Origin of the sequence: Natrialba sp. PRR66 (assembly GCF_034808065.1) — an archaeon.
GTDB lineage: Archaea > Halobacteriota > Halobacteria > Halobacteriales > Natrialbaceae > Natrialba > Natrialba aegyptia.
In genome coordinates this window covers 678,494-735,256 of the sequence record NZ_JAXHGN010000003.1, presented here as the reverse complement: position 1 = coordinate 735,256, position 56,763 = coordinate 678,494, and the positions used below count along the sequence as shown (strand labels likewise).

The 56,763-nt window shown below is 57.5% G+C and carries 57 protein-coding genes and 1 pseudogene (1 of these 58 running past the window's edge); 34 read left to right on the top strand and 24 right to left on the bottom strand.

The annotated features are described in order from the left end of the window. On the top strand, positions 1–1,039 hold the 3' portion of the coding sequence (locus tag SM755_RS14115; protein WP_323173214.1) for a DUF1156 domain-containing protein. Its footprint begins 1,628 nt before the window's first position; the window shows 1,039 of its 2,667 coding nt (coding positions 1,629–2,667); the start codon falls outside the window, past its left edge; it ends in the stop codon at positions 1,037–1,039. Here SM755_RS14115 and SM755_RS14110 read toward each other — a convergent pair. The 4 genes from SM755_RS14110 to SM755_RS14095 form a co-directional block, all read right to left on the bottom strand. Beyond that, positions 1,033–1,755: a hypothetical protein gene (locus SM755_RS14110; protein WP_323173213.1), complete on the bottom strand. Its 723-nt coding sequence runs from the start codon at positions 1,753–1,755 to the stop codon at positions 1,033–1,035. The two genes, SM755_RS14115 and SM755_RS14110, sit on opposite strands and share 7 nt — an antisense overlap. 116 nt (positions 1,756–1,871) lie before the next feature. Continuing rightward, the gene (locus tag SM755_RS14105; protein ID WP_323173212.1) at positions 1,872–3,557 is read right to left on the bottom strand and encodes a hypothetical protein; all 1,686 of its coding nucleotides are present in this window, start codon (positions 3,555–3,557) and stop codon (positions 1,872–1,874) included. Between the two features lie 11 nt (positions 3,558–3,568). After that, on the bottom strand, positions 3,569–4,579 hold the full coding sequence (locus SM755_RS14100) for a hypothetical protein (protein ID WP_323173211.1): 1,011 nt from the start codon (positions 4,577–4,579) through the stop codon (positions 3,569–3,571). A gap of 81 nt (positions 4,580–4,660) precedes the next feature. Continuing rightward, positions 4,661–5,320: a hypothetical protein gene (locus tag SM755_RS14095; protein WP_323173210.1), complete on the bottom strand. Its 660-nt coding sequence runs from the start codon at positions 5,318–5,320 to the stop codon at positions 4,661–4,663. A gap of 340 nt (positions 5,321–5,660) precedes the next feature. On the opposite strand from SM755_RS14095, the gene SM755_RS14090 reads away from it, so the two are divergent. Both SM755_RS14090 and SM755_RS14085 read left to right on the top strand, forming a co-directional pair. Next, positions 5,661–7,418: an SNF2-related protein gene (locus SM755_RS14090; RefSeq protein WP_323173209.1), complete on the top strand. Its 1,758-nt coding sequence runs from the start codon at positions 5,661–5,663 to the stop codon at positions 7,416–7,418. Next, on the top strand, positions 7,342–8,571 hold the full coding sequence (locus SM755_RS14085) for a hypothetical protein (protein ID WP_323173208.1): 1,230 nt from the start codon (positions 7,342–7,344) through the stop codon (positions 8,569–8,571). Before SM755_RS14090 ends, SM755_RS14085 begins: the two co-directional genes overlap by 77 nt. Positions 8,572–8,575: 4 nt before the next feature. Here SM755_RS14085 and SM755_RS14080 read toward each other — a convergent pair whose 3' ends face one another. Continuing rightward, positions 8,576–9,280 (bottom strand): hypothetical protein, encoded by a 705-nt coding sequence (locus tag SM755_RS14080; protein ID WP_323173207.1) that lies wholly within the window; start codon positions 9,278–9,280, stop codon positions 8,576–8,578. A gap of 236 nt (positions 9,281–9,516) precedes the next feature. Beyond that, on the bottom strand, positions 9,517–9,777 hold the full coding sequence (locus SM755_RS14075; protein WP_369335248.1) for a MarR family transcriptional regulator: 261 nt from the start codon (positions 9,775–9,777) through the stop codon (positions 9,517–9,519). A gap of 176 nt (positions 9,778–9,953) precedes the next feature. On the opposite strand from SM755_RS14075, the gene SM755_RS14070 reads away from it, so the two are divergent. From SM755_RS14070 to SM755_RS14030, 11 genes are all read left to right on the top strand, one after another. Beyond that, positions 9,954–10,361, top strand: a complete 408-nt coding sequence (locus tag SM755_RS14070; protein WP_323173205.1) for a hypothetical protein — start codon at positions 9,954–9,956, stop codon at positions 10,359–10,361. A gap of 377 nt (positions 10,362–10,738) precedes the next feature. Beyond that, on the top strand, positions 10,739–11,257 hold the full coding sequence (locus tag SM755_RS14065; protein WP_323173204.1) for a transcriptional regulator: 519 nt from the start codon (positions 10,739–10,741) through the stop codon (positions 11,255–11,257). Positions 11,258–11,345: 88 nt separating this feature from the next. Beyond that, on the top strand, positions 11,346–11,690 hold the full coding sequence (locus tag SM755_RS24420) for a hypothetical protein (RefSeq protein WP_369335247.1): 345 nt from the start codon (positions 11,346–11,348) through the stop codon (positions 11,688–11,690). 379 nt (positions 11,691–12,069) lie between these two features. Further along, positions 12,070–13,185 carry a PD-(D/E)XK nuclease family protein gene (locus SM755_RS14055; RefSeq protein WP_323173202.1) on the top strand — a complete coding sequence of 372 codons (1,116 nt, stop codon included), beginning with the start codon at positions 12,070–12,072 and terminating at the stop codon, positions 13,183–13,185. Between the two features lie 611 nt (positions 13,186–13,796). Next, a complete protein-coding gene (locus SM755_RS14050; protein ID WP_323173201.1) occupies positions 13,797–14,330 on the top strand; it encodes a helix-turn-helix domain-containing protein in 534 nt (177 codons plus the stop codon). Next, positions 14,327–15,325, top strand: a complete 999-nt coding sequence (locus tag SM755_RS24410; protein WP_369335246.1) for a tyrosine-type recombinase/integrase — start codon at positions 14,327–14,329, stop codon at positions 15,323–15,325. The genes SM755_RS14050 and SM755_RS24410 overlap by 4 nt, the downstream gene beginning before the upstream one ends. A 544-nt stretch (positions 15,326–15,869) precedes the next feature. Beyond that, positions 15,870–16,430, top strand: coding sequence for a hypothetical protein (locus SM755_RS14045; RefSeq protein ID WP_323173200.1), 561 nt, complete (start codon positions 15,870–15,872; stop codon positions 16,428–16,430). Continuing rightward, positions 16,423–17,454: a tyrosine-type recombinase/integrase gene (locus SM755_RS14040; RefSeq protein WP_323173199.1), complete on the top strand. Its 1,032-nt coding sequence runs from the start codon at positions 16,423–16,425 to the stop codon at positions 17,452–17,454. Before SM755_RS14045 ends, SM755_RS14040 begins: the two co-directional genes overlap by 8 nt. Positions 17,455–17,698: 244 nt before the next feature. Continuing rightward, positions 17,699–18,607, top strand: a complete 909-nt coding sequence (locus tag SM755_RS14035; RefSeq protein ID WP_323173198.1) for a hypothetical protein — start codon at positions 17,699–17,701, stop codon at positions 18,605–18,607. Beyond that, positions 18,604–19,734 (top strand): tyrosine-type recombinase/integrase, encoded by a 1,131-nt coding sequence (locus tag SM755_RS24400; RefSeq protein WP_369335245.1) that lies wholly within the window; start codon positions 18,604–18,606, stop codon positions 19,732–19,734. Before SM755_RS14035 ends, SM755_RS24400 begins: the two co-directional genes overlap by 4 nt. 95 nt (positions 19,735–19,829) lie before the next feature. Continuing rightward, positions 19,830–20,189: a hypothetical protein gene (locus tag SM755_RS14030; RefSeq protein WP_323173197.1), complete on the top strand. Its 360-nt coding sequence runs from the start codon at positions 19,830–19,832 to the stop codon at positions 20,187–20,189. A 160-nt stretch (positions 20,190–20,349) separates the two neighbouring features. On the opposite strand, the pseudogene SM755_RS24395 reads toward SM755_RS14030, so the two are convergent. Continuing rightward, positions 20,350–20,473: pseudogene (locus SM755_RS24395) on the bottom strand (site-specific integrase); the annotation flags it as partial. Between the two features lie 312 nt (positions 20,474–20,785). On the opposite strand from SM755_RS24395, the gene SM755_RS14020 reads away from it, so the two are divergent. Together SM755_RS14020 and SM755_RS14015 are read left to right on the top strand one after the other, a co-directional pair. Beyond that, positions 20,786–21,619: a type IV toxin-antitoxin system AbiEi family antitoxin domain-containing protein gene (locus SM755_RS14020; RefSeq protein ID WP_323173196.1), complete on the top strand. Its 834-nt coding sequence runs from the start codon at positions 20,786–20,788 to the stop codon at positions 21,617–21,619. Beyond that, positions 21,616–22,407, top strand: coding sequence for a nucleotidyl transferase AbiEii/AbiGii toxin family protein (locus tag SM755_RS14015; protein WP_323173195.1), 792 nt, complete (start codon positions 21,616–21,618; stop codon positions 22,405–22,407). The genes SM755_RS14020 and SM755_RS14015 overlap by 4 nt, the downstream gene beginning before the upstream one ends. A gap of 142 nt (positions 22,408–22,549) precedes the next feature. On the opposite strand, the gene SM755_RS14010 is transcribed toward SM755_RS14015, so the two are convergent. After that, a complete protein-coding gene (locus SM755_RS14010) occupies positions 22,550–22,999 on the bottom strand; it encodes a helix-turn-helix domain-containing protein (RefSeq protein WP_323173194.1) in 450 nt (149 codons plus the stop codon). A gap of 372 nt (positions 23,000–23,371) precedes the next feature. Beyond that, positions 23,372–23,932, bottom strand: a complete 561-nt coding sequence (locus tag SM755_RS14005) for a hypothetical protein (RefSeq protein ID WP_323173193.1) — start codon at positions 23,930–23,932, stop codon at positions 23,372–23,374. Between the two features lie 183 nt (positions 23,933–24,115). Here SM755_RS14005 and SM755_RS14000 point away from each other — a divergent pair, with 183 nt between their 5' ends. Next, the gene (locus SM755_RS14000) at positions 24,116–24,421 is read left to right on the top strand and encodes a hypothetical protein (RefSeq protein ID WP_323173192.1); all 306 of its coding nucleotides are present in this window, start codon (positions 24,116–24,118) and stop codon (positions 24,419–24,421) included. 254 nt (positions 24,422–24,675) lie between these two features. Continuing rightward, a complete protein-coding gene (locus SM755_RS13995; RefSeq protein ID WP_323173191.1) occupies positions 24,676–26,091 on the top strand; it encodes a hypothetical protein in 1,416 nt (471 codons plus the stop codon). A gap of 630 nt (positions 26,092–26,721) precedes the next feature. Here SM755_RS13995 and SM755_RS13990 read toward each other — a convergent pair. The 3 genes from SM755_RS13990 to SM755_RS13980 all read right to left on the bottom strand — a co-directional run bounded on the left by SM755_RS13990 (position 26,722) and on the right by SM755_RS13980 (position 29,279). After that, positions 26,722–27,735 (bottom strand): tyrosine-type recombinase/integrase, encoded by a 1,014-nt coding sequence (locus SM755_RS13990; protein WP_323173190.1) that lies wholly within the window; start codon positions 27,733–27,735, stop codon positions 26,722–26,724. 513 nt (positions 27,736–28,248) lie between these two features. After that, positions 28,249–28,908 carry an Hsp20/alpha crystallin family protein gene (locus SM755_RS13985; RefSeq protein ID WP_323173189.1) on the bottom strand — a complete coding sequence of 220 codons (660 nt, stop codon included), beginning with the start codon at positions 28,906–28,908 and terminating at the stop codon, positions 28,249–28,251. A 212-nt stretch (positions 28,909–29,120) separates the two neighbouring features. Further along, the gene (locus SM755_RS13980) at positions 29,121–29,279 is read right to left on the bottom strand and encodes a hypothetical protein (RefSeq protein ID WP_323173188.1); all 159 of its coding nucleotides are present in this window, start codon (positions 29,277–29,279) and stop codon (positions 29,121–29,123) included. Positions 29,280–29,393: 114 nt separating this feature from the next. Between SM755_RS13980 and SM755_RS13975 the strand changes: the two genes are divergently transcribed. Both SM755_RS13975 and SM755_RS13970 read left to right on the top strand, forming a co-directional pair. Beyond that, positions 29,394–31,163: a radical SAM protein gene (locus SM755_RS13975; RefSeq protein WP_323173187.1), complete on the top strand. Its 1,770-nt coding sequence runs from the start codon at positions 29,394–29,396 to the stop codon at positions 31,161–31,163. A gap of 141 nt (positions 31,164–31,304) precedes the next feature. Further along, the gene (locus SM755_RS13970) at positions 31,305–31,727 is read left to right on the top strand and encodes a TRAM domain-containing protein (protein WP_006110373.1); all 423 of its coding nucleotides are present in this window, start codon (positions 31,305–31,307) and stop codon (positions 31,725–31,727) included. Between the two features lie 92 nt (positions 31,728–31,819). On the opposite strand, the gene SM755_RS13965 is transcribed toward SM755_RS13970, so the two are convergent. The 4 genes from SM755_RS13965 to SM755_RS13950 form a co-directional block, all read right to left on the bottom strand. Beyond that, positions 31,820–32,590 carry a heptaprenylglyceryl phosphate synthase gene (locus SM755_RS13965; protein WP_323173186.1) on the bottom strand — a complete coding sequence of 257 codons (771 nt, stop codon included), beginning with the start codon at positions 32,588–32,590 and terminating at the stop codon, positions 31,820–31,822. Positions 32,591–32,678: 88 nt separating this feature from the next. After that, the gene (locus SM755_RS13960; RefSeq protein WP_323173185.1) at positions 32,679–33,401 is read right to left on the bottom strand and encodes a YkgJ family cysteine cluster protein; all 723 of its coding nucleotides are present in this window, start codon (positions 33,399–33,401) and stop codon (positions 32,679–32,681) included. A gap of 29 nt (positions 33,402–33,430) precedes the next feature. Beyond that, entirely contained in the window at positions 33,431–34,231 is an 801-nt protein-coding gene (locus tag SM755_RS13955) for an MBL fold metallo-hydrolase (protein ID WP_323173184.1), read from the bottom strand. A 69-nt stretch (positions 34,232–34,300) separates the two neighbouring features. Further along, complete coding sequence (locus SM755_RS13950) at positions 34,301–34,582, bottom strand: helix-turn-helix domain-containing protein (RefSeq protein WP_323173183.1); 282 nt, start codon at positions 34,580–34,582, stop codon at positions 34,301–34,303. A gap of 265 nt (positions 34,583–34,847) precedes the next feature. Between SM755_RS13950 and SM755_RS13945 the strand changes: the two genes are divergently transcribed. Beyond that, on the top strand, positions 34,848–35,555 hold the full coding sequence (locus tag SM755_RS13945; RefSeq protein WP_323173182.1) for a methyltransferase domain-containing protein: 708 nt from the start codon (positions 34,848–34,850) through the stop codon (positions 35,553–35,555). 64 nt (positions 35,556–35,619) lie between these two features. Then, positions 35,620–36,654, top strand: coding sequence for a glycosyltransferase family 2 protein (locus SM755_RS13940; protein ID WP_323173181.1), 1,035 nt, complete (start codon positions 35,620–35,622; stop codon positions 36,652–36,654). Between the two features lie 72 nt (positions 36,655–36,726). Here SM755_RS13940 and SM755_RS13935 read toward each other — a convergent pair whose 3' ends face one another. Together SM755_RS13935 and SM755_RS13930 are read right to left on the bottom strand one after the other, a co-directional pair. Further along, positions 36,727–37,689, bottom strand: a complete 963-nt coding sequence (locus SM755_RS13935) for a DUF368 domain-containing protein (protein WP_323173180.1) — start codon at positions 37,687–37,689, stop codon at positions 36,727–36,729. Between the two features lie 348 nt (positions 37,690–38,037). Next, on the bottom strand, positions 38,038–38,862 hold the full coding sequence (locus SM755_RS13930) for an amidohydrolase family protein (protein WP_323173179.1): 825 nt from the start codon (positions 38,860–38,862) through the stop codon (positions 38,038–38,040). A 191-nt stretch (positions 38,863–39,053) separates the two neighbouring features. On the opposite strand from SM755_RS13930, the gene thsA reads away from it, so the two are divergent. Together thsA and SM755_RS13920 are read left to right on the top strand one after the other, a co-directional pair. After that, positions 39,054–40,598, top strand: coding sequence for a thermosome subunit alpha (gene thsA, locus SM755_RS13925; protein ID WP_323173239.1), 1,545 nt, complete (start codon positions 39,054–39,056; stop codon positions 40,596–40,598). A gap of 93 nt (positions 40,599–40,691) precedes the next feature. Continuing rightward, complete coding sequence (locus SM755_RS13920) at positions 40,692–41,066, top strand: HalOD1 output domain-containing protein (protein ID WP_323173178.1); 375 nt, start codon at positions 40,692–40,694, stop codon at positions 41,064–41,066. A 20-nt stretch (positions 41,067–41,086) separates the two neighbouring features. Here SM755_RS13920 and SM755_RS13915 read toward each other — a convergent pair whose 3' ends face one another. Together SM755_RS13915 and SM755_RS13910 are read right to left on the bottom strand one after the other, a co-directional pair. Next, entirely contained in the window at positions 41,087–41,938 is an 852-nt protein-coding gene (locus tag SM755_RS13915) for an SAM-dependent chlorinase/fluorinase (protein WP_323173177.1), read from the bottom strand. After that, positions 41,935–42,453, bottom strand: coding sequence for a nicotinamide-nucleotide adenylyltransferase (locus tag SM755_RS13910; RefSeq protein WP_006664811.1), 519 nt, complete (start codon positions 42,451–42,453; stop codon positions 41,935–41,937). Before SM755_RS13910 ends, SM755_RS13915 begins: the two co-directional genes overlap by 4 nt. Before the next feature lie 288 nt (positions 42,454–42,741). On the opposite strand from SM755_RS13910, the gene lonB reads away from it, so the two are divergent. Both lonB and SM755_RS13900 read left to right on the top strand, forming a co-directional pair. Then, complete coding sequence (gene lonB / locus SM755_RS13905) at positions 42,742–44,985, top strand: ATP-dependent protease LonB (protein WP_323173176.1); 2,244 nt, start codon at positions 42,742–42,744, stop codon at positions 44,983–44,985. Between the two features lie 15 nt (positions 44,986–45,000). Then, the gene (locus SM755_RS13900; RefSeq protein WP_323173175.1) at positions 45,001–46,047 is read left to right on the top strand and encodes a CPBP family glutamic-type intramembrane protease; all 1,047 of its coding nucleotides are present in this window, start codon (positions 45,001–45,003) and stop codon (positions 46,045–46,047) included. A gap of 5 nt (positions 46,048–46,052) precedes the next feature. Here SM755_RS13900 and SM755_RS13895 read toward each other — a convergent pair whose 3' ends face one another. Next, positions 46,053–46,523 (bottom strand): MGMT family protein, encoded by a 471-nt coding sequence (locus SM755_RS13895; RefSeq protein ID WP_323173174.1) that lies wholly within the window; start codon positions 46,521–46,523, stop codon positions 46,053–46,055. 107 nt (positions 46,524–46,630) lie between these two features. On the opposite strand from SM755_RS13895, the gene trpC reads away from it, so the two are divergent. From trpC to SM755_RS13875, 4 genes are read left to right on the top strand one after another with little or no spacing between them, the layout of a single operon-like run. Next, positions 46,631–47,503 carry an indole-3-glycerol phosphate synthase gene (trpC, locus tag SM755_RS13890; protein ID WP_323173173.1) on the top strand — a complete coding sequence of 291 codons (873 nt, stop codon included), beginning with the start codon at positions 46,631–46,633 and terminating at the stop codon, positions 47,501–47,503. Beyond that, entirely contained in the window at positions 47,500–48,777 is a 1,278-nt protein-coding gene (gene trpB, locus SM755_RS13885; protein WP_323173172.1) for a tryptophan synthase subunit beta, read from the top strand. Before trpC ends, trpB begins: the two co-directional genes overlap by 4 nt. After that, on the top strand, positions 48,774–49,745 hold the full coding sequence (trpA, locus tag SM755_RS13880) for a tryptophan synthase subunit alpha (RefSeq protein WP_323173171.1): 972 nt from the start codon (positions 48,774–48,776) through the stop codon (positions 49,743–49,745). Before trpB ends, trpA begins: the two co-directional genes overlap by 4 nt. 24 nt (positions 49,746–49,769) lie before the next feature. Continuing rightward, complete coding sequence (locus tag SM755_RS13875) at positions 49,770–50,567, top strand: 2-amino-3,7-dideoxy-D-threo-hept-6-ulosonate synthase (protein WP_323173170.1); 798 nt, start codon at positions 49,770–49,772, stop codon at positions 50,565–50,567. Between the two features lie 4 nt (positions 50,568–50,571). Here the strand turns inward: SM755_RS13875 and SM755_RS13870 are convergent, their stop codons facing one another. Beyond that, positions 50,572–51,633, bottom strand: coding sequence for a phosphorylase (locus SM755_RS13870; protein WP_323173169.1), 1,062 nt, complete (start codon positions 51,631–51,633; stop codon positions 50,572–50,574). A gap of 105 nt (positions 51,634–51,738) precedes the next feature. On the opposite strand from SM755_RS13870, the gene SM755_RS13865 reads away from it, so the two are divergent. Both SM755_RS13865 and SM755_RS13860 read left to right on the top strand, forming a co-directional pair. After that, the gene (locus tag SM755_RS13865; protein ID WP_323173168.1) at positions 51,739–52,317 is read left to right on the top strand and encodes a SprT-like domain-containing protein; all 579 of its coding nucleotides are present in this window, start codon (positions 51,739–51,741) and stop codon (positions 52,315–52,317) included. A 75-nt stretch (positions 52,318–52,392) separates the two neighbouring features. Continuing rightward, positions 52,393–52,932: a hypothetical protein gene (locus tag SM755_RS13860; RefSeq protein WP_323173167.1), complete on the top strand. Its 540-nt coding sequence runs from the start codon at positions 52,393–52,395 to the stop codon at positions 52,930–52,932. A 23-nt stretch (positions 52,933–52,955) separates the two neighbouring features. Here SM755_RS13860 and SM755_RS13855 read toward each other — a convergent pair whose 3' ends face one another. Beyond that, positions 52,956–53,699: an HAD family hydrolase gene (locus SM755_RS13855; RefSeq protein WP_323173166.1), complete on the bottom strand. Its 744-nt coding sequence runs from the start codon at positions 53,697–53,699 to the stop codon at positions 52,956–52,958. 125 nt (positions 53,700–53,824) lie between these two features. Here SM755_RS13855 and SM755_RS13850 point away from each other — a divergent pair, with 125 nt between their 5' ends. Then, positions 53,825–54,712, top strand: a complete 888-nt coding sequence (locus tag SM755_RS13850; RefSeq protein WP_323173165.1) for a DUF6293 family protein — start codon at positions 53,825–53,827, stop codon at positions 54,710–54,712. Positions 54,713–54,742: 30 nt separating this feature from the next. On the opposite strand, the gene SM755_RS13845 is transcribed toward SM755_RS13850, so the two are convergent. Then, positions 54,743–55,330, bottom strand: coding sequence for a hypothetical protein (locus SM755_RS13845; protein ID WP_323173164.1), 588 nt, complete (start codon positions 55,328–55,330; stop codon positions 54,743–54,745). 197 nt (positions 55,331–55,527) lie between these two features. Here SM755_RS13845 and SM755_RS13840 point away from each other — a divergent pair, with 197 nt between their 5' ends. After that, complete coding sequence (locus SM755_RS13840) at positions 55,528–56,742, top strand: 3-dehydroquinate synthase II (RefSeq protein WP_323173163.1); 1,215 nt, start codon at positions 55,528–55,530, stop codon at positions 56,740–56,742. Positions 56,743–56,763 lie beyond the last annotated feature (21 nt).

Here is a 56,763-nt window from a genome sequence, read left to right as displayed (position 1 = left end):
ATATTACAATAATGTAATCTACTCAGAGTTGTCTAACTTCTTTTATGTTTGGCAGCGTCAGATACTAAAAGAAAAGTATGATGGTTTTGAGCAAGAAACAACGCCAAGAGCAGAGAGTATTGTAACTAACCCAGCAGAAGGAAAAACTGAAGAAGACTTTGAAGAAGAATTGCGCGAATCCTTCTCGGTAGTTCACGATGCTCTCAAACAGGACGGTGTTCTTGCGTTCACATACCATCACAGTAACGTAGAGTCATGGGGGGAATTACTCGAGGCGCTGTGTGACGTAGGGTTTGAGGTCACTGCTACGTATCCAGTGACGGCAGACACAAATCGGGCTACATATAAACTCACGGAAGGAGACGCAGTATCGTTCGACATTATTATTGTGGCTCGCCCAGCGAAGACCCGTGAACCGATCTCATGGAATAGACTTCGCCGCAACATCTACCGAACAGCCCAGAAAACACGACAGCGGCTCGAAGAGAACCGTGATCTCTCGCGCGGTGACATCGGCGTTGTCGAGATGGGCCGATGTTTCCACGAATACTCGAAGCATCACGGTGAAGTTGAACGCGCCGGTGAGGAGATGTCTGCCAAGGAGGTCGTCGACGAAATCTACGGTGTCATCCAGCACGGAAGCGACATCGGTGAGATCGATGTCTTCCTTGACCTACTGGAGACTCCAAATGCATCTTACGACGACCTCAACAAGCTTTGTCGCGGGACAAACGCGACGCCTGAGCGCATGGAGGACATGCATCTTTACTGGGTGAACGACGGCTTCAAACTCGGCACATGGGACGACGAGAAGCGTATCGCCTACATCCAGTCACGCGTTGACGGCGACGAGGAACTTACCAACCTTGACAAGGCGCAGTTCCTCCGTTACCGCTGGGAACATGGCAAGTCTGTCTCTGAGTACCTTAGCAAGTGGGAGATCACCGACGATCTGCGCGAGCTTTGTGAGGGGCTGGCCGACGCGACCGGCGACGACACCTATCGGAATATCCTGGAATCGCGACTAAGTGACTACTGACGAATGCTCACCTCTGGGATGACGTCATCCCAGACGAGGTCCAACTCCCCTTCTAGTTTCTTCGTATCTGCTGAAGTGATGTTAACACTCTGTTCAGTCCACTCGACTTCCTCGAAAACCTCTTTTGTTAGTTCCGGATTCGTTTCTACGACGGGGCGAGAGAAGTCTCCCTGGCGAGAAGTTTCGACCCGAATTGGCTCCGTCTCCCAGATTTCTCCTGTCTCTTCAATCTCCTCGAATGGCTTCTGATCCCCGAACCGAATATCAGTATCACTCCCGTTTGGTGGGGACGCCTCGGAGTGGACGGAGAACAGATCAAACTGGGCAGATTCGCCACGGTTCAAATTAATCCTTGTTGGTGACTCCGACTCATTCCAAGTCGGAACCAAATCGATGACGTATCTCTCTTGAACGGGTACATCGTGAAAATCGTCCCCATCTGGGCCAAATTCAGGCACTTTCTCGGACGTCTCACGAAGCCCACCGAGTCGAATCCGCGGTTTACAATTAGAGGCAACTGACCGGCCGGCATTCGAAATCTCTACTCGATATTGACCCCAGGCCATTAACTCCTCTGGATGCGACTCTCCCTCCTTGAGAACCCCTGATTTGAATTCCAGTTCGGGACGAGAGTAGAATCGCCAGAGCCACTTAGCACCGAGAGTTGCGACGAGACCACCGACAGCACCTGAGAGTAACGTTGTTACGATGCTCATCTTCAACAGTACACAATATCCTCTCCGGTGACAGATATAGTAGGAGGATTTTGAGTATGGTATTAGGGGATGTGTTCTATGGGAGAGGCTCGAATGAATAGGTCAGCCGGCGATTCTCAATTCACGATTGATTCAATTACTCCACTCAGAGGCCCGTCGAGCCATGTCAGGTCTACGATCGCGTACACGCACAGGCCGAGCATGAGCGTGAACAGTACGTAGTAAATCCACAAGTCGATCTTGAACTGCCGCTTCATGTTGTCGCTGCCGTCGCCCTGTTTGATGCCGTTGAATGTGTTCTCGTCAATTCGATTCTCGTACATTGAATAATATTGTTCCCGACCGTCCTCCGTGGCCTGGAACTGTTGACTTAGGCTGTAGGCCGTTCGAAGTCCTAGAGAAATATATACGAATACAGGTATCAGGGAAGCTGTCAGCGCAGTTTGAATCGCTGTGATGCCCGACAATTGCGATATTATTCCAGCCCAGGTAATTGCCACGTATGCGACCATTCGAAACAGGTCTCGATTCAGATTGTTGGCCAGACCCCTTCGAATGTCGGAAAGTTCTCGATGCGTGTTGAATACGTACTCCGTGACATCCTGCTGAACTTCGACAAATTCCTCGATGCTGTCTCGGATGTAGAACTCGAAGTTCGACCTGACACTCTCTTCGATGTCACCGATCTCCGTGATCATCCCAGAGACAGTCGTCGAGTAGAGAGTGGCGATGTTCCTGAACACGGAGATTCGATCGGTCGTCCGCGAGCTGTATATCCAGTTGAAGAGTTCAATGAAGCTCTCGACAGTCTCTTGGTCGGCATCTGCTAATCCATCATCTACGGCACTTTCCTCGAGTGTCAGTCCCTCCTTCTTATTGTTCAGAAGGAGATCCGATTCGATGACTCGGCGACCGTTGATTCGAACTTGCCATCCGTCATCCGTTACTCGACTAACGTTCGAGACACCCAAAATCCCAGAAGCTAGTCGATAAGGTCGTAATAGGGAGCGGACTTGGTCTATGAATCCAGACTGGGAAGAAGAGTCGAGTTTCATGTAATCTGGTGGGAGGTACTGGTCATCAAATCGGTCAATAGCACATTCCCGCCGAATCCGCTCGTGTTGGTCGTCGATGTATGAGTCCCTCTGAAAGAAAGAGTTCAAGTCCGTTTCACCAAGACGCTCTGGTGGAAAGTATCCGACTTCAGGGCCCGAAACCGCCTGATCCAAATTCCGGATGACGAACAACCGCTTGCCCTGGTCACAATAGAAGAGTTCCTTTAGTTCCTCGAACGAGGAACCCTGAATGTCACTGATTACGTCGGACTTCTCAAAATAGTAGCTCGCACAGCAACTCTGGTCAAGTTGGCTCTGAACGTATTCGTCGACGTGGGAGCCGTCAACCATGTATTGAAATTGGCAGTCGACCGAGCCCGTCTCCACTAGTGAACGGATATCTTCCTCGAGGCGGTCTCTGGAGGACACCGAGTCACTGCGAAGCGATCGGATAGCAGTCTGAGCCTCATCTTGACCAAACAACCGATCAGCGTCCGCGCCATTGTCGGAACTGTCGTTAATCGTTACGTCGCCCGAGGTTTCCCAGAGAACTTGGTACTCGAACGAACCGGCCTGATGGTCAAGTTCAAATACCAGGTTACGTCCATCTATAAACTCGCGGATATTCTCTACAGTATCGAAGACTGAGTCGACTTTTTCGGCGGAGAGGTCGTCTTCAATCTTTAGACGACGACCGACGATCTCAGTCGCCCAATCATCCTGAAGTCGGTCGATAGACGATTCCAAGCCAGACAACATTAGTTGTCGAGTACTTCCGTGTCGAGTTCAGTTCCGCGTATTGTCACGGTTACCCCATCGCCGCTCTCTTCCTTTTCAACCATGTCTTCCGCAGTCGACGGGAAGCGGACGCGTATCTGTTTGTCGACCTCGTACTTCACTGTACTTGGCAGATTCTCCGTATCAATGGCAAGAGAATCTGGATTATCCACCCCGAGGCGATCAGCCAACTCATCCCGTGAAACTTCTCGCCCGACGATGTCGCTCGCCACGTCGGTCACTTCATCAATCCCGACGATACCCGAGTCTGTGCGGTCTTTCAGGTCTCTAAAGCGCGAAGTATCAGCCCCGTCAGCACTCTGGCCGGTATGCTCTTTCTTTAATTCGCTCACAACCTCGAATACGTTCTTCGCCTGCTCCAGAGACCCTTCCTCTATATCGCATTGGAGGAACTCGTGGAAGTAGTCAGAAACAGAGCCGGATTGATAGAATTTGACGTCTCCGGGAAGTCGGTAGCCTTCCGACTGTACAATCGGATATACGAGGCCCTTTTGCAACTCTTTCGGCTCAGGGAAAATATCCTCCAAGTCCAATTCCTCGATACCTCGATCGTCCGCCAGTTTCAGTCGTTGTTCCTCAACTAGATCCAACTTGAGAATCGAAACAATCTGATGTTCGTCATCGTCGAGAAGAATCTCTCCAGAGATCGTGGCTTGGATGATAAACAAAACGCCATCGTTTGCCCGAGGGTGTATCTGTGAGTTTAATTCTTCGGCCAGTGACTTCGATGCATCTTCAAAGTCATCGGGAGAATATTCAAAATCCGTCGTTCTCGTCGTTTCTAGCCATTCTTCAGAATCTGTGTCTGAAGTGATAAAGTCGCCACGCGTGACGTCAGCTATGTCAGTTTTCACCACGACCTGTTGGATGTATCGTTCGAAGAGTTCCAAATCCTCGTCGATGTCCCCACCAACCGATTCCTTCCATTGATTTGCATTGTCAAGATCAGGAGAAACAGGTGAATAGGTCATCGAATGTATCTCCGAATTCATGTTGAAAAGGGAAACTAACGTGATTGGTAATAGGTTTTCCCTTAGTGTCTTGTTGGGCACCTAAGGGCCCAAATACAAAAGTGCCTTAGAGACGTCCGTCTCAACTGTTTCCCGTTTGAGTGACTCGACCATCTCCATCTCTTGTCGAGTACGGTGACTCGGGTATGACTCTCGTTCCTCGTGTCGGCTGGGAAGTTTCCGGACAACATCGTGGAAGTCCACCTCGACGACTTCCAGAATTTCAGAAGACTTCTTAGGCCTCACTTCAATCTTCCACCGCACTCCGTCGGTAGTGATCCCGACCGTAGCTTCTCCTAAGTCGCTCTTGAGGTAGTCTTCCATCTGCTCCTTGCCGTACTCGAATTTGTTCGGCGTTTTCACCTCGCCGATGACGGTACACTCCACGCCGCAATTGAAATTCTTGATCGCGAAATCCGGCCGCGTCTTGTCCCACTTTGGGAATCCATATGGCTGTGCCCAGAACTTGTAGTCGAGGAGTTCCAGCGTCGGCCAGATGAGATACTGCTCGATGAATCGCTCTGGATGCTGTCCGAGCTTCTTTCCCTTCAGGTACTTCCCTTCTCTAGTGACGTTAGAGAGATGCACCGGAACGTCACGACGAGAGAACTCGTCTGCGAAGTTCTCGTAGACGCGAAGGAGTTGCTCCGCAAGCCCAGAGTGATCGGTGATGCTGGTCGGTGTCGTCTTTTCAGAAGTCATCCCTGTGGAACTCTTCGATCGAACTGCAGTTGTGGTCGTCGCGACGCGTAATCCATCCGCCGAATCGGTGTCGTCGCCAGCACTTCTAGCTATCGATGAAGACGGGATTGTCGCCCACATTTGGGTCAAATTGTATCGCCCTCATCCTGTCCTCCTTCTCGACGATAGATTCCTGGTCAAGATTCAGGGGTTCTGTTCCCCGCCATGAAGTCAAATAATTAATTAAATAATAATATAATTTGCCAGTAACGGAGACAACTCCAGTCGTTCAATCTACCGCAATGGAGGGGCTACGGATAGGGGAAACACAAAAACCCCTCCGATGAAATGGTGGAAGTAGATGTCGAGAAAGAATCTCGTGGAGGCCGAGTTCCGCCACGAGGACGAGGATACGTTACTGACGGATGTTGGAAAGTCCTCTTCCCTTGTTGAACATCTCCTTTCGGTTCAGGCAAATCGACTCCAAGCTGGCCAGCCGGACTCTGAACTCCGTTCGCTCTCACACCTCGACGAGGAGAACGTCAAACTCCTCGAGCATCAGGTCGACGCCGCCCATCGTGCACTCTTCGAGATGGACGGGAAGGCGCTCCTCGCCGACGAGGTCGGTCTCGGGAAGACCATCGAGGTTGGAATGATCCTCAAGGAGATGCACCACCGTGGCACTGACGACGCGGTGCTGATCCTCACGCCGGCGCAGCTCGCCCAACAGTGGCAGGCCGAGATGCTCGAAAAGTTCGGTCTCAACTTCACTTGCAATTACGACGACGACTTCGAGGGCTTCAACGCCCACGACCATCTCATCGCAAGTATTGACACCGCAAAGAGTGACCGCCACCGCTCAACTGTTCTCGCCCGCGATTGGGACGTCCTTGTGCTGGACGAGGCCCACTACGTGAAGAACGAGGAAACGGATCGCTATGTACTCCTTGATAAGCTCTCTTACGACTATGCGTTCTTCCTCACGGCGACGCCGATTCAGAACGACGTCACCGACCTTTACAATATCATCTCTCTGCTCCGTCCGGGCCTGTTCGGTACGCGCGAGGCATTCCACCATTACTTTGTCAACTCTTCACAGGAGAAACTGGTCAACCGCAACGAACTCAAGAACCGACTGCGCGAGGTGATGATCCGAAACCGTCGCGAGGAAACGGACATCGACTTCACACCGCGTAACGTCACCACGCGTACCTTCTCTCCGTCGCCGGCTGAACGAAACCTCTACGAGGCGGTCACGGAGTACGTTCGCGGAGCGTACCGCGAGAGTCAGGGACAGAAGCTCGTCCTGATGACCCTCCAGAAGGAGGTCGTCAGCAGTCCCGCGGCGCTCGGGCAGACGATCGAACGCCAGCTCGACGGCGAGGGCAGCCAACCCGCTCATGCCGACAAACTCGAAGAGATTCTCGAGCGGATCGATGCAGTCGAGACACCTACGAAGCTCGATCGCGTCCAGCGGATCACTGACGAGGCCCGAGAGCGCGTTGACAAGGGACGCGTGATCGTCTTTACGCAGTTCCGTGCCACCCAGAGGGAGTTACTGGAGACGCTCGATAACGAGGGCTACACAACCCATACATTCCACGGCGGCCACTCCAGCGACGAGAAGGAGGAAATCGTCGAGCGGTTCGAGGAGGAGGGTGGCGTTCTCGTATCGACAGATGCGATGAACGAGGGGCGAAACCTTCAGTTCTGTAATGTGATGGTCAATTACGACCTCCCGTGGAATCCGATGAAGGTCGAACAGCGTATCGGCCGCATCCACCGAATCGGACAGGATCGTGAAGTTTACGTATTTAATATCGCGCTGGAAGATACCATTGAGGAGTACGTGCTGGAAAAACTCTACCACAAAATCGACCTCTTCCAGCAATCCGTCGGCGAACTAAGTGAGATTCTGACTCGACTGGAGGAGACCGGTCGTAACTTTGAGGACGACGTGTTTGAGCGGCTGGTTGAAGCGGGTTCTGAAGTTGAATTGGAGAACGACTTCGACGCGATGGCTGTTGACCTGCAGGAACAGCGTGACCTCGCTGACAAGGTCGAGGATTTCAACAGCGGCGTCTTCGAGGGCTTCGATCTGGGTGCCAGCGATGACTGATGCGACTCTGCTGGTCACGCAACGCGCGGTCGAACAATTCACTGAGAGCTATCTAGCCTCACTCGGCGCTGAAATCGAAAAAAACGGTCGACGATGGTCGGTCAAACTCCCTGATGGTGCTGATACCAACCTTGAACTAGACGGGTCCGTACTGGAGATCGTCGACGAGCCGAGCGATGTTGACGAGGGTACCCTCGCTATCGCTCCGGAGAGCCCGTTCGTAGAGCGGATGCTCAAGGAGGCAGCTGACCGAACTCCCGTCGGCTCGCTGTCTCTCACTGACGACGACGTGAAGACCCGACTTCCGCCATGGCTGACTGACGGCTCAGTCGATGTCGTGGACCGGGCGTTCACGCCGTACTACGACCGACGGGCAGTCTGTACACTCTTTCACGCTGGGATTGAGACCGTCAGCGAGTATCAACGGGAGAAGCTACACGCAATTGCGATTGATCTCAATGACCATGAGGTGCGCCCACGTCTCGCGGAAACCTATCTAGAGCTGGCGAATGACGAGCAACGAGAACTCAACGACGGAAGAGGGATTGGCGAACAGGCGTTAGCCGATGCGCTTGATGCTGCACAGACCGCCCTTGAAAACGAGCTAGCGACGACGGTACAAGAAACGCGTGAGCGAGCAACGCGTGCAGTGGAAGTCGAACTCGACGAGTATCGTCAGTACGCACGCCAACGGCGTGACGAGTTGGCTGACGATATTGATAACCTGACGACTCGGATAGAGGAAGTGTCCGAAACTATTGACACCGCCACTGAACAGGAGGAGCGTGTCGAGGCGCTCCGAAAGCGAAAAGACCTCCAAATAGAGTTGGATGATCTCCGTGCCAAGTTAGACGATCTGATAACTCAGATCGAGTCCGAGTTCCCCGAGAAACGCCGAGAGATACGAGAACGGCATGCGCTCACCGTTCGATTGCAACCGGTGGCCGCGACCGCAGTATCGTACGAGCGCGGCGATCTCGAGCTCACGCTTCGAGTTGGTGAGACCACGCTCTCGAGATCCTATGGATACGCCGTTGGAACAGGAGTGATGGAAGAGGCTACCTGCGAGCAGTGCGGGGAGCAACTGACGGCGGAAAATCCCCTCACCATAGATGCACATCGCGCAGTCGGAGAGGACTGCTGCAAGGACTAATTGGTTAGTCACCCAGCTGATAGAGGAGGAAGTCTGTAGGATCGGAGAGGACATCCATTGTTAGCGCATTGGCGGTCGACTCGGCGGTCGAAACGCCAAACGCACAGACGCTAGCCGGACTTCGATAACCGATGTCGATCAAGGTCTCTCGCAACTCGAGTTCCAACTCTGCCTTTCCGATGTCTATTGTTGGCACCCCTGCATCGCGGAAGGCCTCAAAGGCCGCTGGCGTCCTTGACAACACGATTCCGCCGGACTGTAGAAAGGAAAACTCCTCGCCGAGAATTGCCAGCAACCGCTCTTGACGATCAGGATCATCAGCCACATCCATTTGACGGGCAAGAGCCGATGTCGTTTCACCTGAGTACACATCTACGCCGTTCTCGTCGAGAAGTTCGACGACATCATCCGGGAAGGCTGCCTCAGCTTGCCCCCGGTAGAAGTCCCACACGTCGGTCTTCTGTACAGTCGATTGATTCTGGCCGGTTATTAGCTTGTGAAATGTTACAGGTACGTACAAGTCTCCGAGACGCGGTTCAGTTGGCATGCGACCGAGCGTGGCCTGCGTCTGCGATGCAAAGACGGGCGAGTCAGCAAGTCGCCTCAGAGCGCGGTCGGCGACAAGCAGAGACGGATCGAGTAATACGTCGATCGGCGGTTGAAATTTCCGGTCGAGTTCCGTTCGAAGTTGGTCATTGCTAGCGTTCATTGCTACCCGGTTCAATCTGGTTCCTGATAAACCACATCGGTAGCCTTTTTCTCACCGGATTCTGGTTTGCGTACTTTCCTGTCTCTCAGTTGGGTTTTGATATCGGTCGGGTGTGAGCCCAATCAACACAGATGAGTTGGAGTATTCACGAGATCAGTCAATCAGTAATCTAGCAACAGCCCCTCGTGATCCTTGTTAGGCCATCGCTGTTGAATGCGCTGTCTAGTTGTCAACGTTCACCGCATCATTTCTATTTCATCTGCTTCGACATCACCGCCGAGAAACCGTTCACCGAGTTCAGTTAGCCGATAGTTCGTTGGATCAACTCGTTGGAGCAGTCCAGCATCAGCGAGTTTTCGACATCGTCGAGAGATATACTCTCCTGTATAATCGATATTGGCTGCAATAACTGATGGAGAAGCAACGATATCTTTCTCTTGTAGAAACTCCATGATTCGTTCGTCTGCCTGAGTCATCCACTCTATACGAGGCCGCATTTCCAATACTATACAGGAAATTCGAACCTAAGGACAGGTGAGAACCTGTCTGTGGGCATATTATATTGAATCTCTAGACACAGATTTTTGTGGTTGATGGTGGAGAGGTAGACTAAGATTCCGAATATGGAGTATACAGAAACGATCACCACCGAAAAGAGAAGGGCAACTTCGGAATGACAGGGTGGGATGACTTTGCTGCAACGGATATAGATCGAATTGTTTCTAAACTCTATCATGCCCTTCGTGCCACGCGCCGTCGTCATGTGATCCGACTTTTGCGAAATACCGATGAAACGACTCTCACAACGAAAGAGACCGCCCGAAAAATAGCGAGCCTGGAGCAAGGGGTTGTTATCGAACAAGCAACCGGTGAACCATATCGGAACGTGTACAATGCACTTTCGCAGACTCATTTGCCTACGCTTTCTAGTGCCGACATAATCATCTACGAACCCAAGCGCCAGCGCATATCTCGTGGTCCGTATTTCCAAATGGCTGCACTGCTAATTGAGACTAATACACCGACAGTAAACGTGTTCATCTCGCTCACTGAAGCAACTGAAGATGAAGAATGTCGTTGATCACTATCTCCAATAGAGCATAACCGTATTGGAACGTGTATAACTCGTTCACCTATACGCATTTGTCGACTATTCGGACGCTGATGTTATCATCTATGACCCCGAGCGCAGACCGTTGCCGCAGGCCCATATCTCACGATAACTCCCTTCTAAGAAATCTCAATCCCGTGCTCGAACTTGAGCCGGTCGAAATTGCGTTTTAGCCACTTCGGAACCTCGAGGGGGGGAGTGATAAATCTAAAGTGTCTTCGTAAAACCCTCTCTTGGCCTATGAGTTCCTTGGAACGGCAGACGTAGATTTGCGTGATAAGCAGGGAATTAAACAACATATTTTGAGTGAAGAAAGGAATATATGGTCTTCTCCCGTTGGTGGAAGTATGACAGACAACACACGCCGCGAAGGGCCACCTCCATTCGACAGACCGTTCGGGGATGAGGACACGAAGCAGCGCGTATACGGAACGATATTGCACGCTCGAGAGCCGATGACGGCCGCTGAGATCGCCGAGCAAGCAGACTGTTCGGCGGAGTCAGCACGGACCCACTTATCCTTCTACGCTGACCTGGGCATCGTTATTCGGCATGAAGGGCGACCAGTCAGGTACGAGCGCAACGACGACTACTTCGAGTGGCGGCGAGTGAACGAGTTAGCGCGGAAGAATACCGTCGACGAGTTGCAGGCCCGCGTCTCGGAGTTGACCGATCGAATTGAAGAGTATCGCGACGAATACGGCGTCGATTCACCGGCAGAGGTCAATGTCCTTGAGTTCGACGCAGAGCGGATTGACGATGTGTACGTGGAACTCAGTGATTGGGCCACTGCTATTGAGGAGCGTCGTCATCACGAACGTGCCCGGAGAAAGGCCGCCAGTTCAACGGCCCCGTCCCACAGCTGACATGGTACCGGTGAATGACGGTCGGAGCCTTGCGCCGATCGACTGATCGGTGTTAGAGCGACTTCGATCCCAATTTCTCGGCAGCCGTATGTTTCAATCGGCAAAAATCATTACGACTTGGAAGATACACCTCCATGTCGACCTGTCCGACGAGTACTACCCGAATGAGGTATCCGCTCGTCTCGAGATCCGCTGGTACCGTAACGACGATTTCAATGTCCACTATCAAGAGGAACGGCAAGATAGTGCGTGGAAGTGTCGATGGGATCGGCATCCGAACGCGCACAACTCGAGAGATCACTTCCATCCGCCGCCGGTCGCGAGTCGCAGTGACGCGAAAAACGAGCAGTGGCCAGATGACCATCGTGACGTGAGCCGCCTCGTCCTCGATCGCATTGAGGAGCGAATCGTAGCACTGTGGGAGCAAAAATAGGTAGAGCGCTCTTCCGTAGGAGATTGTTGATCCAGTTGCGTTGCTCGTCTGCTTGATTGAGATCCACGTGTAGAGAGGTTCCTGATCGATGACTCAGTTCATCGCAATCAGCGCACAATCGCAAGAGGGCGCTCCATCAACAATGTGCTACACAAGAGCGTAGGTAGAGAGTATCGGTAACACCGCTCTAGTATGTTTTCTATCGATTGACTCGACAGAATTGATTGAAGACCTTCCGTAAGTGATGTCTCCTCGGATCTATTCAAAATATCCGAACTACTGGCGTTCTATAACCACAACTGGCGGTTGATCAAGTGGCTTCTCGTTGTCCAACTCACTTGTATGATTCGCAACCAAATCAGCAGTCGAGAGGGGCAATATGGGAGAAGTAGATAGTGATACGAATAGGGCAGGGACGTCCGAGATCCATCTGGTCAACGAAATCTCTGGAAAGCAGTTTCAAGACTGGTATCGGGAGCGAAAGTTCCGGAAGAATATCGAAAACGGAAAGCCGTATTTCAATGGACCACCGTCGGTTCCGTCACCCCAAAGACATAGTCCGAGTCAGTTGTTGCAGTGTCACCGGAAAATCGCATATCGTCAACACAACGCGCCAGCAGAAAAACCGAATCCAACAGGGATCTTTTGGTTCGGGTCACGATTTGAGGAAGATCTAGTGGTGGACTTTCTCAAGAAGGCTGTTGTCAACGACCAAGAGTACGTCGCGAACTCGTTATGGGTGGACTTTACTGTTCAGGCCGATACCGGTGAGATTCAGATCAAGGGAGAAACGGACCCAGTAATCGTAGATGCAGATGGCGAACCGTTGCTTCTCACGGAAATCAAGACTAAGCAATCGGTAGCAAACGTCCAGTCACCTAACAAGCACCATCGGGCTCAAGCGCATGCGTACATGAAAGGATTGTCCGAGAAATACGATCGGACAGTGTCGGAGGCCGTTATCCTGTACGGAAGCCGAAAAACGCTCAACGCTAAAACGTTCCACATTGAATTCGATCCCTGGTTCTGGCGCAACACGGTTCTAAATTGGGCGGAGACACACGCGACGTACCGTCTCAACGAAGACCTACCACCAGCAGCCCCGGAGTACAGTTGGGAATGTAGCTCTTGCTCTTATAGTGAGCGATGCGGACGAGGTAGTGCAAGTTACGAGGACGTAGATGCTACTGGATTGCTCCCTCTCCATGAGTACCCGGAGAGGGTGGTTAGAAGGTATTTAGAGGGTAATAAGGATACAAAACTCACACCAACCCTTTCAGAACGGTATCCAGAATTAGCGGACAAATTTGGGGTACACGATTGGCGATGTGAGCGTTGCGATGGAACCTATCCACACGATTCACCTGACTGGACTGGGAACGTCTCGGAACCGCCTCTCTGCCCGTCTTGCTGCGACGATGGTGTACCAGCTACGTTAAGAGGAGACTCCATCGACACTCAGAAAATAGGAGAAGGTCACCATGTCGCGGAATAGTTGGCTACATCTCGATGATCTTCGGGAGAGTTGGCTGTTCCTCATCGCTGGCGGGACTGAACAATCAGGCCAGCCAGAAGGTTCGCAGAGTTCTACTGGAGAGATTGAGTACTGGGAGATTGGCGTCGGGAATCCAGAGAAGTTAGTCGAAACAGCGGCATTGAGTTTGGCTGGAGGACATGTCCACTCCCAAGATGATCTTCTCACCGAACTCCATAACGAACTGAGAGCATATCGCTATCAAGACACGCTGCTTGTCACACTGGACCAAGAGGTAATGCAGCGTCTTCGAGCGGAATTTGTAACATCGGAGATCAAGATGCCGTCTTTTCGTGGATTCACACACGTTAATATCGAGTCACAACTACAGACACAGTTTGGGCAGTCACTCGCTGACTATGGACTTGCTGAAGAGGAGCGACGTCGACCGCGTGTAACGGACGACACGAAACAACAGGTCGTGAGCAGCGGAACAGCAGAACGTGTCTGGGAGGTCTGGACACGAATATATCGGTTAGTTCCAAGCACTGTAATCGAAGGAACAGCGCTATGATCGCAGTTAACAGCCTCTCAACTACAGACTTCCTGAGTACTGTACTCGGTGAGTGGGTATGAACGAAGCAGATCCGACGTTTGTCCGTCGGAAGTTCACAATCACGGAGAGACTTGACCAAACATTACAAGAAATGGCTGCACGTCACTATCAGGGGAATGTGAGCCTGTGTCTGCGCGCAGCGATCGAAAGTCATCGGGAAACTCTCGAGGGAGATGGCCAGTTTGCTGCGCGCCAGGTTGCACGACAGTTGGATCTACTCCAACAAGGGATGCGGGATCTCCAAGCAGACCTTGATGATGTCGTCGTGGAAATGGCTGATGAAGAGACGGAACCAGAGCCACGCTCTGCTATGTGGGGCGTCGGGTTGGCAGACGAGATGCAGGTCATACTTGACGCTCTGGACAGTTCTGGGTCACCATTACGATTAGAGGATCTCCTCGAGCAGAGCGAACTGAATCCACCGCAGCTTCAGAAAAACCTAGCGCGGCTGGTTGACCTGGGATTCGTGGTTGAGACAACTGATGGAAAACGACGATACGGACATGCTGGCCAGATCAATTCCTCGAAGAATCAGGGAGGATTACAATGACGCAAGATATCGATATTAGCTGCCTTCGAGTACCGGACAAATACGCGAAAGAGTATCTGCAGCACGCAGCGGGTCTAAAGCTGGCATCCAGTTCCACGAAGACGTACGAATCCCATCTCAGAGGATACGTTACATTTCTTCACGACGGTAATACCTCTGTCCTCGAGGCGACGTTCACAGACGTGCTAGAGTTCGTCGAGGAGTGCGTCCGACTCGGAAATCGTCGATCGACGATTGAGGGGAAAGTAACGACGATTAGTGAACTGTACAAGTACATTCGACTCCGAACGGAATACGATCTACAATTAGAACCATTACGGGTAGAAAATATAGATGTAAGCGGTTACCAGACTCCAGAGCCAATCAAGCGAGAAGCGCTCTCTCGGGAAGAGTTACGCCGGTTGTTCGATGCTTTCGATTCCTATCGAAATCGGCTCATGGCAGTGGTTGCAGTTGAGACTGGGCTTCGGAACTCAGATTTACGGGAACTCAAAATCACGGATCTAGATTTCGACTGTTTACAAATCCATGTATCTGATCCCAAAGGATCGAAACCCTACGATGTCCCAATAAGCGACGAATTAGCGTATGAATTGGAGTTCTGGCTCCAACATCACCGAACCGGCTATGCAAGGTCAGATGAGAGTCCATATGTGTTTCCGAGTCTGTCTGGTCTGAAATTAGAAACAAACAGTAGTTTTAATCAGATAGTTCGTGACGCAGCTGAGCAGGCTGGATTGCAAGAGATAGTCGGTGAATCACAGATTCAGCGGAATAACGGATTAATGCTAGAAAGTGATATCCGACAATGGCATCGAGTGACGCCCCACACGCTCCGCCATTCATTTGTCACTCTTCTCGCGGATTCAGGCGTAGATCTATCATATAGACAACTAGTGGCTAATCATGCGAGCGCAGAAACGACGCGCAAGTATACCCATCTGACTGAAGATCGTTTTTCGACGATTCGGGATAGATTCGTGCCACCGAGGTAGGACTAGGCACCTAATACAGAATATTCTGAACACCCAAATTCTTTGATGCAAGTTTAGAATTTGATGTGCCGTGAAACATTGTAAGGGTGTCCCAATCCCCAATTTGCCATCTCCTAATGACTGATATTTAGGTGAGATATTTTGAATATTACTTTTTAGCTGTTTTTGGACAATTCTTGTTGAAAACATCCTCCAGTAACAAGAACATAGGATTTGAAACTCCACAAATTGACAGGTTATTAGTTCATGGGCGAGCAATAGTAGGATGTAGCGCAGAGGAAACTCTGTGCGACCATGCTCCGACCGCCCAACTCCCTTACCAATAGCCACAGGTGTGGTCCACTTGCTGGGAGAGGCCGGGGCGCCATAACGCCCCGAAGGCGGAGTCTACGACCATGAAAATCGTAAACCCCGATAAGCATTTTCAGTTGTACAGAGATAAGCCCTATGGGCTAGGTAGAAGTAACCGTTCAGAACGCCAGACCCCTGCACAAAGAGTCACCGAATATCCCTGCAAAACACCGCTAAAAGTGGGTGGTCTGTGTTGACCCGGGATTTTTCACCAACGGTTGGTGTTTCTTCCGGGGACCAGACAGAGAATTCCTCCTCCGATGTTGTCCGGCCAAGTGTGACGATTCTAGAACGACATATTCAACTGCTTGATCAAATGGCAACCGAGAGATACGCCGGGAATCGAAGTGCGTGTCTACGAGCGGCCATAGAGGATCATGCAAGATCACTTGAAGGAGAGAATGAATTTGAGGTCGAACAGTTAGTAGTGGCAGTACAAGATTTGGAGGAAAAAATAGGTGATCTCCAGAGATCACTGAAAGAGAATTTAGAAGAAAAACCAACTGGTGAGGATCTCAGGCAAAATCACCAGCACCAGAGCAAGGATTCAGGGAGACAGCACCAGATATATGAACTCATTCCCAGCCAAGGATCGATCTCACTCAATCAGATCATATCGCAGGTTGATGGACCACTGGTAGAACTTGAGAGTACACTCCAAACCTTGTGTGATCGAGGTTTAGTCAATAAAACTGGGTCTCCGAGGCACATTGAATACGAAATTAATACGTCTGGGGTGTCAAACAATGAGTGAGAGAAACAGTGAAATCGAAGATGAGTTAGAGCTAAAGACAGGATCAAAACTAGCAACTGAATATCTATATTCTGAGTGTGGGGCAACAATCTCTGAAAACACTGCAAAAAACTATCAGTCGTATTTGAGAGGGTATATCGAGCATTTGGATGAGGGTTCGGTAGAAGTTCTCACAGCGAAATCTCAGAATGTACGGTCTTACTTAAAAAAGAGAGCTCGACATGGTAAGAGAGAGAGTACACTTAGACTAGATCTAACGGTAATTAAAGGGCTGTACAAATGGATTCGGTTGGAAACAGAAAAAGAGGCTCAAATTGATTATCTTCACCTTGAGAATATTAATATCGGACGATTTCGCACGACTCCGGCGATCAAGCGAGAGCCCCTAAACAAAGACGAGTTAGAAGATCTGTATGACGAACTTGATACTTTTCGAGATCGATTGATGGTCACAGTTGGAGCAGAACTGGGTCCACGTAATATCGACCTCCGAAAAATTAGAGTTGGAGACATTGATTTTGAAAACAGGACAATTGACCTGTCAGATACAAAGGGGAGTGATAGGTATTCTCTCCCAATTAGTGATGAGTTGTCAGTAGAGTTCAAACATTGGTTGACTGTATATCGGCCAACGTATCTGTATTCAGAGGATCACGATTACGTATTCCCCTCCGAACAGGGCGGACATCTCTCCGATAGTCGTCTATTGGCAATTGTGAAAGAAGCAGCTCGGAACGCAGGAATTCAGGAGACTCTTGGAGAGTCGTCGATGTCTAAGCGGCAAAAAGATGCACTCGGTACTGATGCAGATGTACGAGAATGGAAAAAAGTAACAGTTCATGCACTTCGTCACACTTTCAGTCATCTAATGGAGGAAGCAGGACTCTCGCCTGAAGTCCGACGTGACGCTCTAAACCATAAATCTACAGAAACTACTGAGAAGTATTATTCTAGTGACGAAACAGAGTACAAAGAATTAATAAGAGAGTTACTGCACGGGGAGCGAAACAACGAAGACAACTAACTCTCTCCCAGTTATTTATAGACCTTTCTCAATTTCCTATCAGATAGCAAGTCTATACACTGTTGTACATCTGACTTTCAAGATATACTTTGGCAGTACCCACTGAGTGACCACTACACTTCTATAAAACTGCGTTCTTGGAACTGAGGTGGTCACTGAGTGACCACTCATTAGAGAACTCTCTGAAATGGCATAATTTCAGCAAGGGATTCTCTCTCAGTGGAATAATTTCGGGGGTGGTACTATGACCTGCTTTGAGCAGGTTGAGGGAACGAGTGACTCTTTTGAGTCTCTCGACAGTGCAGCTGAATCATATCTGAGTGAATTGTCAAGCAGTGTTCCTGACTCTACTTTTTGGTCTCATCAAACTGCAGTTATTAAACTCGGAGAATGGGTTCCAGAATCCAGTTTCTCTGAAGTTTGGTTGGAAGGCCATCAGCTATGCCGATTTATTGAAGACTTGACAAAGAACACTACTCAGGATATTACTACGATCTGTGGATACATAAACTCCTTAATAAATCTCCAGTCATTCATTCACCAAGAAGATCCCACCATTCTCAAAGCAAGATTGCTCTCGAGGATGAGATCATCAGATGTAATAGGGGACAGTGAGATCGATAAACGCATTCACGGCATCTCTACAGGTGCTGACATCCAGAATATATCCGATCGGATTTCATCGTTGGTAACCTACCTCCGTGAGCGTCAGTTTGGTACTCGAGTTCACGTATATGTAGAACTCATACTTGACACATGTAGCCAACCAGGGTGTGTACGAGATCTCGAGCTTGAGGACATCAACTCGGATAACAATACAGTCGTAATCTCGATTCCAGAAACGCACCTTGTAAGCAAGGCTGGTCTCGTAACACAGAGAGTTACAAATATTTCTCCAGAAACTTCTGAAGCTCTTGAAGAGTTCATAGCCTATGAACGGAAAGAGCCTACAGAAATCTCTGATAGCCCACTATTGACGACTTCCCATGGGAGGGCGAGTGAATCGACGCTTCGACGGGAAGTGAAACAAGCCACTGAGAGCGCAGAAGAATATCCTGGTGTAGCATCACCTCTCACACGACACCAAACTAGTTGCGTCGTGCCCAGTGAAATCTGGCAGTATTCAATTTTGCAGCTCCTGGAGGGACAATGAACGAGAATATTGTCCGTCTGCTGTCGGAGATCGATGATCCTGAGACCATCGAAAAAGTGCTGAAGCAAATGGATGTGAACGATACGTCCCAAGAGAATGCCACTCGAAATAGATTTGCTCGAGCCACTCTCTTCGATCTCTACAAGCGATTTCTCTTGCGCAGGCAAAATCGAAGCCCGTCAACGCGGGCTCAGTACAAGCGAACGATTCCTCGATTCGTTGAATTCGCAGAAGATAACGACATTACGAGCCCAGTGGAAATCTCTTCACCGTTGGTTGATGCGTACGTCGACTACTTACAGTCGGAATATGACTCCGACGCAACGATTCTTACGTATACGAAGAACACACGCACATGGCTTCGGTGGCTCAGCCAACGAAAACTATGCGACGAATCAATTTTCAGGATCCTAGATAAGGAGGAACTCGGTCTGACTCCAAGAGCTCGTGATGAGGCAATTCCGAAATCTGAAGCAACAGGCCTCCTTAATCGACTCCGGCGACATCGACGAGGTTCTGGTATGCATGCTCTCACAGAGCTTCTCTGGAATGGTGGACCACGTATTGGTGGCGTACATTCTCTTGATGTACCTGATTTTGATCCCGAGAAAAAAGAACTCCGCTTCCGTCACAGACCGGAAACAGGAACGAGGCTAAAGAATGGAAACAAAAACTCGAACACAGCTGGTGATGGTGAGCGAAACATCGTGATAAAAGACGAGGTCATAAGCGCAATTCAATTGTATATCGAGACAGAACGGCCTGACGTTACTGACGAGTACGGCCGAGAGCCGCTATTTGCGACAGAATACGGACGGGCATCTCGGTCGACACTTCGCCGATGGGTGTACGAAGCTACGAGCTGCCGCTGGAGTCCAAAAGATGCGGATGATTGCTCGTGCGATGGTAGCTGTAATCCTGATTCGAACGTATGCCCGGAGTCATATTACCCACACGCGATCCGTCGAGGGTCGATCGTCAGCCATCTCAGCGGCGGTCTCCGGCGAGAACGAGCAAGCGAGCGATTTGACGTCTCTGTGAAGGTAATCAAGAAGCACTACGACCCTCGTACAGAACAAGATCGTCTCAATGATCGACGGGACGCAGTCAAGCAATCTTGGAGTTAAACACTAACTGAAAATGTTCCACTCGCTCTCATCAATGGGCCAATATCTATTGTTTAGCTCAGTGAGATAAGAACCGTGAGTAGATAATCACAGATATGACCGACGAATGTGACAAGGATACCCTTCAAGAAGCTTTAGACCGCGCGAAAGAAGCAATGCTTCCCTCCGATGATCCTGATAAACTTGATCCAAATTATCCAACTGACTATACACCTGAAGAACGCATTGACCACGTTCTTCGAGGAGAATTTCCTCGATGGAGGAGCATTAAATGGATTGCCGCTGCTGCTGACACAGATCCAGAAATGAGTTGGTCAGTCATCCGAGAACGGCTGGGTGAAGGAGAAGTTGAAATTTCATCAGAAGGAATCCGACGAAACCGATATCATGTCTACTTTGAAAAAGTAGAGAAAGTTACTGAGCGTGTTCGAGAACATCCACGTCGGTTATTATAATAATATTGTCTTAGAAGTTGGTTATGAAACCTTCTATTCGGACTAGGATATTGATTAAAACTATTAAGATAATTCTATTGATTTAGAAATAGGGTCGATTGTTTGCTCATCACATTCGCAGGGTTGGCAGTTGACCCTTCCTGCTGACAGTTGCGAGTCAGTCTTCGTTTCTGTGTTTGACGCTGAATCGGTATATCCCGACCGCTGAACTCGTTGAGGTTGTCGATGCCGTCCTGCTCACACCACTGAACGAACTACTTGAGCCGATACCGGTGAGACTGGATCGTTGCGTCCGCAAGTTCATCTTTGCTGGCGAACTCGTCACTCTCGACGAGATCGACTTTGAGTCGATCTCTCACGAAGCCGTCCAACAGCGTCTAAAGAAACCCACTGAAACCTTCGTCTTAAAAGAGGCACAGTGTATGAGGCGGATTCTACGGCATAGTCCTCCAGTTGGCTACATCAAATAGAATCATTCTTATAATTTTTAGAGTTTATGTTCTTGTAGCGACTTTGGAGCCGATTTTAACGACAAGGACACACAACAAATACCTTTATCTCTGAGTAGATTTAGACTCTATGTGTACTGAGCGGCTATGGGCCCAACAAACGAATCAGAGACTCAAAGAAAGAGTCTGTCGACGCGTGAATCCCGAGCTCTCTCGCGACTTGCAAGCGAGGGACGACAGATCATCACTATCGATGATATCGAGGATACACTGGACATTCCTCGAAAATCAGCGAAGGACATGGCGTACTCTCTCAAAGAGAAAGGCTGGTTGGAGCGTCTCGCCCACGGGAAGTACATGATCCTGCCGCTCTCTGCTGGAGAGAATGCAGTATATACAGAACATGAGTTCGTCATTGCCTCAGCACTCGTGGACCCGATGTACATCGGCTACTGGAGTGCAATGAATCATCACGGTCTGACGGAGCAACTATCGCGGACAGTGTACCTTGTGACGACAGAACGAGTGCAACCACGCGAGATCCATGGTGTTGAGTATCGGCCGGTGTCGGTTACTGAGCAGAAATTCTTTGGCTATCAACCGTCAGCGGTCGGATCGACGGAGGTAGACATCGCTAGCATCGAAAAGACGCTCGTCGACTGCGCCGACCATCCCGAGTTCTGCGGTGGAATCGGCGAACTCGCCAAAGCGATGCAAAGCGCGACGGAGAAGCGCTGTTCGTGGGAAACCGTCGTCGAATACCTCCAGCGAGTAGGGAATGGTGCTGCAACGAAACGCATCGTCTACCTCGCTGACAAACTCGACATCGATCTCCCGGAGTACCGGGATCTCGTCGAGAATTTCACGACCGGATATCCACTTCTCGACCCGACTCGAGAAGCGACGGGCACCCGAGACAGCAAGTACCAACTGCGGCTGAACGTGGAGTCTGAAGCGTTCCTTCCAGACGACTTTACATGATTACCGATACACGACTAAGACAGTTAGCCAGAGAACTAGACGTTCGCCTAGGTTACGCGGAGAAGAATTACGTCAACTCGTGGATCCTGTGGGCGATCTATACCAGTTCGTATGGCGATAATTTGCTGTTCAAGGGCGGCACCGCTCTCAGCAAGCTCTACTTCCCAGAGACGTGGCGATATTCAGAAGACCTCGATCTCGGTGTCGAAGGTGACTATCGGGGTAGCGAGGAGGAGCTGGAAATTGCGTTAGACGACGCAGCAAGGCGATCCGGGATCGACTTCGAGGTCACCCAACATCGCGAGTTGCGGAATGAGGGCTATCCGACCCATTACGTCGACATTGACATCCAGTATAATGCCGTTCTTGGTCACAGGAATACGACGAGTCTGGATGTCATGATTGACGAGTACGTAGCGTTCGATTCCGTGGAGCACACGCACCAATATGAGGATACGCCAGAGTTCATGTTGACTGCGTACAGCCTCGAGGAGATCTTTGCAGAGAAACTGCGAGCGCTCTACCAGCGGTCACAAGCGCGTGACTATTACGACCTCTATCGGATGATTACAGAAGCCGACGTTGATGACTCTGTTATCGTGCCAGCCTTCACGAAGAAGTGTGAACACGACGGCTTGGAAATCAACCTCGAGGAAGGACTTCCGAGCGAGAAGCGTGCTGAGATTCGTGATGGCTGGCAGAATACGCTCCCTGATCTCGTTGCCGATCTCCCCGAGTTCGATTCTGTCTACGAAATACTCGAGGACTATATTGAATCACTGACGTAACTCCGCTAGATTGAATCCGTCTGCTCGAGTGCTTTGATTGGCTCGCCAGTGAGATCAATTCGAACAGGGTAAAAGCCGCGTTTCGTGTAGGTCTGGGACTGAAACAACACGCTCGTGCTTATAGATCGTCACTCACTGTTCCCTAGTTGTCCTCGAGGTCCGTGATTAGGTGCTCGGCTTCTGCTTCGACGGTTGTCGAGTCTCGGGTTTCAACAGTAGTCGGTTCGTCGTCTGGATTGATGCTCGGTAGGTCCTCTTCCCATCCTTCTTCGGCGTAGGCGTCGTCGTCTGGCGTAGACTCGAAGAGTTGGACAGCTGCGTCGAGGGATTCCAGTCGCTGCTGCAACTTGTTTACGTGCTCGGGTTCGACGTAGTACGCCCCGTTCGATCGCTTGGCAAGATCCTTTTTGAAGAGACGTGCCATCGTTTTCGATGCGCTTGACTTGCTGATGTTGGTTTGGTCTGAAACCTCGAGAGGAGTGAATCCGTACTCCTGGTTGGCGACGAGGAAGCGAAGCGCTTCGTATTCGTTCGTATCAGGTTTGACTGGGAAGGGTTCGTCGTTCGTGAGTTTGTCAACGGGGACAGGCATTCTTGTCACTGCTTGTCACCAGCTGCCATTGAGATTTTCGCCCGTGGTCTTGACTGGAGATTAGGGGGGTTCACTGGCGTGTTCACCGGAAAAGTGACTTTCCTCCGTCCGACCAGTGGACTCAGAGGTCGTGTGAATCACCATACGGCGTTAGATTTGCCTAACTCACAGCACGCTTAATGTTGTAGACGACACACATCAGGAGATTTCACGGAACTCACGATATTTTCATCTAACCTGAGCTGAACTACCCGTTCACTACACGTACGTATTGACCGATGGGGAATATAACAATAATAATATATTCAAGAGACGTGATGAATAGAGAGCGCATATTCAACACTGGCGAAACTCTATCGGGGGCTCTTATTTTCACTTGAAGGTTGGCTTGCGAGCAAACCACCAGACTACTGCACCTCCAATAATGGCCCAACCTGCAAAAATCAAAAGGAACCCAGCTGTCAGAACATCCGTCGCCTGTAGTCCAAGAACACCGCCATTGTTCGAAGAAATCATACCTCCAACCCACATAAACAGACTCGATACGAGAACAGCACCGACACCTAGAAATGCGAAAATCACTGGTTGAGTGTTGAAAAACTCCTGCACTGTCATCTCGTCCGAAACAGGTTCCGGATCTACATCTGGCGGAATCGGCCAGTCAGATGTATCGTCGTATATCCAGTAAATCTGTCCTCCACAGACTTCATCAGACATTAGGACTCCCTGTTCAACGAGTTCAGTTAGACGGTCAATGACGGTAGATTTATCGAAAGTTTCCCCAATTTCTTCCTCTACTCGCTGTTGAATTACCGTGCGAGAAAGGTACGGTTCGTCACTCTCCGATACTACCTCAGCAACGTCTCGCTGACGTAGATCGCGCTGGAGATTTTCCTCCAGTCGCTGTTCTATCCATTTGGGCGATTCACTCATTAATATTCCAACGACCGTTGCGACCTGCAAAGATGTTTCGAAATTGGGCATTCCACGGTCGTTGATCGTTGCGATCAGTCAACTAATTAACTCTACTACTCACCTAAGATATCCTGATGACTCGGAGCAAGCAAATTCGAATTAGAAGCATTGGCTCAGTAATTCAATGGAGATTGAGTAACAATGCATAAAGGATCAACCAACTATCTGATTGGGACACTGATAGCCAAGCCGGCTATCCTGTACTCATTGGGAGCAACCATAAACACAAGTATTCAACTGTTTCTCGTGTACATCGGTGTCGTTGCTGTAGCTCCGATGTCTCCTGAAACGCTGCCTACCTTCATTGAGAGGGTTGTAATGATTTATATTCCTATCCTTCCGCCGCTCGAACCCGGAGACATCCTGAACTTTCTTCTTAACGTGACTCTCGGGGGGTTGTTGGCTATGTGGTGGACAATCAAGTGGAGTGAGGGAATGTCGCGGTAGAGCTCTTTCCGAAGATAGTGAAACAGCTCTCTGGGTTCTGTTAGGACGTGCCGTGCAAGATGGAGGGCGCATATCTTGCATGGCCAACAATACCGTATTGACCGTTACTTAAACCCGCATAGTTTTCACTCTGGGTCATCCTTGTCCTTTTCATAGTCTCCGCATCCATCGGAGTCTACTTTCTGCGGTGTATCGCTCTCCATTGCTGGCCGTCCCACCACAAAGCGTTAGACACCATAGGAAGATGGGTTCATATGACCATTATCTACCGATTTCGCTCCATGGACAATTTGATCCACGAATACAGCGAGCTTGAGAAGCAGGAGCTGGTTCTTGCTTCACCGCGATACTTTAACGACCCGCTTGAGGGATATCAAGACGTATTTTGGGAAGGGGATGAAGTCCTGTGGGAGAATCTGCTCCGGCATTATCTGTTAAATCTACATCAGGTAGCCATAATCTGCGCGTTATCTGACGACGACGAAACTCTTAATGAATATGCCATCGACCCCAAGCTCACCCGTGGTGACCTCCCTACCGATCATTATCGCCACCACTTCGATTCTGTCTGTCAGTCCTTTTTCGATAAGAGAGGATTTGGAAGAATTCCTTCGAGTCTATCTTCCCTGCCAAAGCCGCTAAAGAGGAAAAGTCTGCAACTGGTCTTGTCGGTTATCCACCGTTCGGCACTCGGGTCTGTATTGGAGACATTGCGGACGTCAGGGATGATCCCGGAAAGTTGGCCCCAGGTCACGAATTCAACAGACTCTGAAACCGTTATGGAGATTTTGGATGATCTTTCTGTCGCTATGGCTGATGAGGTTGAGGAACAATGGTTAGAGTCAGTAGCATCCCAAGCTGCCCCCCTCAATTCGCACGCGTTCCTACAGCAAGCGTTGCAGACGGGGGTGGAGCAGCTTGAACTGCACAAAAAGAAAGAACATCTCTTGTTTGAGTCATTTCCCGACCGGTATATTAGAGAAATATGCAACTCACTAATTCACACAAATTGGCACACACTGTGTTTCGCAAAGGAATGTACAAGTCCTCCGATGTGGGCTACGTATGCAGACGAACATAGAGGAGTTGCTTTGATGTTCCGCGCGGACCGCCAAACTGATGAGCCGTGGGGCGAGCTAAATGTTACAGGAAGGACCGGATGGCAAGGTTCGGAACCTATATATGGGGAGATTACAGCATCATTGTACGCCGTTGACTATGAATCTCCACCGCCCGAAGTGGACTTTTTTCGGTTTTTAGGGACGCTCCCGCTCCCGAAGCTCACGTCAGCATGGCATTCTACGCCGGATGGAGAGACCAGTGAAATTGTGGACGAAATCTTGGAGGACCAGGATACCTGGCGAGAAGATCTTTGGAACCATTTCCACAGTATGTCAACGAGGAAACTGGGCCAGTGGGAACATGAACAAGAGGTTCGCATGGTGCTACCCGATCTATTAGGTTCAGAAGATTCCCATCGGAAGGTCACATATGATATATCTCAACTTGAAGGGGTTGTATTTGGCATACGTACCAAGCCGGAGGACCGTTTTGAAGTAATGAAAACCCTTTCGGAAAACAACAGAGATGGCGACTCCTCGCCTATTGAGTTTTACGAGATGGTTTTCGACGGCACTAACTTCAGGAAAGTGAAACTAGACGTATATTAGTGTTTATCATGTATCTCGGAAATGTTGGAGAATTTAAAAATATTATCTTATGGTCTTACTCATTTGATGACTAATTCAGAAATAATCGGGTCGGATTTAACAGAGCATTCGTGCTGAACCCATCCTCTATATCTCGCACGGGTCGCTTACCAGCTGGTGGATAGATCACGAGCACCAGTGGTGCGTCGCTGACCTGTACTCACCGCTCGTCGGGTATTCGTGGAGAGGGCGTGCGACCTGTTCGATGACACCCTCTTCCCCATATAGTGGTAAGTAAGAGTTCCCATGGATGGTCTCACTTGCCACCTTGAGACGGTAATACGATTGCGTCCCTATCTGAGAAAGCCATAGAATGTCCACATGGCTACTGTATAGCGGTCTCTGGTAAGAGTAACTACTCGGCTGAGGCATTATTTCCATACTCAACTAACCAACCACTCATCTCAAACCAACCACGACTATCGTTCTGTGACTTCCTCCACTAATAGCAAAATCCGCTACCGGTGACCGTCTGCATCTTCAGCTCCATGTCTGGAGGGCTATGGCAGCGAGGTATTCAGGTCGTTCTGTACAATCTCGATCAACCGGTTACTGTTTCGATCTGGGATACTCTACGTCATCTTGCAAGTACTATCCGTCTGGAAGGTACTGTCGACGTTGTTCGAGTTTTTCTCGAGCGGACCGTTGATCGTAATGTCGCTCCAGTACATCCATCCCAACGTCCATCCGATCACTCACTATGCGCTCGGGGGTATCTGACTGGAGATGATGCGTGATGGATCCCCGACGAACGGGATGCGGGCTCAGTGCTGACGGGCACTTGTGAGCATATTCTGTCGGACGTGCTTCGCACTCGCCGAGATCGCGGTCGTGCGGACACTTGTTCTCGTATACACATGGGCGTGTATACTGGTAAGTGATCGTTCGTCCGCGATTACGACTGAGGCGACTGCGCTTCGTCGCAAATAGCGGGGTTCGACCGTGGTCATCAACTACCCCTGGATGATTGACCTCGAGCCAGTCGTCCAGAACCAGACTGACCCGATCGTTCAACGCAACCAGTCGCTCGCTTTTCGAGCCGTTCTTGAGAGAGGTACCCTCGTCTGGTCTGTGGACTAACGCTAGGTATTGATCGTCGGGTCTGTAGTCCTCGACATCGATTCCGGTCGCAGCACCGATGCGAAGCCCAGTGTGCCAAAGTACTTCGAGCAGCGCGTGCTCGAGTCTTGCATATCGATATCGCTCGAGATGGTCCAGAATCTTCTGCGCGCGATCCTTGCTGAGTAACTTGTCGCGTGCGTCGTCAGCTGTGGTCGTCGGCAGGATAATTTTCTCATCGAGTCCCGCTTGCACTGCATCGATACTCACACAGAACCGAAGGAAGACACGCAAGGTCGCCAGCTGTCCCTTCATCGATGCAGTGGCGAGTTCGTCTTCGTTCCGTCGTTTGACTCGGAACCGGTGGATATCGCGTGCGGAGAACTCGTTTAGGTTGTCAATCTCCTCGTTTTCACACCACTGTACGAACTGCTTGAGCCGATAATCGTGCGATTGCAGGGTTGCATCCGCGAGTTCCTGTTGCCGTTCGTCGAGGTACATCTGCTTGGCCGTCTCCGGGCCAAGCGGTTCGAGTTCGGTTGTCATGTCGTCTCACTCACGAAGGCAGAAGACAGCAATCTCTGAACAAGCGTGTTAGCGCTTGTCTGCTCGCCTAACAGCTAGCTGAAGGCCCCGAAGATTCTGGACAATCCCCGTCAGGGCCCATCCGCAAAAAGCCGAAGTGTGGAGAAACTGATTTGGCTGTTCTTCAGCCACTCACCTCACCAGAAAGGTCGTTTTCCGTTTTAGCTACGGTGGATTCAGAATCGGACCGAACCAGCGACTGCTTCCGGGTCTTCGGACCGAACCGCTGCCCTGCGAAATCAGTGGCCGGGAACGGAGTGAGCGGCGTGACGCTCGCGCCGTGGCCGGCCGCCAATCACTACTGTAAGTCCAGCTTGGCTCTTCAGCGATTCCGGAAGTGAACAGGGGGGGCCGTCGTATCAGAGTTCAGATTGTGACGGCTGGAACGGGGCTACACCTCCAACCGGGGACTGCATGTGAGTGGCGACTGTGGACGCCGCTGAGTGATCCCAATCGACTCGGAATTGAGCCCGTTCATTCGAGCGCGAGTTCACTGGAGGGAGTGGAGTCGATGTCGGTGGATTGTGAGTCGGTTGCGGTGGTGGTCGTGTTGGGGTTGGGATCGCGATCGGGATCGGCGTTTGTAGTTGTGGTTGTGCTGCTACTGGCGTCTGCCGACGGAGGTGTGGCGTCAGTTGTGTTTGTCGCTGTCGTTTCAGTGGTGGTGTCGTGCGCGTCGTCGAGTTCGTCGGGTGGCGTGCCGTCGGACGGACGAGTATCGGCGAGTTCGATATCGTCTGCAGCCGGTTCCTGAAGCGTACTCGCTTTGGGAATCTCGATCCGAAGCGAGCCGGTGTCCGAGAGGGTTGCGGTTCCGGCGTTGGGGTCGACGACGGCATCGGCCGGGAGGTCGGCCGTGCCGCTGAGGTTGGTTCCACGGCCGGGAAATCGCATCTCGTAGCTGTCACGGAACGGGCGGAAACGGTCGACGCTGATCTTGACGGTTCCGTCCATGTACCGGACCTGAACGTCGTCTGTTTCGGCACCGGGAGCGTCGAAGACGACGAGATAGGAGTCGTCGTTTTCGAGGAGGTCGACGGGCAGTGAGCGCTGGTTCTGAATACGACTGCTGGCCCGGCCGAGTTGACGGTAGAGCACGTGTGTGATCGACGAGCCAAAGGACGGTTTGTTCACTCCGCATCACCTCTTGTGAAACCGACACGGCGGGCGGTAGCCGATGCGCTGTGCTGGGCGGAGACCTGGGTGAGAGCGCGTAACATAGCCGATGGGGCAACTACGATAGCCACGTTCTTATTAATTTTGGTACTGGGTAAAATAACGTCTGACGCGATGGTCGATCGAGTTCACTGGCGCAGGTACGGGTGGGCTGTACGGAGACTGGTGGCTCAGAGTTCGACCGGTTCGAGACAGTCGGTCCCGCCGCAGACGGGACACGAGAGTTCGGAGATATCGAACTCGTCGGGAACGTCGTAGGTGTAGTGATTCTCGAACAGGTCGAGGAAGCAGTCGTCGTCAGTGCAGACGATTTCTTCGGTCGGTGGCATGATCGACAGTACCGGGACCAGGACCATCAACGCGGCGGTTGCGGTGGTTGGCGTCGATCACCGTCTTGTCTCGTGTTAGTCACCGTTTTGTCGGTCGAGACGCTATCGGTCGATATGACTGGCTCCGGCTCCGGCTCCGGTCCCGACTCCGGGACGGAGACGGACGCGCTCTCGGTGACGATCGTCGACGGGTACGTCGACGAACCCGCACATTTCGGAGTGCCGCCGTACATCTCGACGTATCCCCGGTATACGGCGGGCGCGCTCGTTGATGCGGGCGTCCCGCGCGAGAAAATTACGTATCACACGATCGACGGTCTGCGAGACGACCCCGATCGATGGCGCGCTGTCGACGACGCCGATCTCATGATCTACCTGGGCGGGATGACCGTCCCCGGCAAGTACGTCGGCGGCACGCCCGCCGAACCCGACGAGGTACGCAAACTCGCGTGGACGGCGAGCGGCACGAGCCTGATGGGCGGCCCGGTCAAGTTCGGCGTCGGCGACGAGAACGCCGGCGCGACCGAAACCGAACGACAGGACTTAGACTTCGATTTCGTCGCCAAGGGCGACGTCGAGGCCGCCGTCTACGACCTCGTCGAAAGCGGCCTCGAGGGCTTCAACAATCGAATGCGGGACATCGACGAGGTCTCGCGATGGGCACAGGAGGGGGCCTTCATCGTCGAGCAACACCCAAACCACCCCGAGTACCTCATCGCCGAACTCGAGACCTCGCGCGGCTGTGCCTATCGGTGCTCGTTCTGTACCGAACCGCTGTACGGAAATCCCTCGTTCCGCCCGCCGCCGACGGTCGTCGGCGAGGTCGACGCGCTCGCGGACTACGGCGTGAAACACTTCCGGATCGGCCGGCAGGCGGATATCCTCGCCTACGGTGGCGACGGCGAGGCACCAAACCCAGATGCGCTCCGCCAACTCTACAGCGGCATCCGGGAGGTCGCACCGGGTCTCGAGACGCTCCATCTGGACAACATGAATCCCATCACGATCGTCAACTGGCCGGAGAAGAGCCGCGAGGGGATTCGGATTATCGCAGAGCACAACACGCCCGGTGATACGGCTGCGTTCGGGCTAGAATCCGCCGACCCCGTCGTCCAGGAGGAGAATAACCTGAACGTCACCGCCGAGGAGTGCTTCGAAGCCGTTCGCATCGTCAACGAAGAAGCGGGCTGGCGGCCGAACGGACCGAACGATCCGACCGCCGATGCAACGACCGGCGACGCTCGCCCGCGACGACTACCCAAACTCCTCCCCGGAATCAACCTCCTCCACGGACTCAAGGGCGAACGCGAGGAAACCTACCGGCACAACCGCGAGTTCCTCCAGCGCGTCTACGACGAGGGCTACATGCTTCGGCGCGTGAACATCCGACAGGTCATGTCCTTCGACGGCACCGACATGTCCGAGACGGGTGCCGAAATCGCGAACGAGCACAAGAAGCTCTTCAAGCGCTACAAACAGCAGGTTCGCGAGGAAATCGACAACCCGATGCTCGAACGGGTCGTCCCACCGGGAACCGTCCTCTCGGACGTCCACCTCGAGTATCACCAAGACGGGAAGACCTTCGGCCGCCAGCTCGGCACCTATCCGCTGCTCGTCGGTATCCCCGGCGAACGCGAACTCGGACGGACGATCGATATCGCCGTCGTCGACCACGGCTATCGCTCCGTGACCGGTGTTCCGTACCCGCTCGATCTCAACGGCGCTTCGATGGACGAACTCACCGCGATTCCCGGCGTCGGCGATCGGACTGCAGGCGACATCGTCGTCAACCGCCCCTACGAGTCCGTCACGGACGCCGGCCTCGAGACGACGATCGAACTCGACGAGTTCGTGACGACGCGCCCGTTCGAGCACGCGGATTGAGGAGAGTGTGCGGATTGAGGAGAGTGCGCGAGTGGAAAGCGAGATGGGGCGACAGAAACCGGGCGTGTGGAGAAAAATTCTCGGTCGTGGTCGGTAGTTCTAATACGGATGAGCGTCAGAGGTGGAATTGAGGGTCTACCTGTGGAAATATCTGAAAAACTCCTGTGTCTGTTCAGTACGGAGGTTTCGGCAGAGGAGGACCGATACGTCATCGAGGTACCACGTCAGGAAGTCGAGACCGGCGACATCGATCCGGAGGAGGTCTACCGTGTGGCGCTCATCTCTCGCGAGGGCGAGGAGGGTGAGGTCGAGGCATCGGCGGCGGCACAACCGCAGCCACAGCCACAAACCGCCACGTCGGAACCACAGCCACCGGTCGATGTCGGTGAAACGCGCTACGTCGAAATCGAAGATATCGGCAAGCAGGGTGACGGGATTGCCCGCGTCGAACGCGGCTACGTTATCATCGTTCCCGGCGCGGATGTCGGTGAACGCGTCAAGATCGAGGTCACCGAGGTCAAGTCGAACTTCGCAGTCGGCGAGATTATCGAAGACACGTTCTAACGTCACCGTTACCGGAGAGTGACGCGCTGTCCGGTCCGAAACCGACGACCGAGGAGCCACTGGCGAGTTCGGCAATTCTCTTCACGTAACGCTCACGATTGGGGCGGGATCGTCTCGCGGTAAGTACCCGGATCGTCGTGAAAACAGTCGCCAACGACGATCGCATCCGCGCCGGCTTCAAGAATCGTGGTGGCTTTCTCGCGCGTGTCGATGCCGCCGCCGTAGAGCAGGACCGTTTCGTCGAGGTATCGCGCGGCTGCTGCAACGTCTTCCGGCCCGCCGTAGGTACCCGAGTACTCGACGTAGAAGATCGGAAAGTCGTAGAACGTCTCCGTCGCGAGCGCCGCACCCGCGACTTGGGCGGGCGTGTACGCGGTTTCGACGCCCGAGACGGTTGCTGCCGCCGAATCGAGATGCTGGATGACGTATCCTTCGGCGATCAGGTTCGTCGCGAGTTCGGCGACGGCGTCGACGCCTTTGGACGTGACCAGATCGCCGACGAGGGGGACGGTACTGCCGGTGAGTTCGTCGGGTTTGCGCGCGACCTCGGTGAAGAGGTCGAGGTGTTTGCCGACGAAGTTGGTCCGGTCGCCGTTGTAGACGGCGGGGACGGCAATGGCTGTGGCGGCGTCTATGGTGTCGGTCGAGACCTGCGTGGCGCTGTAGGGTTCCTGAAGGACGGGGAGGTCGGGGGCGATGTCGTCGATCGCTCGAATCGTCTCGAGGGTGTTGGCCTCGGTCACGTCGTCGGACCCGCCGACGATCACGAGATCGGTGTCCGCGATGACGCCGGGATTGTCCGGTAACGGTTTGGCTGGATCGACTTTCGTGACGTGTCGAATGTCATGCCACTCGATGTCCATAGCAAAACCGTCACAGACGTATATGAATTTTCTGTCGATTTTGCGGCCCTGAGACTGACTGGCCGCCTGTCTGGACTCACACGGTCACTTAGTCGGAGAGTTGCGTTCCATCCGGCCGTTTCGCCCCTTCAGAATCGTGAACGACAACCTCGCCCGACTCGGTATCGACGGGCGCGTACGCGTCGCGAACGTCGATCGCTTCCTCGAGTTCGCGAACGGCGCGTTCTTTGAGGGCGGCGGCGAGTGCTTCGGCGTCCGCGCGGGAGATGTCGCGACCGAGGCCCTCGCACTCGTGGGCGCGGACGACGCCGGCTTCGTCGACGGCCTCGCCCATTGGCTGGCTGGTGCCGTCGAGGGCGACGCTGAAGGGGTAGGTCTGACAGATCAGCGGACGGTCGTCGTGGGCGGTGCAGGCTCCGACGCCGTCGTCGTCTTCCGCGTAAAAGACGCAGTCGCCGCAGCCGCCGGTCTGGAGCGCCCATTCGAAGGTTTCGCCCTCCGGTCCGTCCTCGCCCTCGGTGAGGCCGTAGGGCATCGGCCGGGCGATGTCGCGCCAGTCGCGCGCTTCGGCAGTTGTGTCCGGTTCGGCGGTGTCGGAACCGGTGGCATCAGCGCCATCGCCCGCCGCGGCGGCGGCCTGTAATTCGCGAACTTCGTCGGGAAAGACCGTCGCCGTGTGCTCGTCCTCGCCGTGGCTCGTACAGCAGGCCCCACAGCGGGTGCACTCGAAGCCGATCGACTCGATGGCGTCGGCCAAGTCGTCGACGGAGAGTTCGCGGGCGCGGTCGAGTTCAGTTTCGAGCGAGGGCACACCTACAGCTACGCGGCGAGGCGGAAAAGTCAGTCGCTCCGGCGGGCGCGAGCGACCGCGCCGTTCCACGAGAGTCGGCCCTCCACGGCGAGTTTTTCGAGGTGTGCGCGGACCGTCGCCCGCGCGAGATCGCGAACCCCGGTCAGGTCCTTCTCGTAGGCCGCCGCGAGGATCGCATCGAGCGTCTCGGCACCGTCCTCGACGGCGGTCAGGACCCGCTGTTCGCGCCGGGCGCGGTGGGCGAGGAGACGCTCGAGGGTCTCCCGCGGCGCGTCGATAACCGGGCCGTGACCGGGATACAGTACCGGCGGATCCATCGCCCAGAGTCGACGCAACGTAGTTACGTACGCGCGCATGTCACCCTCCGGTGCCCCGACCACGACGCTGCCTTCGCGGACGGCGCAGTCACCGCAGACGACCGGGCCACCGTCTCCGACCTCGAATGCGACGTGATCCGGTGCGTGTCCCGGTGCGTCAAGAATACGGACGAACGCCTCGTCACCGTCGCCGAGCGAGAGGTCGGTTCCGGGAGTGAACTCGCGGTCGGGCGTGCAACCCGTCGCCTCCCGAAATCGGGTGGTGCGGCCGCGTCTGGCCCAGACCGTCGCACCGGTCGCGTCGGCGTAGGTTTCGACAGCACCGACGTGGTCCGGGTGGGTGTGAGTGACCAGGATGTGCTCGACGGAGCGATCGGCAACGAGTTCGTCCAATGGGGACGTTTGTGCAGCCGGATCGACGAGGACCGCGGCGTCGTCGCCGATGAGATAGGCGGTGGTTTCGCCGGTCGGAGCCCGCGTCTGGACGGGAACGGAACAGGGAGTCACGTCCATAGGAACGTCTCACGGTCGAGTCGCATGTGCGTATCGAAGCGGGTTCAAAACGGAGCCGACTTCAGTTCCTCAGTTCTTGAGGTAGTAAACCTGCTTGCGGGCGTCGCGGAAGCTGTAGCGCGACCCCACGAGGCCGACGTCCTCAAGACGATTGAGGGCGTACCGAACGGTACGGTCTGGAAGTAGCGATTCGTCGGCGAGTTGTCCCTGCGAGAGCGGCGAATCGGTTTCGAGGACTTTTGCAACCAATTTCGCGCTCGGAGGGAGGTCGCGGAGACGGTCCCGGTATTCGTCCTCCGATAGGACCTCCTCGGCTGCGGCAGTGCCATCCTCTGCGGTACTCGTGCTCATACAATTCTGAGCGGAATCAGTGCTGGTAAAGCTTCCCTATATGTAGATAGGAACAATGAAGTTTGTATAAGGGGTTCAAATGTGGTATTAATACATGGAAGTGGTACGCACGTTGAACAGTGGCAGTGACAGATCCGTCCGGAGACAACGGCTCGGCAAGACGGACAGTGAGTACGCTTTTACTCGCTCGACTAGCTAGACCCGTCGGATTTTCCGAACGAGTCCAGTATCGTTTTATCCCACGACTACAGTAGTTTCGCCCAGTGTGAAAGGACAGGAGTGGTACCAGGCTGACGACGTCGCCGAGGAGTACGACGACAAGCGCTTTTCCAAGGGAGGACAGTTGATCGACCGACGGGAAAAGCAAGCAGTCCTCGAGGCGATCATGCCCGTCGAGGACCGTACAATCCTCGAAATCGCCTGTGGTACCGGGCGATTTACGGTTATGCTGGCCGAGCAGGGCGCGGACGTCGTCGGACTCGACATCTCGGCAGCGATGTTGCACCAAGGGCGAGCGAAAGCACAGCGCACTGAACTCGCAGGGACACTCGAGTTCCTCCGCGGCGATGCGGGGCGGCTACCGTTTCCGGACGACCACTTCGATACCGTCATCGCGATGCGCTTTTTCCATCTGGCGGACGATCCGGAGGCGTTCTTGCGGGAGATGCGGCGGGTGGCGAGCGAACAGGTCGTCTTCGATACGTTCAACCGCTTTAGCTCGCGGAGTATCTACAACTGGGCGCTGCCGATGGGCTCGCGACTGTATTCGAAGGGCGAGGTAAGTACGCTACTCGCAAAGACGAATCTAACACTGGTCGATGTCGAAGACGATTTCCTCCTTCCGTACGGTCTCTACCGGGCAATTCCGAACGGCCTCGCCTCACCGATCCGGTCAATCGACGAGGCCCTTGGCGGACATCCGATCACGGATCACGCAGCGTCGGTATCGTACTGGAATACGCGGCTTCGGTAGTGGACGACGATAGCTGGCAGTAATCCCATCGTCTTTTTACTCCCCGGGTGTTCTACCACATAGTATGGAGCTCTCGGTAGTCGTCTCGACGCTCAACGACCGAGAGCAGTTGCTCTCCTGTCTCGATGCACTCGCCGAGCACACGCCAGCGACGACCGAAGTGATCGTCGTCAACGGCCCCTCTTCCGACGGCACGACTGGCGTCGTCCGCGACCGGCCCGATGTCGATGTTCTCGTCGAAATCTCCGAGCGGAACGCAAACGTCTCCCGAAACGTCGGCTTCAGCGTTGCAACCGGCGACGTAATCGCCTTCCTCGACGGCAGCTACGCCGTCGAACCGACCTGGTTCCAGGCCATCGAGCAGGCACGCGCGGATGGAACGGATGTGATAACCGGCCCCGCGGTTACAGCAGGGGACCCGATACAGCCACCCGACGAGACGGACGCGGACACAACCACCGCAGCCGGCGCGGCCAGCACAGCTACTCCATCGAGTTCCCCTAGCACGCCCAGCACACCCAGCGAACCCAGCCACCCCGCCGCAATCGACGGCCCCGCACAACCCCACACCAAAACCATCGCCGGCCGCTCGATTACGCTCATCAACGGGGACAACGTCGCCTTCGATCGAACCGTTCTCGACGCACTCGACGGCTTCGACGAATACCTCGAAACCGGCGGCGATCGAGACTGCGCCCACCGGGTCGCCGGACTCGGATTCGATACGAACTGGCGACACCAGATGGCCGTCCGTACCGAACTCGGAGCCGACGGTGGGACGATGACCGAACTCGATTGGGGGACGACCTACCGGGCACTCTCCTATCGGCTTGCGAAGAACTACGGCCCGCGACCGACGGTCGTCGTTCGGACGGTCGGCAGTGCACTCCGTGACGGGTTCAGCGGGGCTCGACGAATCGTCTCCGGTGAGGTGACACCAACGGGGTGGCTATCCGACGGAACGGACGTGGTTCAAAACGCGGCTCGCGGATTTGTAGACGGAACTCGTGCCCGCTACGGCGATCGGACATCCCAGCGGAACCCGAACGGAATCTCGGTCAGACACGACCGCGCTGTTCGCGTGTACGACCGGCGGTAGCGATCGGGCGCAATCGGGATCCCGTCGGCACGAGACTCCGATCGGCGATCGATAACCGATACTGCTCGCTCCTTACTCGGGATCGAACCCGCCAGCGAGTTCATCGAGGACGAACAGTGCGAGTGCACCGAGGGCCGCCCACACGACGGTCAGGAAGATGACGGAGGGGGACCAGGCGTGCGTATCGCCGATTTCGTGAAGCGGCGCGGGAACGGAGCCGGCGATCAGGCCGACGAGGAACAACATCGTGAGCGTCCAGTGCCGGTCGAGCGACGCGCGGACGACGCGGGCGATCGTGACGAGGCCGACGACGCCGCCGATGACGAAGAGGATCACGGTCGTGCCCGGGGCGACGAGCGTCTGGAGCGTTCCCGTCGTCGAGACGAGTTCGTGAAGCGCGTTGAGGAACGCGTGTAGTTCGGACATCAGGTAGACGTACTGGCCGAGGAGGATCAGGATGAGCGAGCCGGAGACGCCGGGTAGAATCATGGCGCTGACGGCGAAAGCGCCGGCAAGGAGGGTGCGGACGGGGCCCTGTCCGGGGAGTTGGAGGACGTTGCTGGCGACGAGTAAGGCCAGGCCGGTACCAGCACCCGCGGCGAGGACGTGTTCGGTGGTCGAGAACGGGAGGCTTCGAAAGAGGACGACGGCGGAGGCGGCAATCAGGCCGATAAAGAACCCGAAGAGTGCGAGGGGGTGTGAGGTTGCGAGCGAAGTGACGACGCTGCCGATGATTGCAATGGCAGTGAACACGCCGACGCCGAGCGGAAGCAAGAACGGGAGATCGAGTTCGAGGAGGGCTTCGCGTGCCCGGACGCGGCGGTCGGGATCGTAGCCGCGAAGGATGTCGAGGAGGCGGCCGGGCGTGAAGGCGGTGACGGCGGTTATCAGACGGCTGTAGAACCCGAGTAGGAGGGCAATCGTGCCGCCGGAGACGCCGGGGAGGGCGTCGGCGGTGCCCATGCAGAGGCCGTAACAGTAGATTCGGAAGATCGCGAGGCGGTCGCCGACGCGCTGGGTGAGGTTATATCCCATCGATTGCGTGGAGGTGTGACCGCATCGTGTGCAGGGCTGGCGATCGGGACGGTCGTCCGTGGTCCATACGTAGTGGGTATCGAGGCACGACCATAAATGGCGTCACTCCTCGCAGCAGTCGAGTTAGTGCGGCTACAGGTACGAATCGAGGATCACCGAAACGGCGACCGGAACCGGACGCAGGGCGTCGGGAGCAGTTCCGGAACGGCGGTGAAAGGCGGTCAGAAGTGGGCAGAAGATGGGCAGAGAGCGGAGAGCGGAGAGCAGAAGACGAGGACAACCGACGGACACCAATACCGTCGAACTGCCTACACGTAGAACCGACGGACACCAATACCGTCGAACCGGCTACACGTAGGCATCCGGTGCGAGCGCGTCGATCACGCGGCAGGCGTTCTTCGAAAAGGCACGCCAGAGTTTGTCCTCCGAGACATCGAGCGTGAGGATTTCCATGACGGCGACGTTCGGATGACAGGCGGGCGCGCCGCTTCCGAAAAGAACTCGATCCGGGTGTTCGAGCAGGGCGCGCTCGAGGAGGTCACGGTACTTGACGAAACTCGTCTCGACGTAGCAGTCGTCGAACTCAGCGAGCAGATCGATCGTCTCGTGCATTTTCGAGCGATCCAGGGGATGCCCGCCGAAGTGAGCGATAATAACGGGAAACGAGCGGCCGAGGATCGTCTCCGCGAGTTCAGCTGGCGTCGCGTCGGCGCTTCCACGGACGAGCAGGGGAAGGCCGGTTTCTTCGAGCGTGTCGAGGACGTCCTCGTCGGGGAGGTCGTCGGTGAGGGGGTCGAGGACGAAGCCGTGAAACCGGTCGTCGTAGGCGTATTTTTCGACGTCTTCGGGGGTCGTATGGAACTCTTTGCGGCGAGCGACGGCGTTGTGGAGGCAATTCGTTGCGGTGCTACCGGGGCGGCGGGTGCCGTTGATGCGAGCGAACGCGACGAACGGACGGTCGACGCTTCGTCTGGCGACGCCGTTGTTCGGGGCGACGTAGCTCGTTTCCGGCGTCGCCGGCGGGAAGACGATCGACCTGGTGATTCCCGCCTGATGCATCTCCCGTTCGAGTCGGTCGGGGGTGATCGACCGACCGCGGGGCTGCTCGCGTCGATCGGGCGTGAGCCGTGCGTAGCTATCGACGACGCGAAACCCGTGTTCCAGCTCCAGCATCCCACCCCATCGTTTCGAGTCGAACCATATTTTGCTACCGACTTCGTCGTTGCGCGGGCCACGCGGGCACGCGATACAGGGAATCGCAAGACGGAGTGGGTGCGAGAGGGAAACGCTTATATAGAAGTGCTGACGACATAGTTAGTGAGGATTCAGCTATGGCACAACAGCGACGCATGGGCGGACAGCCTATGTTCATTATGAGCGAGGATAGTCAGCGAACACAGGGCCGGGACGCCCAATCGTCCAACATCATGGCCGGCAAGGCGGTCGCCGAGTCGGTACGGACGACCCTCGGCCCCCGCGGCATGGACAAGATGCTCGTCGACTCGGGCGGCGAGGTCGTCATCACCAACGACGGGGCGACCATCCTGAACGAGATGGACATCGAACACCCCGCGGCCCAGATGATCGTCGAAGTCGCCGAGACCCAGGAAGAGGAAGTCGGCGACGGGACGACGACCGCGGGCGTAATCGCTGGCAACCTGCTCGGGGAGGCCGAAGACCTCATCGAACAGGACGTCCATGCGACGACCATCGTCGAGGGCTACCACGAAGCCGCCGAGATCGCCCTCGACGCCATCGACGAACAGATCAGCGAAGCCGCCGTCGACGACGAGGTCCTGAAACAGGTCGCCGAATCCAGCATGACCGGCAAGGGCACCGGCGGTCTCACCGCCGAATCGCTCGCAGAAACCGTCGTCGAGGCCGTCCGCCACGTCGAGTCCGACGAGGGCGTCGCCCGCGAGAACGTCACCGTCCACACCCAGATCGGTGCCTCCTCGAACGCGACCGAACTCGTCCCCGGCATCGTCATCGACGAAGAGCCCGCCCACGACGGCATGCCGACCGAGATCGAGGACGCCTCGATCGCCGTCCTCGACGTCGAACTCGGCGTCCGCACCGGCGACGTCGACGCCGAGTACGCCATCGACTCCATCGACCAGCTCAACGCCGCCATCGACGCCGAGGAAAGCGAAGTCCAGGGCTACGCCGAAACCGTCGCCGAAAGCGGCGCTGACGTCGTCGTCACTACCGAAGACGTCGACGACCGCGTCAGCACGTTCCTCGCCAACGAGGGCATCCTCGTCTTCGAGAACGTCGGCAGCAGCGACACCGCGGACATTCTCTCCGCCACCGGCGCAACCCGCGTCGGCGCACTCGACGACCTGGAAGAAGCCGACTTCGGCAAAGCCGACCGCATCCGCACCGCGAACTTCGGCGACGACGACCTCGCGTTCGTCGAGGGCGGCGCGGCCGCCGAAGCCGTCACCGTCTTCGTCCGCGGCGGCACCGAACACATCGTCGACGAACTCGAGCGCGCGATCGGCGACGCACTCGACGTCGCCGCGACCGCACTCGCCTCCGGTGAAGTCGTTCCCGGCGCTGGCGCGACCGAAATCGCCATCGCAAACAAGGTCCGCGAGGAAGCCGCCGGTATCGAGGGCCGCAAACAGCTCGCCGTCACCGCCTTCGCGGACGCGCTCGATGTCGTCCCGCGCACGCTCGCGGCGAACACCGGCCAGGACCCGATCGACGCGCTCGTCGATCTCCGCGCCGCGCACGACTCCGAGGGCCGCGCTGGCCTGATCACCGATGGCGAAGACGTGACCATCGACGACCCGCTCGAGTTCGGCGTCGTCGATCCGGCAGATGTCAAGCGCGAAGCGATCGAGAGTGCGACCGAGGCTGCGACGATGATCGTCAGAATCGACGACGTCATCGCCGCGGAATAACTCGCTCTCGCCTTTTCTTCGGTTTCCGTACTGTGTCGGCGACTCTGACTGGCCAATAATGTTAAGTGTTAACACTCGAGACTACCGATCGTTATGTCCGGCATGGCCCCTTCAGATCGACTGACGCCGGTCGCCGAGGCGGTTGACCAAACCGTCTACTACAACGCCGAGAGCGAGACCTATCACATGTGGTGTGATGAACGCGAGTACGAGCCGGTAACGACGGCACTTCCCCTCGCGGTCTCGTCGATTCATGGCGTCGATCCAGCCGCTCTCGAGCCACTCGCGGACAGCATCGATCCGGACGCTCTGAACGCACTCGTCGTCGACTGGTGTGAGACGACACGACAGTGCGCAGTCGACGAGCGAACAGGCTCGGTCTCGTTTTGCTTCTCACAATGTGAGATTACGATTTACGACGATGGGGAGATCGTCATCTATCCAGATCGAGCGACGTTAGTGAGCTAACAACGCGTCGGGGCTGCTTTTCACGCCGATTCGAGGGTGACTGATGCACCGACTGCCAGGCCGAACGTCTCGTCCCCGCGTCCCTGGTTCACGTCGAGTTCAACGTAGCCGTGGCTCCCGACCGTCGCAAGTTGCTCCCCGACGGGAACGGCTCCAAAGGTCGTTGCGACCGGCACCTGCTCGCCGTTTACACGCACGCGTTCGCAGTCCGCAAGGAAGGATCCCGGAACGTTCGTGATCACGTTTCCGAAGTCGTCGACGACCAGCACCTCGCCGGTTGCGCGACCGTCCGCGACCGTCGCGTCCGGCAGTGTGAGCGGCGTCACGGTCGACGTTGGCTCGAGAAACGCGAGTTCGGCGAGCGCATCGAGGCGGTCGAGGCCGAACTCGTGGATGTTGCCGGCAGCGGGGGCGAAGACGTCTCGACCGTGGAAGGTGGTGTATGGTGAACTCGGGCCGGACGGGTCGGTGGCTTGCTGGTGGCCGGCGACGGCTGGCGGATCGAGTTGTGTGTCGTCGATGATGTATGCGTCGAGTCCGGAGCCGATGGTCGGCTCGGAAGCGCTGGTCGTTGCTGCAAGTCGGCGGGCAGCAGGGAGCAAGACGCCATTGTCGGGGCCGACGAGGACGTGATCGCCCGCACGGATGGCGAGTGCGTTTCGGTCGGTGCCGACGCCGGGGTCGACGACGACGAGGTGGACGGCGGAGGGGAAGTACGGGAGCGTCTCGTGGAGCCAAAAGGCGGCTGCTCGGATGTCTTGCCGCGGAAAGTCGTGGGCGACGTCGACGAGTCGAGCCGCGGTACGCTGCGAGAGGACACCGCGCATCGCTGCCGGATAGGGGGTGCCGAAGTCTGAGGAGAGTGTAATCATTCGCCGTTCGAGTCGGAATCGCTGACCATTTGAATACGTTCGAGACCGTTGGTTTCGTCGACGACTTCGGCGACGGCTTCGGGGACGAGGGCTTCCCAGTCGCCGTCGTTGATCATGCGTTCGCGGACTTCCGAGCCTTCGAGTACGTCGCGGTTGAACATCGGCGACTGGCGGATATCGATGCCGGCCTCGCGAAACAGTTGGATGACGAGCGGATTGTTCGAGTAGGCGACATCGAAGTCCGGGCTCATGCTCTGGACGTGGCTCACCCAGACGGAGTTCCGATCGAGGTCCTCGATGGGGACGGCGTAGGTCACGAGGTCGGTGTCGACGAGGGACTTGGTGATCATCATGATCCGTTCGCCGGCGGTGAACGGGTTTCGAACGGTGTGTGAGTGGTCGGCACTCCCGATGCCGAGCACGAGTTCGTCGACGTCCGCTGCGATTCGTTCGACCATGTTGTAGTGGCCGTTGTGGAAGGGCTGAAATCGACCGATGTAGAACCCCCGTGTCATGCCGAACAATGTTCGGGCAGTACGCTTAAGCGTGGCGAGTTACGGCACTGTGGAAGAATTACTGGGCGGATCGAGAGTGGGAACGAACCGGTACCGGTGAAACGACTCGAAAGCGGGCGGGAGCCGTTGGGTGCCCATCACGTTCCGGGACGACGGCCAGACTCGGTGGCGGATCAGAAACGAACGCACATGGCCCAGAACTGGCGTTTTCGGCACTACTAGCGGTTCTTCATATGGAGAAAGTATATCAGTGGCAATCCCTTCGAATCAGATACCGAACAGAGTTCTATGAGCAACGATACGAACGCTGACGACCCTCCCGAGGACGCCTCTGGGACTGTGCCACGCGAAGAGCAGGCACAGGACGAGGAGCGTGAGCGTGGACGGGAGTCCGAGCGTGTGCAGGACGGGCGCGACCGTGAGCGCTCGCCGCAGACGCCGTCTCCCCCGGAGTCTACGCCACAGTCGCAGTCACAGTCCACGGAGCGTCAGGGAGAACGGTCGCCGACCGACGGTGACGAAGATACTGCCGGTGACGACAATCGGCGCGACGATACCGACGATGTCGAGACCGTCGACGATCTCGGCAGTTCCGTCGAGGTCGATCCGGGCGTCGAGATAGACGAGGAGATCGCCGAAGACGACCTTCTGGGCGGTCTCAAAATCGACTCGACGGAAGATATCGAGGTTCCGGATCGACTCGTCGATCAGGTCATCGGGCAGGACGAAGCACGAGACATCATTATCAAGGCGGCAAAACAGCGCCGTCACGTGATGATGATCGGCTCGCCGGGGACCGGCAAGTCGATGCTGGCGAAGGCGATGAGTCAACTCCTGCCGAAAGAGGAGTTACAGGACGTACTGGTCTATCACAACCCGGACGACGGGAACGAGCCGAAGGTGCGGACCGTTCCCGCCGGAAAGGGTGAGCAGATCATCGACGCGCACAAAGAGGAAGCGCGAAAGCGCAACCAGATGCGCTCGATCTTGATGTGGATCATCATCGCAGTCATCATCGGGTACGCGATCATCAGCCCCGTCAACCCCCTCCTTGGCATTCTCGCAGCGGGGATTATCTGGCTGATCTTCCGGTACACCAGTCGCGGCACGGACGCGATGGTGCCGAACATGATCGTCAACAACGGCGACAAGCGGACCGCGCCGTTCGAAGACGCGACCGGTGCCCACGCCGGTGCGCTGCTGGGCGACGTGCGCCACGACCCGTTCCAGTCCGGTGGGATGGAGACGCCGTCTCACGACCGCGTCGAGCCGGGCTCGATCCACAAGTCCAACAAGGGCGTGCTGTTCGTCGACGAGATCAACACGCTCGACGTGCGCACCCAGCAGAAGCTCATGACGGCGATCCAGGAGGGCGAGTTCTCGATCACGGGCCAGTCCGAGCGCTCCTCGGGCGCGATGGTCCAGACCGAACCCGTCCCCTGTGACTTCGTCATGATCGCCGCCGGGAACCTGGACGCGATGGAGAACATGCACCCTGCACTCCGGAACCGGATCAAGGGGTACGGGTACGAAGTGTACATGGACGACACCATCGAGGATACGCCCGAGATGCGGCGCAAGTACGCCCGCTTCATCGCCCAGGAGGTCGAACGCGACGGCCGTCTACCTCACTTCACCCACGAGGCCGTCGAGGAACTGCTCCTCGAGGCGAAGCGTCGGTCGGGCCGGAAGAACCACCTGACGCTTCACTTCCGCAGTCTCGGTGGCTTGGTCCGCGTCGCAGGCGACATCGCCCGCGCGGAGGATCGGGATCTGACCACCCGCGATGACGTGCTGCAGGCCAAAGGCCGCTCGCGCTCGATCGAGCAACAGCTCGCCGACGACTACATCGAGCGGCGCAAGGACTACGAACTGCAGGTCACCGAAGACGGCGTCGAGGGCCGCGTCAACGGTCTCGCCGTCATGGGCGAGGACTCCGGTATCATGCTCCCCGTGATGGCCGAGATCGCGCCCGCACAGGGCGGCGGACAGGTGATCGCCACCGGGAAGCTTCAGGAGATGGCCGAGGAATCGGTCCAGAACGTCTCCGCGATCATCAAGAAGTTCTCCGACGTGGACCTCTCGGAGAAGGACATCCACATCCAGTTCGTCCAGGCCGGACAGCAGGGTGTCGACGGCGACTCCGCCTCCATCACGGTGGCGACGGCCGTCATCTCCGCGCTCGAAAACATCCCGGTCGATCAGTCGATTGCGATGACCGGCTCGCTGTCGGTCCGCGGGGACGTCCTCCCCGTCGGCGGCGTCACGCACAAGATCGAGGCCGCCGCCAAGGCCGGCTGCAGCACGGTCATCATCCCCGCGGCGAACGAACAGGACGTGATGATCGAAGACGAGTACGAGGAGATGATCGACATCGTGCCGTGTTCGAACATCAGCGAAGTCCTGGATGTCGCCCTCGAGGGCGAACCCGAAAAGGACTCGCTACTCGACCGTCTCAAGTCGATCACCGGCACGGCGTTCGAGCAACAGTCCGTCGGCTCCGCCGGCGGCTCGAACCCGAGCCCGCAGTAAGCACAGACGAGACTAATGGCACAGTGGACGGCGTTTGCGGGGCTGACCGTCGTCGTCCTCGTGCTCTTGCTCGTTCTCTCACACCTGACACAGACATCGTTTTCTTCGAGTTCCGACGCCGATTCTCCCGCAGGCGACACCACCGAAACCGACAACGGACTCGAAGCGTTCGACGCGCCGCAGGCGACCCGCGACGGCGACGCGGACGAGTTCAGCGAGCGGTCGTCCCCAGTGACCGACAGGTCGGACGCGGGGACCCGCCACGACCGCCACGATCAGCCCGATCGTGGCGACAGTAACGGCGATGGCAGGGTAGACACGCCCGAGAACGCGGAGCCGTCGACGGGCGACGACGGGTCGAGTTCCCGAAACGATCGATCCATCCGCACCGACGACGGGCACCGCCACCCCGGCCACGCCGAACTCGATCCCGACGACCTCTCGACGGGGCTGCTCCTGGCAAACGTCGCCGCCTCGCAGGGGCTGTTCCTGGTCGTCCTCCTCGGAGCGATCCTCTTCACTGCGATTCCGGCGAGCGCGCTCGGCATCGAGTTCAGCCTCGTGTATCTCACGAGCGGCCTGGCGCTGGGGACGGGAGCTGGGATCGCCCTCTACGCGGCGAACGAACTCGGGGCGGCGTTCGCAGAGCGGGTCGGGTTCGACCACGACGAGCAGCTGCGGTCGATGCTGGCACCGGACACGACCGGCGGCTGGCTCACGCTGTTGCTGGTCGTGCTTCCGATCATCGCCGTGTTCGAGGAACTGCTCTTTCGCGGCGCGTTGATCGGCGTGTTCGCAACGGGATTCGACATGTCGCCGTGGCTGCTCGCGGTCGTTTCATCGGTTGCGTTTGCGCTCGGCCACGGAATGCAGGGATCGGTCGGTGTCGCCGTCACGGGCGCGCTCGGGTTCGTACTCGCGGCGGTGTTTATCGCCACCGGAAGCCTGCTCGTGGTCATCGTCGCACACTACCTGATCAACGCCCTCGAGTTCGTGGTTCATGAGGGACTCGAACTCGAGTGGGCGACGCGAAGGAGTGTATCCAATCGAGAGTCGGAATAGCTGGCCTACAACTCCTCGAGCGAGCGTAATTTCTGTTCGACCGCCGGCGGAAGGGCACTCGGGCCGTCGCGGACGCGGTGGTCGGGGATCAAGATTGGAGCCGGGTTTTCAGCGAGCGCCGTTCGGACGGTCGTGTGGTCGGACTGCTCGTCGGCGTCGAGCGTCGGCGTGACCTGCGCGAGGGTCTCGACGTCGAGCTGGTCGCCGTAGGGGATCTCGCGGACCTGTTCGAGGACCGCCCGTTGGTCCGTGGGGACCGTCAGTGCAACTTGGACATCATCGAACGCGACGGGATCGAGGCCGTCTAAGTACTCGAAGATGCGGTCGAGAACCGGGTGGTCGTCCTCGGCGTTCGATTCGGGCGTGTCGGGAACGGAGACGCTCAACACCCGTCCGCTGGCGGCACCGAGTTGCACGTATCGGTCGAGATACGACGATTCGCGCGCGTAAATACCGGCGTCCGTAGCGTCCTCCATGCGCGCCCGTAGGTGACACGGCCTTGAATAGTCGCCGGTCGCACACTAACGTGAGCACCGCCGATGACGCAAGGTTTTTGTACAAAAGAGTACGTTGATGTACAATAATGACTCAGGGTAGGGAGCTCGCACCCGCGGTGCGGTCCATCCTTACAGCCGCCAGCGAGCGCAACGACACTGCCGAGCGCGACCCTCTTGCGGTCGATTCCCGGTCGCTCACCGACGCGATCGACCGAGCGGAACGCGACGGTCGCGTGCCGGTAATCGCGGAGGTAAAGCCGACGAGTCCGACGAGCGAGGGCACTCGCGAGGACGACCCCGTCGAACTCGCCACGGCCATGGTCGAGGGCGGGGCGACAGCGATTTCGGTTCTCACCGAGCCGACTCACTTCGGCGGCTCGCCAGAGGCGCTGACCCGCGTCCGGGAGGCCGTCGACGTTCCGGTCCTTCGGAAAGATTTCGTGCTTGAGGAGGCCGGGATGGACGTCGTCGAGGCCGATCTGCTCCTGTTGATCGCCCGGTTCGTCGGCGTTCGCGAACCGACCGATTCGCGAGCCAGCCGGAACGCGACGCGTTCTGAGGCTGAACTCGACGAACTCGTCACCGCTGCCCGCGACCGCGGCTTCCAGCCGCTCGTCGAGGTCCACGACGAGGCCGAACTCGAATCCGCACTCGAGGCAGGCGCGGAGATCATCGGGATCAACAACCGCGATCTCGCCGAACTCGAGGTCGATCTCGACACGTTCGAGTCGGTTGCACCCGAAGTGCCTGACGACGTGACCCTGATCGCCGAGAGCGGAATCTCGGGACCGGCGGACGTTCGCCGGATGCGCGAGGCCGGTGCCGACGCCTTGCTCGTCGGCAGCGCGATCATGGACCACGACGGCGACACCGACGTTACCGCGAACACGCGAGCGCTGGTACGAGCGACGGCGGAGACAGAGACGGGGACAGAAACACAGACTCAGACACAGACATGAGCAACACCGAATCAGACCACGCAGACGCGTCCGCCGACCAAGCCAACCGCAAGCGAACGTTCGGCGACTACGGCGGCCAGTACGTACCGGAGGCACTGATGCCCGCCCTCCAGGAACTCGAGGACGCCTACGAGCGCTACGTCCTCGAGAACGAGGACGGGTTCATGGACGAGTTCAGCGAGCGCATGCGCGACTTCGGTGGACGGCCGACGCCGCTCCAGCACGCGGACCGACTCAGCGAGCGCTACGACCGCGAGATCTACCTCAAGCGCGAGGATCTCGTCCACGGGGGCGCACACAAGCTGAACAACGCGCTCGGGCAGGTGCTGCTCGCGAAGTACATGGGCAAAGAGCGGATCATCGCCGAGACGGGGGCGGGCCAGCACGGCACGGCGACCGCGATGGCGGCGGCCCACCTCGACATGCCCTGCGAGATCTACATGGGGCGGACGGACGTGAACCGCCAGCGCCCGAACGTCTACCGGATGCGGATGAACGGCGCGGCGGTCAACCCGGTCGAGGCCGGTAGCGGGACGCTGAAGGAGGCGATCAACGAGACGCTTCGAGACTGGGCGACCACCGTCGAGAACACCCACTACGTCATCGGTTCCGTCGTCGGCCCGCACCCGTTCCCGCGACTGGTGCGGGACTTCCAGTCCGTCATCGGCGCGGAGGCCCGCGAACAGATCCAGGAGCAAGCGGGGCGACTCCCAGATAGCGTCGTCGCCTGCGCCGGCGGCGGCTCGAACACGATGGGAGCGTTCCACGAGTTCGTGCCGGACGAGTCCGTCGACCTCTACGCGGTGGAGGCCGGCGGCTCGAGCCTCGACATCGACGAGGAGGAGGGCGTCGCGCCGAACTCGGCGACGCTCTCGACCGGGACCGACGGCGTCCTCCACGGCGCGCTGACGAAGCTCCTCCAGACCGACGACGGGCAGATCGTCGAGTCCCACAGCGTGAGTGCGGGCCTTGACTACGCCGGCGTCGGCCCCGAACTCTCGCGGCTCGTCGAGACCGGCCGGGTCACGCCGACGAGCGTGGACGACGAGACCGCCCTCAACGGCTTCCACCGCCTCTCGAATCTGGAGGGGATTATTCCGGCGCTCGAGTCGAGTCACGCGCTCGGATACCTAGAGGAGAACCACGAGGAACTCGGCGACCTCGTCGTCGTCAACGTCTCCGGGCGCGGCGACAAGGATCTGGAGACGGTTCTCGAAGAGACCGAGAAGCGTGACCTCGACGCCGCGCCGGACGTGGAGGTGTTCGACGCATGAGCCGCGAGACGCGAGCGTCCCGGTCCGAGCGAACGGAAAACGAAGTGGCCCGCGATCTGCGAGCCGACGGCGGCGAGCAACTGGCGACCACGGGCGGCGACATCGAGGCCGCCATCCGCGAAAACCACCCTGCACTCATCACCTACATCACCGCCGGTGACCCCTCGCTCGAGGACACGAAGGCGTACGTCGAGGCACTCGACCGCGGCGGCGCGGACCTGATCGAACTCGGACTGCCCTTTTCGGAGCCGACCGCCGAGGGGCCGACCATCCAGGCCGCGATCAACCGCGCGCTCGACGCCGGAACGACGCCCGCACAGTTCTTCGACCTCGTCGACGACCTCTCGACCGAGGCTCCGCTGCTGGTGATGACCTACTACAACATGATTCTACAGTACGGGCCGAGCGAGGCGTCACGCGCTTCGAAAGGTGGCGCAACGACGCCGCGGGACAAACCCGACGTCCGCTCGTTCGTCGAACGCGCGGCCGACGCCGGCCTCTCGGGCATCATCGTCCCCGACCTCCCCGCGGAGGAAGCCGGCCCGCTTCGGGACGCCTGTGACGATCACGATATCGACCTCGTCTTCATCGTCGCGCCGACGACCGAGGGTGAGCGCCTCGATCGCATCATGTCCCAGGTCTCGGGCTTCGCCTACGTCCAGGCCCGTCTCGGGACCACCGGTGCGCGGGCGGACGTCTCGAACGCGACCCACGACAGCCTAACTCGCCTTGCCGGCTACGACGTACCCAAGGCGGTCGGCTTCGGCGTCAGCGAGGGCGACCACGCCGCTGAGATCGTCGCCGCCGGCGCGGACGGCGTCATCGTCGGCAGCGCGCTCGTCGACATCATAGCCGACCACGGCGCAGGCGATGCACCCGCGGCGGCCGAACTCGAGGCCAAGGCGCGCGAACTCAAGCAGGGTGCGCGCCGCGGACGGGAAGAAGCACCGGAACCAGAACAGCCATAACCGCAAGTTTGCTATACACTCGCAATGACTACAGCAGGACTCGACGCGCGACTGAACCGGATCGGTACAGACGACTCGTACGTAATCATCCCGATGGACCACGGCCTCACGATGGGTGCCGTCCAGGGACTCAAAGACATCGAATCAACCATCGACGGCGTCACCCGCGGCGGGGCCGACGCGGTGCTCACGCAGAAGGGGATCGCCCCCCGCGTCCACGATAACAAGAACGGGAAAGGCTACATCGTCCACCTCAACGGCTCGACGACCATCGGGCCGGACGAGCAGGACAAACGCATGACCGGCACCGTCGAAGAAGCGATCAAAGCCGGGGCCGACGCCGTTTCGTTCCACATCAACGTCGGCTCGAACTACGAACCCGACCAGCTCACCCAGCTCGCGGAGGTTACCGAGACGGCGGACCGGTTCGGGATCCCGGTGCTCGCAATGGCCTACGCCCGCGGGCCGGGCGTCGACTCGACGGATGCGGAGTCGCTCGGCCACGCGGTCCGGCTCGCCGAGGAAGTCGGTGCGGACCTCGTCAAGACGGGCTACAGCGGCGACGCCGAGAGCTTCCAGCACGTCGTCGAATCGACGCGTCTGCCGGTGGTCATCGCCGGCGGCTCGCGGGGAACCGACCGCGAGACGGTCGAGATGGTCCGCGGCGTCATGGACGCCGGCGGCTCGGGCGTCTCGATGGGACGATCGATCTTCCAGCACGAGCAACCCGAAGCCATCACCCGCGCCGTCTCCGGCGTCGTCCACGACGACCTCTCGACCGAGGACGCCCTGACCGAGGCCGGACTGGCGCTCGAAGTCTAAGTTCTCAGGCCGAACTCGTCCCGATCCCGAGCGGATCCCTCGCCACGAGTTCAGTGACGACCGTCCGACCGACACGGGCGGCGTTCTCGCGCGCCAGGTCGAGACTGGCGGCGGTGCCGTCGAAGCTCTCTTCGACGGTCTCGCCGGGAGCCGGCCGGTCGTAGTTCGCGACCGCGCGCACGCTCAGGTAGCGATCGAGCAGGCCGAACCGGTCGAGCGCGGTCGCCGTCGCCGCGTCCTCCATCTGGGTCGTCAGGTACGGCGTGACGCCGTAGGCCGCACAGAGCCAGGCGACCTCGCGGGCGTAGCGCGGGCCGTGCCAGAACTCGTCGCCGCAGACGGTCGTGCCCCGCTCGACGGTCGGCCCCGCGGTCGGCGCGTCACTGAACTCGTACTCGTCTTGGTAGGCTCGGGCGGCCGGGTCGGAGTCGAGGGTCGCGTCGGCGGCGGCCTCGAGCGCCGCGTCCACGAGTTCGGTGTCGAGGCGGTGGACGTAATCGCGCGGGCGGTACGCGAGGAGGTCGAGGCCGGCGGCGGGATCGGTATCGGCGGCAGTACCGACATCCCCGTGCGCATCGCCACCGTCGGACGCGCCGGTCTGGGTCCGATCCCAGCGGTGCTTTCGATCCCAGTCGACGACCGCGTCTGCGATCACGACGGATCCGAGGGCGACCCGCTCGGGCGGCCCGCCGGCGATACCCGCCGAAACGACGTACGCGGAGTCGAGTTCGAGAGCGGGCGCGGCGAGCAGTGCCGTCACGGTCGTCGCCGCGTCGCTCTTGCCGATGCCGGTCGTCGTGATCGCGACGCCGTCCGCGGTCAGGTACAGCGGCGTCTCGGTGCCCGGAATCGAGAGCGCGTCGGTCAGGTCGGCACGCTCGAGCCAGGGACGGCGCTCGGCCAGCGGCGGCTCGGCGACGGCGGGAAGGACGAGTGCGGACGGACGGATGAACTCGTCGGGGTCCGGACTGCGGGGCTCCGGAATGTTGGGGTTGAGATCGGGAACGGGATCTGGGTCGGGGTCGGGGTCGGATTCAGAGTCGAAGCCGGATCCGGAATCGGTCATGCGAGTGGGATCGTGGCGAGCGGCCAAAGACGCTCCGGAGGCCGGCCGATTCGACCGTTGATCGGAAGAATTTCACGCTCCCCGTCCGTTTGCCACCGCGTACCCGTGACCGACGGAGAGGACACCCAGTTGACGATCGACGACGAGATCATCGCCCGCGCACGGATTCACGCCCGCGACGTCCTCGCCGACGCCGACTTCGAACTCGATCTCTCGGCGCTCGAATGGACCGTCTCCACCCGGGCGAAACGCCGCGCCGGTGCGTGTCGCTGGCACGCCGACCGCGAAACCGCGACCATTATCCTCGCCAGACGCGCCTACGACCGCTACGACTGGCCCGAGTTCGCCAGCATCATCAGACACGAACTCGTCCACGCCTGGGAGTTTCGCCGCTTCGGCGAATCGGGACACGGCCCGCGATTTCGCGAGCGCGCGACTGAACTCGACGCCCCTCGCCACTGTCGCTCGTTCACCGAGCCGCGGTACGTCCTGCGGTGTCTCGCCGCCGACTGCGACTGGACGGCACAGCGCCACCGGGCCTCGAAGCCCGTCCGCTCCCCGGAGGGGTATCGCTGTGGCAACTGCGGCGCGGCCTACGAGGTCGAACATGCGGCCAGCGGTAGAACGTGGACGACTGCGAGCGAGTTCGGCGGCGCGAAGGCGGCCCTCGGCGACGAGTGGTAATGCGCGCGGCGACCAAGGCGGCACCAGCGACCCGACCGCGGAACACTTATTCGCCTCTCGCTACCTGTTTTAGGTATGGGACTACTCGAGTTGATGCTGGGCCAGTCGGGCCCCGGCGAACAGGGGACCGAAGGCAACTCCTATACGCTGCCGAAGGACACCCACGAGTTCGTCTATCCCGTCGCCGTCAGGCGGGACGAACTGGAGGCCTTCGCCCAGTTGATCGAGGCCGAAGCCGACGCGCCGTATATAGAAGAGGAGACCGACGAACTCCAGGACGTCTTCGACGACGTGCTCGGTGACGCCGGCATCGACGCGACCGAACTCGTCGAGCAAAAGCGACAGACGCGGCGCGAAGCCGAATCCGTGGTCGATCACTGGCGCGAGCAGGTGACGACGGATATCGCCACGGTCTACGCCCCGCCCGGGACGGACGAGACGCTGCTTGCGTTCACGAAACTCTGCAAGCAGCGCGACGAGGAGGCGGACGACCCTTTCGACCTTCCGGAAACGTTCGCCGATGCGGCGGCGTTGCTCAAACGCCTCCAGGATGCGACCGACAGCCAGTATCGGGCGGTCGTTCACACGGATCTTCTGGAGTCGAATACAGCGTAACGGGGCGGCGTCTCACGAAGACCTCAGAGGATCGTTTCGAACGTCTCCAGCGAGGAGAGTTCGTACGTCGGTTGAAGCTTGCGTTCGTGTGCCGTTGGGCCGTCGCGTCGTGTTGTGCGCTCGTTCTGGGTTTCGGTGTCGATATCAACCCAGGCCGAATCGAGGCCCATCGCGTTGGCACCGCCGATGTCGGCGTGAAGCGAGTCACCGACGTGGATCGCCGTTTCCGGCGTCGCCTCGAGCGCCGCGAGGGCGTGTTCGAAGGGGGCTGCGTCGGGTTTGGGGAAGATTCCGGCGTCCGGATCGGTAAAGACACGAACGTCGAAGGCGTCCTCGATGCCCAAGGCCCGCAGTTTCTGCGTCTGGGTTTCCCGGCCGCCGTTCGTGATGAGCCCGACGTGTCCCAGATCGCGAGCGCGTTCGAGGGCTGCCTTCGCACCGGGGCGAAATCGGACGGCCGTCGGGTCCTGGATTTCGAGATACGACTCGGCGAGCCGCGCTGCGGCGTCGTGACCGGGCGAAGATCCGCCTCCTGAACTCGTCGGCGTCCGAGTCCGGGCCACGACTTCCGTAAACAGCGCCTCATAGAACTCGCGAGCCGTCCCGGTCGTCGGCAGCGCCGGAATCGCGTCCCTGAGATCAGCCGGCGTACAGAACGGATCGACGCCGGCGCGATCGAACGTCGACGCGAGCACGGTCTCGGGATCCTGCGTCGCCTCGCAAAGAGTTCTATCGAGATCGAAACAGATCGCATCGTAGGCGGCCATCTATCCCTCGTAGGAACGCGACCGTTCTCAACGTTTCGCCGTCCGTCACCGGAGAGCGGAACCGATCACGGCGCTGAAAATCTCGAGACAACAGGTGTTATTTCGACGCCACGTCTCGTCAGTGTATGGACGTGGTGAAACGAGTTCACATCGTGCCGCTCGGCTACGAGTACGATCGGATCTGTGAGCCGATCCGGACCCAGCGGGCCGACCTGGTCTATCTGCTCGAACCGACTGCGGACACTGATGAATCTCGAACCCAAGCGGCGGCGGACACCGAGGTCGCCGAGGTCGCCGAGGATTCCGAGGACTCCGAGCGACGGACGGCGGATCGTTCCCAGCCGACCTATCACGCCGACCTGCGCGACGAACTCGACGCGATCGTTCCCGAGGTTCGGACGTGGGCATGCGATCTGACGGACGTCTACGCCGTGCTGGGGGCCGTGACGACGATCGCCTCGAAGCATCCGGACGACGACGTCTCCGTGAACGTTTCCGGTGCGGGAACGATCGCCGCGATCGGGGCGACGATCGCGTGTATGGACGGCTCGACCGACGCGCGAGCGTACTACGTGGAACCAGAATCCTACGCTCACGACGGCAGACGGGAACCGGCCTCGACCGGCATCGCCGCGGTCGAACGGCTGCCGACGTATCCGGTCGACTCGCCGACGCCCGACCAGGTCGCGGTTCTCGGGTTTCTCCGCGATCCGAGCGAGTGGGACGGGTTCCACGCGGATCGGACCGCGCCGCCGAAGAAGAAAGACCTCATCGAGTTCGCGCGGGATCGCGGGCTCTCGTTCATGGCCGATCGCCAGTCGCCCGAGGAGCGGGCCGGCGAGGACAAGGGGGCGTTTCGCGTCCTCGATACGCACGTTCTCGACCCGCTGGTAGCAGATGGGTACGTCACGATCGAGTCGGTCGGCCGCCGTCGCGTCGTCTCGCTCACGGAGCAAGGAGACAACGCCTACCGCGCGTTCAAACACAAGCTCTCGGCGGTCGATGGGGAGTGAGACAGCGGCAAAACGAAACGGCCGGACAGCTTAGCGCTCTTCGACGACCAGCGCGTGGAGTTTCGTCCCGAGCCGAGCTAGCTCGAGATCGCGTCGGATGCGGGCGGCGTGGGTGCGAAGGGCTCGTTCGTCGAGTCCGATTGCGGCGTCATCGGAGCACGTGGTCGCTCGCTCTGCCCGGCCGAGGAGCCAGGGCGCAGCAGCAGCGAGTGCAGGGCGGCAGTTCGGACGGGGCTGCGTTGCGGACCGGACCGCAGTCAGCAGTTCCTCCGTCACGATGAGGTGCCGGCGGAGCGTTCGGATCTCCGCGGCGTCAGCGGGTGGGGTCAGATGGCTCGCAATCATCGCGTCGGCTCCCCGAATCGAATCGGGGTCGACGCCGAATACGGCCGCGAGCCGCTCACATTCGAGTGTCGCGTGTCGACTGCGCCGACTCGCGAGTCGAATCGCACCGAGGACGGCGGCGGTGTGACCGAACTCGAATGCGGCCAGTTCTCCCGCATGGTCGAACGCAGTCCCAGCAACCTCGCCGAGCGCGTCGACATTGAGACGACTCACTGCCTGCTCGACGGAGACCGACTCCGCCGTTTCTTCGGGTTTGAACTGACGCTGACCCATACAAAAACGCAGTACCGACCGGATATTATTCACTTCTAAGAAAGTATCGTTACCATTGCTACTATCGATACTATTGCTATGATTATGACAACTGTGACGAGCGACGCAACCTCGCCGATCGCCGTGGGGGTGTTGTACTGTCGTCATCGCCTGCCAGATCCGCCACGTTCAAGCCGGTTCCCACTGACCGTCGAGTCATGACACGATCCGTCTGGATCAAAGCCGACGACACCGTCGGCGACTGGAACGACCGTCGTGCGCGGATCACCGCCGCGCTCGAGGCCGGCGCGGACTGGGTGCTGGTCGACGAGGACGACGTCGAACGCGTGCGCGAACTCGGCGATATCAACGTCGCCGCGTTCCGAACCGATGGCGACGTGACGCTGGTCGACGACGCCGAGACCGATGACACCGACGCGGACGGCGACGCTGAACTCGCCGCGAGTTCAGTAGCCGATCCCGACGCGATTATCGTCGGCAAGAACGGCGAGGGCGACGCGACGATCGACCTCCCGAACGACTTCTCGGGCTCGGCCGACCTTTCGACGCTTCGGCGGAACGGCGACCTCGACCGCGGCGCGTACGTCCGAATCCTGGATACAGAGTACGAAGCCTTCGCCGAAACGGCCGCCGAGGAAGGCGAGTACACAATCGTCATCGGCGAGGACTGGACGATCATCCCGCTCGAGAACCTGATCGCCCGTATCGGCGACGAGACCGACCTGGTCGCGGGCGTGACCTCCGCCGAAGAGGCAAAGACCGCCTTCGAAACGCTCGAACTCGGTTCCGACGCCGTTCTCCTCGATTCGGACGATCCGGACGAGATCAGACGAACCGTCGAAGTCCGCGACGAGGCCGAACGTGAGTCGCTCGACCTCGAGTTCGCCGAGGTGCTCGACGTCGAGCAGATCGGCAGCGCAGACCGGGTCTGCGTCGACACCGGCAGCCTGCTCGAACACGACGAGGGGATGCTCGTCGGCTCGATGAGCCGCGGGCTAGTCTTCGTCCACGCCGAGACGGCCGACTCGCCATACGTGGCCTCGCGTCCGTTCCGGGTCAACGCGGGGGCGGTTCACGCCTACGTTCGCACGCCCGACGGCGGCACGAAGTACCTCTCGGAACTCCAGAGCGGCGACGAGGTCCAGATCGTCGATACGGACGGGAACACGCGCGAGGCCATCGTCGGCCGCGTCAAGATCGAGCAGCGCCCGATGTTCCGCGTCGCCTTAGAGACGGACGAGGGCGACCGGATCGAGACGCTCCTCCAGAACGCGGAGACGATCAAGGTAGCAACGGCGACCGGGCGGACGGCGGTGACTGAACTCGAGGCCGGCGACGAACTCCTCCTGTACTACGAGGATACCGCTCGCCACTTCGGGGAAGCGGTCGAGGAGAGTATTATCGAGAAGTAGCCGGGGTCGGCGATCGTCGTT

What these genes read in the sequence shown, in the direction of transcription:
- SM755_RS14095 (WP_323173210.1), bottom strand. Translation starts at nt 5,320, where the DNA reads ATGACTTCTGAAAAGACGACACCGACCAGCATCACCGATCACTCTGGG.
- SM755_RS14030 (WP_323173197.1), top strand. Translation starts at nt 19,830, where the DNA reads ATGACCGACGAATGTGACAAGGATACCCTTCAAGAAGCTTTAGACCGC.
- SM755_RS13920 (WP_323173178.1), top strand. Translation starts at nt 40,692, where the DNA reads ATGTCCGGCATGGCCCCTTCAGATCGACTGACGCCGGTCGCCGAGGCG.
- SM755_RS14110 (WP_323173213.1), bottom strand. Translation starts at nt 1,755, where the DNA reads ATGAGCATCGTAACAACGTTACTCTCAGGTGCTGTCGGTGGTCTCGTC.
- SM755_RS13975 (WP_323173187.1), top strand. Translation starts at nt 29,394, where the DNA reads ATGACTGGCTCCGGCTCCGGCTCCGGTCCCGACTCCGGGACGGAGACG.
- trpB (WP_323173172.1), top strand. Translation starts at nt 47,500, where the DNA reads ATGAGCAACACCGAATCAGACCACGCAGACGCGTCCGCCGACCAAGCC.
- SM755_RS13990 (WP_323173190.1), bottom strand. Translation starts at nt 27,735, where the DNA reads ATGACAACCGAACTCGAACCGCTTGGCCCGGAGACGGCCAAGCAGATG.
- SM755_RS13910 (WP_006664811.1), bottom strand. Translation starts at nt 42,453, where the DNA reads ATGACACGGGGGTTCTACATCGGTCGATTTCAGCCCTTCCACAACGGC.
- SM755_RS14040 (WP_323173199.1), top strand. Translation starts at nt 16,423, where the DNA reads ATGAGTGAGAGAAACAGTGAAATCGAAGATGAGTTAGAGCTAAAGACA.
- SM755_RS14090 (WP_323173209.1), top strand. Translation starts at nt 5,661, where the DNA reads ATGTCGAGAAAGAATCTCGTGGAGGCCGAGTTCCGCCACGAGGACGAG.
- SM755_RS14035 (WP_323173198.1), top strand. Translation starts at nt 17,699, where the DNA reads ATGACCTGCTTTGAGCAGGTTGAGGGAACGAGTGACTCTTTTGAGTCT.
- SM755_RS14015 (WP_323173195.1), top strand. Translation starts at nt 21,616, where the DNA reads ATGATTACCGATACACGACTAAGACAGTTAGCCAGAGAACTAGACGTT.
- SM755_RS13965 (WP_323173186.1), bottom strand. Translation starts at nt 32,590, where the DNA reads ATGGACATCGAGTGGCATGACATTCGACACGTCACGAAAGTCGATCCA.
- SM755_RS24420 (WP_369335247.1), top strand. Translation starts at nt 11,346, where the DNA reads ATGTTTCAATCGGCAAAAATCATTACGACTTGGAAGATACACCTCCAT.
- SM755_RS13855 (WP_323173166.1), bottom strand. Translation starts at nt 53,699, where the DNA reads ATGGCCGCCTACGATGCGATCTGTTTCGATCTCGATAGAACTCTTTGC.
- SM755_RS13870 (WP_323173169.1), bottom strand. Translation starts at nt 51,633, where the DNA reads ATGACCGATTCCGGATCCGGCTTCGACTCTGAATCCGACCCCGACCCC.
- SM755_RS13850 (WP_323173165.1), top strand. Translation starts at nt 53,825, where the DNA reads ATGGACGTGGTGAAACGAGTTCACATCGTGCCGCTCGGCTACGAGTAC.
- trpA (WP_323173171.1), top strand. Translation starts at nt 48,774, where the DNA reads ATGAGCCGCGAGACGCGAGCGTCCCGGTCCGAGCGAACGGAAAACGAA.
- SM755_RS14005 (WP_323173193.1), bottom strand. Translation starts at nt 23,932, where the DNA reads ATGAGTGAATCGCCCAAATGGATAGAACAGCGACTGGAGGAAAATCTC.
- SM755_RS13940 (WP_323173181.1), top strand. Translation starts at nt 35,620, where the DNA reads ATGGAGCTCTCGGTAGTCGTCTCGACGCTCAACGACCGAGAGCAGTTG.
- SM755_RS13930 (WP_323173179.1), bottom strand. Translation starts at nt 38,862, where the DNA reads ATGCTGGAGCTGGAACACGGGTTTCGCGTCGTCGATAGCTACGCACGG.
- SM755_RS13845 (WP_323173164.1), bottom strand. Translation starts at nt 55,330, where the DNA reads ATGGGTCAGCGTCAGTTCAAACCCGAAGAAACGGCGGAGTCGGTCTCC.
- SM755_RS14070 (WP_323173205.1), top strand. Translation starts at nt 9,954, where the DNA reads ATGACAGGGTGGGATGACTTTGCTGCAACGGATATAGATCGAATTGTT.
- SM755_RS14065 (WP_323173204.1), top strand. Translation starts at nt 10,739, where the DNA reads ATGACAGACAACACACGCCGCGAAGGGCCACCTCCATTCGACAGACCG.
- SM755_RS14100 (WP_323173211.1), bottom strand. Translation starts at nt 4,579, where the DNA reads ATGACCTATTCACCTGTTTCTCCTGATCTTGACAATGCAAATCAATGG.
- SM755_RS13875 (WP_323173170.1), top strand. Translation starts at nt 49,770, where the DNA reads ATGACTACAGCAGGACTCGACGCGCGACTGAACCGGATCGGTACAGAC.
- trpC (WP_323173173.1), top strand. Translation starts at nt 46,631, where the DNA reads ATGACTCAGGGTAGGGAGCTCGCACCCGCGGTGCGGTCCATCCTTACA.
- SM755_RS13935 (WP_323173180.1), bottom strand. Translation starts at nt 37,689, where the DNA reads ATGGGATATAACCTCACCCAGCGCGTCGGCGACCGCCTCGCGATCTTC.
- SM755_RS13895 (WP_323173174.1), bottom strand. Translation starts at nt 46,523, where the DNA reads ATGGAGGACGCTACGGACGCCGGTATTTACGCGCGCGAATCGTCGTAT.
- SM755_RS14055 (WP_323173202.1), top strand. Translation starts at nt 12,070, where the DNA reads ATGGGAGAAGTAGATAGTGATACGAATAGGGCAGGGACGTCCGAGATC.
- SM755_RS14050 (WP_323173201.1), top strand. Translation starts at nt 13,797, where the DNA reads ATGAACGAAGCAGATCCGACGTTTGTCCGTCGGAAGTTCACAATCACG.
- SM755_RS13955 (WP_323173184.1), bottom strand. Translation starts at nt 34,231, where the DNA reads ATGGACGTGACTCCCTGTTCCGTTCCCGTCCAGACGCGGGCTCCGACC.
- SM755_RS13840 (WP_323173163.1), top strand. Translation starts at nt 55,528, where the DNA reads ATGACACGATCCGTCTGGATCAAAGCCGACGACACCGTCGGCGACTGG.
- SM755_RS13995 (WP_323173191.1), top strand. Translation starts at nt 24,676, where the DNA reads ATGACCATTATCTACCGATTTCGCTCCATGGACAATTTGATCCACGAA.
- SM755_RS24410 (WP_369335246.1), top strand. Translation starts at nt 14,327, where the DNA reads ATGACGCAAGATATCGATATTAGCTGCCTTCGAGTACCGGACAAATAC.
- SM755_RS13860 (WP_323173167.1), top strand. Translation starts at nt 52,393, where the DNA reads ATGGGACTACTCGAGTTGATGCTGGGCCAGTCGGGCCCCGGCGAACAG.
- SM755_RS14080 (WP_323173207.1), bottom strand. Translation starts at nt 9,280, where the DNA reads ATGAACGCTAGCAATGACCAACTTCGAACGGAACTCGACCGGAAATTT.
- SM755_RS14010 (WP_323173194.1), bottom strand. Translation starts at nt 22,999, where the DNA reads ATGCCTGTCCCCGTTGACAAACTCACGAACGACGAACCCTTCCCAGTC.
- SM755_RS14000 (WP_323173192.1), top strand. Translation starts at nt 24,116, where the DNA reads ATGCATAAAGGATCAACCAACTATCTGATTGGGACACTGATAGCCAAG.
- SM755_RS14075 (WP_369335248.1), bottom strand. Translation starts at nt 9,777, where the DNA reads ATGCGGCCTCGTATAGAGTGGATGACTCAGGCAGACGAACGAATCATG.
- SM755_RS13950 (WP_323173183.1), bottom strand. Translation starts at nt 34,582, where the DNA reads ATGAGCACGAGTACCGCAGAGGATGGCACTGCCGCAGCCGAGGAGGTC.
- SM755_RS24400 (WP_369335245.1), top strand. Translation starts at nt 18,604, where the DNA reads ATGAACGAGAATATTGTCCGTCTGCTGTCGGAGATCGATGATCCTGAG.
- thsA (WP_323173239.1), top strand. Translation starts at nt 39,054, where the DNA reads ATGTTCATTATGAGCGAGGATAGTCAGCGAACACAGGGCCGGGACGCC.
- SM755_RS14020 (WP_323173196.1), top strand. Translation starts at nt 20,786, where the DNA reads ATGGGCCCAACAAACGAATCAGAGACTCAAAGAAAGAGTCTGTCGACG.
- SM755_RS13980 (WP_323173188.1), bottom strand. Translation starts at nt 29,279, where the DNA reads ATGCCACCGACCGAAGAAATCGTCTGCACTGACGACGACTGCTTCCTC.
- lonB (WP_323173176.1), top strand. Translation starts at nt 42,742, where the DNA reads ATGAGCAACGATACGAACGCTGACGACCCTCCCGAGGACGCCTCTGGG.
- SM755_RS13915 (WP_323173177.1), bottom strand. Translation starts at nt 41,938, where the DNA reads ATGATTACACTCTCCTCAGACTTCGGCACCCCCTATCCGGCAGCGATG.
- SM755_RS13900 (WP_323173175.1), top strand. Translation starts at nt 45,001, where the DNA reads ATGGCACAGTGGACGGCGTTTGCGGGGCTGACCGTCGTCGTCCTCGTG.